Source organism: Wolbachia endosymbiont of Ceratosolen solmsi (assembly GCF_017869155.1).
Lineage (GTDB): Bacteria > Pseudomonadota > Alphaproteobacteria > Rickettsiales > Anaplasmataceae > Wolbachia > Wolbachia pipientis.
This window is the reverse complement of sequence record NZ_CP054598.1, coordinates 230,687-288,357: the sequence shown is the minus strand read 5'-3', so window position 1 is coordinate 288,357 and position 57,671 is coordinate 230,687. Positions and strand designations below refer to the sequence as shown.

General features: G+C 35.7%; 40 protein-coding genes, 3 tRNA genes and 10 pseudogenes (2 of these 53 running past the window's edge). 31 read left to right on the top strand and 22 right to left on the bottom strand.

The annotated features are described in order from the left end of the window. Positions 1-273, bottom strand: a pseudogene (locus tag HUB95_RS01495) (IS110 family transposase); it reaches 608 nt to the left of the window's first position. Between the two features lie 821 nt (positions 274-1,094). Next, positions 1,095-1,167 (bottom strand) — tRNA-Gly (locus tag HUB95_RS01490). Between the two features lie 173 nt (positions 1,168-1,340). Between HUB95_RS01490 and HUB95_RS01485 the strand changes: the two genes are divergently transcribed. From HUB95_RS01485 to HUB95_RS01445, 9 genes and pseudogenes are all read left to right on the top strand, one after another. Next, a complete protein-coding gene (locus HUB95_RS01485; protein WP_015589270.1) occupies positions 1,341-1,961 on the top strand; it encodes a ribonuclease D in 621 nt (206 codons plus the stop codon). A gap of 116 nt (positions 1,962-2,077) precedes the next feature. After that, entirely contained in the window at positions 2,078-2,401 is a 324-nt protein-coding gene (gene trxA / locus HUB95_RS01480; RefSeq protein ID WP_209452466.1) for a thioredoxin, read from the top strand. A gap of 42 nt (positions 2,402-2,443) precedes the next feature. Next, positions 2,444-2,520: transfer RNA gene (locus HUB95_RS01475), tRNA-Ile, on the top strand. Between the two features lie 70 nt (positions 2,521-2,590). After that, a pseudogene (locus HUB95_RS01470) lies at positions 2,591-3,246 on the top strand (CADD family putative folate metabolism protein). 139 nt (positions 3,247-3,385) lie between these two features. Next, positions 3,386-3,670 (top strand): dihydroneopterin aldolase, encoded by a 285-nt coding sequence (locus tag HUB95_RS01465; protein WP_242049594.1) that lies wholly within the window; start codon positions 3,386-3,388, stop codon positions 3,668-3,670. After that, positions 3,667-4,947, top strand: a complete 1,281-nt coding sequence (gene folP / locus HUB95_RS01460) for a dihydropteroate synthase (protein WP_141457249.1) — start codon at positions 3,667-3,669, stop codon at positions 4,945-4,947. The genes HUB95_RS01465 and folP overlap by 4 nt, the downstream gene beginning before the upstream one ends. Then, on the top strand, positions 4,944-5,423 hold the full coding sequence (locus HUB95_RS01455; protein ID WP_015589265.1) for a dihydrofolate reductase: 480 nt from the start codon (positions 4,944-4,946) through the stop codon (positions 5,421-5,423). Before folP ends, HUB95_RS01455 begins: the two co-directional genes overlap by 4 nt. A gap of 81 nt (positions 5,424-5,504) precedes the next feature. Continuing rightward, positions 5,505-6,161 (top strand): putative folate metabolism gamma-glutamate ligase, encoded by a 657-nt coding sequence (locus tag HUB95_RS01450; protein ID WP_244662776.1) that lies wholly within the window; start codon positions 5,505-5,507, stop codon positions 6,159-6,161. A gap of 116 nt (positions 6,162-6,277) precedes the next feature. Next, positions 6,278-7,265 (top strand): annotated as a pseudogene (locus tag HUB95_RS01445) (IS630 family transposase). A gap of 230 nt (positions 7,266-7,495) precedes the next feature. Here HUB95_RS01445 and HUB95_RS01440 read toward each other — a convergent pair. The 3 genes from HUB95_RS01440 to HUB95_RS01430 are packed head-to-tail and all read right to left on the bottom strand — an operon-like array spanning position 7,496 to position 9,261. Beyond that, positions 7,496-7,882 (bottom strand): cytochrome c-type biogenesis protein, encoded by a 387-nt coding sequence (locus HUB95_RS01440; RefSeq protein ID WP_209452465.1) that lies wholly within the window; start codon positions 7,880-7,882, stop codon positions 7,496-7,498. Next, positions 7,866-8,906: a hypothetical protein gene (locus HUB95_RS01435; RefSeq protein ID WP_209452464.1), complete on the bottom strand. Its 1,041-nt coding sequence runs from the start codon at positions 8,904-8,906 to the stop codon at positions 7,866-7,868. Before HUB95_RS01435 ends, HUB95_RS01440 begins: the two co-directional genes overlap by 17 nt. 7 nt (positions 8,907-8,913) lie before the next feature. Further along, positions 8,914-9,261 (bottom strand): ferredoxin family 2Fe-2S iron-sulfur cluster binding protein, encoded by a 348-nt coding sequence (locus HUB95_RS01430; RefSeq protein WP_012673282.1) that lies wholly within the window; start codon positions 9,259-9,261, stop codon positions 8,914-8,916. Positions 9,262-9,404: 143 nt separating this feature from the next. Here HUB95_RS01430 and HUB95_RS01425 point away from each other — a divergent pair, with 143 nt between their 5' ends. The 4 genes and pseudogenes from HUB95_RS01425 to HUB95_RS01410 form a co-directional block, all read left to right on the top strand. Beyond that, positions 9,405-9,767, top strand: coding sequence for a hypothetical protein (locus HUB95_RS01425; RefSeq protein ID WP_244662775.1), 363 nt, complete (start codon positions 9,405-9,407; stop codon positions 9,765-9,767). Positions 9,768-9,779: 12 nt separating this feature from the next. Beyond that, the gene (gene rpsO / locus HUB95_RS01420) at positions 9,780-10,052 is read left to right on the top strand and encodes a 30S ribosomal protein S15 (RefSeq protein ID WP_209452463.1); all 273 of its coding nucleotides are present in this window, start codon (positions 9,780-9,782) and stop codon (positions 10,050-10,052) included. Between the two features lie 14 nt (positions 10,053-10,066). Then, positions 10,067-12,340, top strand: a complete 2,274-nt coding sequence (gene pnp / locus HUB95_RS01415) for a polyribonucleotide nucleotidyltransferase (RefSeq protein WP_209452462.1) — start codon at positions 10,067-10,069, stop codon at positions 12,338-12,340. A 205-nt stretch (positions 12,341-12,545) separates the two neighbouring features. Next, positions 12,546-13,132, top strand: a pseudogene (locus tag HUB95_RS01410) (DUF6444 domain-containing protein); the annotation flags it as partial. 7 nt (positions 13,133-13,139) lie between these two features. On the opposite strand, the pseudogene HUB95_RS01405 reads toward HUB95_RS01410, so the two are convergent. Beyond that, positions 13,140-14,515, bottom strand: a pseudogene (locus tag HUB95_RS01405) (IS4 family transposase). Between the two features lie 66 nt (positions 14,516-14,581). Between HUB95_RS01405 and HUB95_RS01400 the strand changes: the two are divergent. After that, positions 14,582-14,812 (top strand): pseudouridine synthase family protein, encoded by a 231-nt coding sequence (locus HUB95_RS01400; RefSeq protein ID WP_244662774.1) that lies wholly within the window; start codon positions 14,582-14,584, stop codon positions 14,810-14,812. A gap of 55 nt (positions 14,813-14,867) precedes the next feature. On the opposite strand, the pseudogene HUB95_RS06570 reads toward HUB95_RS01400, so the two are convergent. Further along, a pseudogene (locus tag HUB95_RS06570) lies at positions 14,868-15,808 on the bottom strand (IS5 family transposase). Positions 15,809-16,505: 697 nt separating this feature from the next. On the opposite strand from HUB95_RS06570, the gene HUB95_RS01380 reads away from it, so the two are divergent. The 3 genes and pseudogenes from HUB95_RS01380 to HUB95_RS01370 all read left to right on the top strand — a co-directional run. Continuing rightward, complete coding sequence (locus HUB95_RS01380; protein WP_209452461.1) at positions 16,506-18,059, top strand: Mur ligase family protein; 1,554 nt, start codon at positions 16,506-16,508, stop codon at positions 18,057-18,059. Positions 18,060-18,065: 6 nt separating this feature from the next. After that, positions 18,066-18,656 (top strand): COQ9 family protein, encoded by a 591-nt coding sequence (locus tag HUB95_RS01375; protein WP_010082414.1) that lies wholly within the window; start codon positions 18,066-18,068, stop codon positions 18,654-18,656. Positions 18,657-18,678: 22 nt separating this feature from the next. After that, positions 18,679-18,993: pseudogene (locus HUB95_RS01370) on the top strand (hypothetical protein); the annotation flags it as partial. Here the strand turns inward: HUB95_RS01370 and rsmD are convergent. The 8 genes and pseudogenes from rsmD to HUB95_RS01330 form a co-directional block, all read right to left on the bottom strand. Continuing rightward, positions 18,951-19,488: pseudogene (gene rsmD, locus HUB95_RS01365) on the bottom strand (16S rRNA (guanine(966)-N(2))-methyltransferase RsmD). The pseudogenes HUB95_RS01370 and rsmD overlap by 43 nt on opposite strands. Positions 19,489-19,610: 122 nt before the next feature. Next, the gene (locus HUB95_RS01360) at positions 19,611-20,243 is read right to left on the bottom strand and encodes a WD_0853 family protein (protein ID WP_197907330.1); all 633 of its coding nucleotides are present in this window, start codon (positions 20,241-20,243) and stop codon (positions 19,611-19,613) included. Further along, complete coding sequence (locus HUB95_RS01355; RefSeq protein WP_015589245.1) at positions 20,233-23,793, bottom strand: TrbL/VirB6 family protein; 3,561 nt, start codon at positions 23,791-23,793, stop codon at positions 20,233-20,235. Before HUB95_RS01355 ends, HUB95_RS01360 begins: the two co-directional genes overlap by 11 nt. Positions 23,794-23,882: 89 nt before the next feature. Beyond that, positions 23,883-26,828: a TrbL/VirB6 family protein gene (locus HUB95_RS01350; RefSeq protein ID WP_209452460.1), complete on the bottom strand. Its 2,946-nt coding sequence runs from the start codon at positions 26,826-26,828 to the stop codon at positions 23,883-23,885. Next, on the bottom strand, positions 26,825-29,212 hold the full coding sequence (locus HUB95_RS01345; protein ID WP_174516845.1) for a TrbL/VirB6 family protein: 2,388 nt from the start codon (positions 29,210-29,212) through the stop codon (positions 26,825-26,827). The genes HUB95_RS01350 and HUB95_RS01345 overlap by 4 nt, the downstream gene beginning before the upstream one ends. Before the next feature lie 9 nt (positions 29,213-29,221). Then, on the bottom strand, positions 29,222-31,786 hold the full coding sequence (locus HUB95_RS01340; protein WP_209452459.1) for a TrbL/VirB6 family protein: 2,565 nt from the start codon (positions 31,784-31,786) through the stop codon (positions 29,222-29,224). Then, on the bottom strand, positions 31,779-34,184 hold the full coding sequence (locus HUB95_RS01335; RefSeq protein ID WP_209452522.1) for a VirB4 family type IV secretion/conjugal transfer ATPase: 2,406 nt from the start codon (positions 34,182-34,184) through the stop codon (positions 31,779-31,781). Before HUB95_RS01335 ends, HUB95_RS01340 begins: the two co-directional genes overlap by 8 nt. A 9-nt stretch (positions 34,185-34,193) precedes the next feature. Next, on the bottom strand, positions 34,194-34,490 hold the full coding sequence (locus HUB95_RS01330; protein WP_007548615.1) for a type IV secretion system protein VirB3: 297 nt from the start codon (positions 34,488-34,490) through the stop codon (positions 34,194-34,196). Positions 34,491-34,598: 108 nt separating this feature from the next. Here HUB95_RS01330 and HUB95_RS01325 point away from each other — a divergent pair, with 108 nt between their 5' ends. Then, positions 34,599-36,134: a lysine--tRNA ligase gene (locus HUB95_RS01325; RefSeq protein WP_015589250.1), complete on the top strand. Its 1,536-nt coding sequence runs from the start codon at positions 34,599-34,601 to the stop codon at positions 36,132-36,134. A 715-nt stretch (positions 36,135-36,849) separates the two neighbouring features. On the opposite strand, the gene HUB95_RS01315 is transcribed toward HUB95_RS01325, so the two are convergent. Both HUB95_RS01315 and alaS read right to left on the bottom strand, forming a co-directional pair. Further along, a complete protein-coding gene (locus HUB95_RS01315; protein ID WP_153801319.1) occupies positions 36,850-36,993 on the bottom strand; it encodes a hypothetical protein in 144 nt (47 codons plus the stop codon). A 73-nt stretch (positions 36,994-37,066) separates the two neighbouring features. Continuing rightward, positions 37,067-39,700, bottom strand: coding sequence for an alanine--tRNA ligase (gene alaS, locus HUB95_RS01310; RefSeq protein ID WP_197907332.1), 2,634 nt, complete (start codon positions 39,698-39,700; stop codon positions 37,067-37,069). A 165-nt stretch (positions 39,701-39,865) separates the two neighbouring features. On the opposite strand from alaS, the gene HUB95_RS01305 reads away from it, so the two are divergent. From HUB95_RS01305 to gpmI, 7 genes are all read left to right on the top strand, one after another. Beyond that, positions 39,866-40,309 carry a PAS domain-containing protein gene (locus HUB95_RS01305; protein ID WP_015589252.1) on the top strand — a complete coding sequence of 148 codons (444 nt, stop codon included), beginning with the start codon at positions 39,866-39,868 and terminating at the stop codon, positions 40,307-40,309. Positions 40,310-40,407: 98 nt separating this feature from the next. Next, positions 40,408-40,614, top strand: coding sequence for a 50S ribosomal protein L35 (rpmI, locus tag HUB95_RS01300; protein WP_015589253.1), 207 nt, complete (start codon positions 40,408-40,410; stop codon positions 40,612-40,614). A 20-nt stretch (positions 40,615-40,634) separates the two neighbouring features. Further along, positions 40,635-41,000: a 50S ribosomal protein L20 gene (gene rplT / locus HUB95_RS01295; RefSeq protein WP_015589254.1), complete on the top strand. Its 366-nt coding sequence runs from the start codon at positions 40,635-40,637 to the stop codon at positions 40,998-41,000. Between the two features lie 12 nt (positions 41,001-41,012). Next, a complete protein-coding gene (fmt, locus tag HUB95_RS01290; RefSeq protein WP_209452458.1) occupies positions 41,013-41,912 on the top strand; it encodes a methionyl-tRNA formyltransferase in 900 nt (299 codons plus the stop codon). Between the two features lie 80 nt (positions 41,913-41,992). Continuing rightward, positions 41,993-43,504, top strand: coding sequence for a bifunctional phosphoribosylaminoimidazolecarboxamide formyltransferase/IMP cyclohydrolase (purH, locus tag HUB95_RS01285; RefSeq protein WP_209452457.1), 1,512 nt, complete (start codon positions 41,993-41,995; stop codon positions 43,502-43,504). Between the two features lie 639 nt (positions 43,505-44,143). After that, positions 44,144-44,215 (top strand) — tRNA-Asn (locus HUB95_RS01280). A 33-nt stretch (positions 44,216-44,248) separates the two neighbouring features. Next, positions 44,249-45,769, top strand: a complete 1,521-nt coding sequence (gene gpmI / locus HUB95_RS01275; RefSeq protein ID WP_015589257.1) for a 2,3-bisphosphoglycerate-independent phosphoglycerate mutase — start codon at positions 44,249-44,251, stop codon at positions 45,767-45,769. Between the two features lie 39 nt (positions 45,770-45,808). On the opposite strand, the gene fabD is transcribed toward gpmI, so the two are convergent. Beyond that, positions 45,809-46,789, bottom strand: a complete 981-nt coding sequence (gene fabD, locus HUB95_RS01270; protein WP_015589258.1) for an ACP S-malonyltransferase — start codon at positions 46,787-46,789, stop codon at positions 45,809-45,811. 128 nt (positions 46,790-46,917) lie between these two features. Between fabD and rpmE the strand changes: the two genes are divergently transcribed. Then, positions 46,918-47,121, top strand: a complete 204-nt coding sequence (gene rpmE, locus HUB95_RS01265; RefSeq protein ID WP_007548602.1) for a 50S ribosomal protein L31 — start codon at positions 46,918-46,920, stop codon at positions 47,119-47,121. A gap of 38 nt (positions 47,122-47,159) precedes the next feature. Next, positions 47,160-47,954, top strand: coding sequence for an NAD kinase (locus HUB95_RS01260; protein WP_141457245.1), 795 nt, complete (start codon positions 47,160-47,162; stop codon positions 47,952-47,954). A gap of 61 nt (positions 47,955-48,015) precedes the next feature. Here HUB95_RS01260 and HUB95_RS06565 read toward each other — a convergent pair. After that, positions 48,016-48,123, bottom strand: a pseudogene (locus tag HUB95_RS06565) (WPE palindromic element domain-containing protein); the annotation flags it as partial. A 146-nt stretch (positions 48,124-48,269) separates the two neighbouring features. Between HUB95_RS06565 and HUB95_RS01250 the strand changes: the two are divergent. Beyond that, positions 48,270-49,733 carry a hypothetical protein gene (locus tag HUB95_RS01250; protein ID WP_015589260.1) on the top strand — a complete coding sequence of 488 codons (1,464 nt, stop codon included), beginning with the start codon at positions 48,270-48,272 and terminating at the stop codon, positions 49,731-49,733. 265 nt (positions 49,734-49,998) lie between these two features. On the opposite strand, the pseudogene tnpC reads toward HUB95_RS01250, so the two are convergent. Beyond that, positions 49,999-51,362: pseudogene (gene tnpC / locus HUB95_RS01245) on the bottom strand (IS66 family transposase). Between the two features lie 451 nt (positions 51,363-51,813). On the opposite strand from tnpC, the gene HUB95_RS01240 reads away from it, so the two are divergent. The 3 genes from HUB95_RS01240 to lepB all read left to right on the top strand — a co-directional run bounded on the left by HUB95_RS01240 (position 51,814) and on the right by lepB (position 55,642). After that, the gene (locus HUB95_RS01240) at positions 51,814-52,839 is read left to right on the top strand and encodes an extracellular solute-binding protein (RefSeq protein ID WP_197907283.1); all 1,026 of its coding nucleotides are present in this window, start codon (positions 51,814-51,816) and stop codon (positions 52,837-52,839) included. 220 nt (positions 52,840-53,059) lie between these two features. Beyond that, the gene (locus HUB95_RS01235) at positions 53,060-53,947 is read left to right on the top strand and encodes an aspartate carbamoyltransferase catalytic subunit (protein ID WP_015589239.1); all 888 of its coding nucleotides are present in this window, start codon (positions 53,060-53,062) and stop codon (positions 53,945-53,947) included. 948 nt (positions 53,948-54,895) lie between these two features. Next, positions 54,896-55,642, top strand: coding sequence for a signal peptidase I (gene lepB / locus HUB95_RS01230; RefSeq protein ID WP_010962911.1), 747 nt, complete (start codon positions 54,896-54,898; stop codon positions 55,640-55,642). Between the two features lie 7 nt (positions 55,643-55,649). On the opposite strand, the gene hscA is transcribed toward lepB, so the two are convergent. Both hscA and HUB95_RS01220 read right to left on the bottom strand, forming a co-directional pair. Further along, on the bottom strand, positions 55,650-57,398 hold the full coding sequence (gene hscA / locus HUB95_RS01225) for a Fe-S protein assembly chaperone HscA (RefSeq protein ID WP_141457223.1): 1,749 nt from the start codon (positions 57,396-57,398) through the stop codon (positions 55,650-55,652). Next, positions 57,376-57,671, bottom strand: partial view of an iron-sulfur cluster co-chaperone HscB C-terminal domain-containing protein gene (locus tag HUB95_RS01220; protein WP_015589237.1) — the 3' portion only. The gene runs 163 nt beyond the window's last position; 296 of the gene's 459 nt are visible here — the last part of the coding sequence; the start codon falls outside the window, past its right edge — the gene reads right to left on this strand; the stop codon is at positions 57,376-57,378. Before HUB95_RS01220 ends, hscA begins: the two co-directional genes overlap by 23 nt.

Sequence of the window (57,671 nt, the reverse complement as noted above, 5' to 3'; positions counted from 1 at the left end):
GTTCCGTGTGACAAGATGAAGCTTTTTACTTTACGGGTATTAGCTCGATGTACAGCGATATTCTTGTCAATAAGAAAATGCGATAAACCAATTTCCTGTATTTTCTAAAGTTACTAAAGAATTAGGTAAGATATCTGAAAACTTTTTAAACAATTGTTGCCAACCAGAAGCATTATTATCAAATTCGACAACACTCTTCTGTGTGTGAACCGCAATAACATTTTTAAATTTTCCGATGTCAATACCAATAAAATTTTGATAAGATGTAACCATATTAATAACCTCGATAGTTTATTGATTTAAGATTGTAAACGGGTGCATACATATGTCCCATGCAACTATTCAAACGTATCGAGGGATAGCCTTGATATAAACGGTTGTCAACGCCGCGTCGGTCGCACACGCCCGCTATTCCTATAGTGAGTAGTTCCCTCTTGTTTCTTTTATAACATATTTTTAACTTACAGCCGCCGCGGTATCTCTTAGCCGCTAACACGTAGCGGGATGACGAGCTTATCGTCACGCCCCGCCACGAACCGTCATACCGCGATTCATTCGCGGTATCTCAGCCGCTAACAAGTAGCGGGATGACGGTTGTCGTTTATCCATAAACATTAAGAAATTTACCAAATAAAAAAAAGGCAAAAGAAGCCCCGTGGTTATTATCCGCTTTAAAATATTGGCGTTTTTTATGTTTTAAACGCTTGACAAGCAAGATTTAGCTGCTTTTAATTGCAACTAACTTACGCTGCAAATGTTTAAGAAATTTACTAAGCAGAAAAAAAGACAAAGAATCCCCGAGTTAGCTAGTCTTTTACTATCTCTGTCGAGTATTGGCATTTTTTGATGTCTTGTAACGCTTTATAAGCGCGTTCAGCTTATTTAGATAAAAATCTAGATGTAGATGAAGTTTTGTAAAGACATACAGTATCTATATACTGCAAAAAATTGAACATAAGACGCCGATACATTAAGTAATCCTTACCTTTTAATCTGCAGATTGGCGAAAGCAAATACAATAGCTTCACTATCATGATAAGGGCGCTGGCGGAGTTTGTCAAGGGATTTTTGACGAAATGATTTTGAAAGTAAAGAGCGGGAGAAGGGGTTCGAACCCTCGACCTCAACCTTGGCAAGGTTGCGCTCTACCAACTGAGCTACTCCTGCAATTAAATTAACCTAAATTTACTTAATTATAGGCATATACAGCAATTTGTAAACCCCCGTGTACACGAAAAATGTGAGAGCCCATAAACTTGTGTGGTTCCTTCTATGATCTTTTCGTATACTTAAGGCTTATTTTTGATTATCATAAGTTTTTAATTATTCCACAAAGCTTTATGGGAATATTTTTATATAAAGACGACTTGCCAGCTAGTTCAATACCAGATGATGTAAGGTCTATAGCTGTTGATACCGAGGCAATGGGGCTACTTCATAGCAGAGATAGATTATGCCTTGTGCAGCTCTCTTTTAATGATGGCAACGCTCACTTAGTTCAACTCAAGAACGATTATACAGCGCCAAATTTGAGAAAAATATTAGAGGATAAAAATATAACTAAAATATTTCACTTCGCGCGATTTGATGTGAGCATAATACGTTATTACTTGGAAACTTGGGCACTTCCGTGCTATTGCACAAAAATAGCTTCACGTTTAGTTCGCACTTACACAGATAATCATAGCTTAAAAGAGTTGTGCTTAGAGCTGCTTGATACCAAACTAAATAAGCAGCAGCAATCTTCTGATTGGGGAAATGAAAATTTAACAGACAAACAAAAAAGTTATGCTGCATCTGATGTTTTGTATCTCCACAGGATAAAGGAAAAGCTAGACTTAATGCTGGAACGTGAAAATAGAAAAGAATTGGCCCAAAAGTGCTTTGAATTTCTTCCTACTCGTATTGAGTTAGACTTAATGGGTTGGGAAAACGTGGATATCTTTAACCACCAGATGTAATAGAAGTTTTTTGTTTGTGCAAAACACTTTAGGGCAATTTTTCAAGCTCTGCGGTAAGAATTTAGTTGATTAACTGCTAATAGATATGCTATATTTTACAAAAATTTAGGTATTTTATGAGTGATGATATTACATCGGTAAATGATCAAAATTTCAAATCTGAAGTCACTGACTATAAAGGGTCTGTTCTGATAGACTTTTGGGCAGAATGGTGTGGGCCATGTAAAAGTCTAATGCCACGTATCGAACAATTGGCTAAAGACAGAAAAGGCAAGATTAAGATCTGCAAATTCGACATAGATGAAGGGACTGAAGTGCCAAGTAAGTATGGAGTGCAATCTATACCCACTTTAATCATATTTCAAGATGGTAAGGAAATTGCACGCAAAATTGGTGCAACAAATGATTTGTCAAGTTGGGTTGATAGTGAAATAAGCTAATAGACAAATTTGCTTTTGTGTGTATTATAAATATTGATAAAAGGGATTGTAGCTCAGTCGGTTAGAGCAGTTCGCTCATAACGAATTGGCCGTAGGTTCGAGTCCTACCAATCCCACCATTGTTAGCATGATCGTAACAATGAGAAAGCTGTAGTATATGAACTATATGTTGATATAATGGAGGAAATAATGAAATTTACTAAGTCTCTAAATAACAAGTTAGATGAATTGCACTTACTAAATCATCCATTTTACCAGTCATGGAATACAGGAAGCTTAAGCTTGCAAGCTTTACAAACCTATGCTAAAGAATATTATCACCGCGTTGCTGCGTTTCCTCGTTACATCAGTGGTATACATTTTTTGTGCCCAGATCTAAAAATGCGACAGGTTTTACTTGTAATTTAATAGAAGAGGAACAAGGTGATGAAAATCATCCAGAATTATGGCAACGTTTTGCTGAAGGGCTTGGCGTTGCGCGATCTGATCTTCGTGAAAGTGCACAGATTAAAGAGACACAGGAGTTAGTTGATGGTTACTTTGATATTGTAAGATCAGGTTTTGCGGCAGGTCTTGGAGCCTTATACGCTTACGAACGTCAAACTCCAGAGGTTTCTAAGTCTAAAATTGAAGGTTTAAAAAAACACTATTCAATAAGTGATGAGTGTTCTCTTCAATTTTTTACGGTTCATATGGAAGCTGATGAGTGGCATTCTGAGGAGTGTGCAAATCTTATTGAAGATCTAGATGAAAAAGAGCAAGATAAAGTTATGCAGGGTGCTCAAAAGGGAGCAAAGCTCTTGTGGGGTTTTCTTGATGGGATGATAAATGCCAGTGTGTGTTAGTAGTTGTAAGTAGCTTAAACTCAGTGATGTTGGAATGCAATGTCTGCATGTAATCTTCTTATATCTGACTTACGGCTTTGGGTTCATTTAGGCTATAGTGCAGAAGAGAAGTATCATTCTCAATTAGTTAGTGTTAATATTGATTTTACCTTTAAATCCCCCTTTAGGACTTACAACTGACCGGCTTGAGGATACTATATGCTACTTGGAGGTAGTTCAGAGTATTCAATCTCTCGTTCAAAGCAAGCAATTCAACTTAATCGAGCATTTAACTCATGATATATACAGGACCATTAATAACCTTGTGATGCAAAAAAAGCTTATTATTTCTTCTATAGGCGTAACTATTCACAAAGTTGCACCACCTGTCCCCAGTGTGCATGGAGGTGTTTTCTTTACTTATCGTAATGCGTTGCAAGAATGATTTACATTTCTATTGGCTCAAATATGGGGAATCGCTTTTCCCATTTACAAAAGGCTGCTCAGTTACTGCAGGAACGCTATTTTAAAAATTTAAAATCTTCAATTATTCTGGAAACTAAGGCTATTTTACCAAATGATGCTCCACCTGGGTGGGACAGGCCATTTCTAAATATGGTTGTGTATGGAAGTTGTTCTTCTTCTCCTGAAGAGCTGTTAAAGGGCCTTAAACAAATTGAGTGTGACATTGGCCGCCCGCAGGTCTATGAAAAATGGGCACCTCGCGTTATTGATTTGGATATTTTGTTATGGGATAACCTGACACTTGATACATCCTACCTTAAGATTCCTCACCCAGAATTGATAAACAGACCATTTTTGCTTCACTTGATGGCAATGCTGAGTCCCATGGCAGTAGTTAACAAAACGTTTGGTACTATTAACCCTAACATTAAGGATTGCTTTTTAAGGAGTTTTACGCTTTCACCAGAGCTTGTAGGTATTGTTAATATTACTCCTGATTCATTTTCAGATGGTGGTCTTTATTATGATGCAGATCAAGCAACCAAGCAAGCACTGCAACTGGTATCAGACGGTGCAAGTATAGTTGATCTTGGTGCTCAATCAACAAGACCTGGCTCCTCAATACAAACTCCAAAAGCAGAATATGCACGCTTAAAACCAGTGCTTGATAATCTCAATCAGTATATGAAAGTTGGTGATATTAAAGTCAGCATTGATAGTTTCTGGCCAGACGTTATTTTAAATGTTTTGGAACACTACAACATTGCCTGGATAAACAATCAGAAGGGAGATCTAGATGATAATACCTTAAAAGCAGTTGCTAGTAATGGTTGCAGCATCGTTATTATGCATTCACTTTCAATACCACCACATAGAGACAACATTATTCCAGACGACACTGACCCAATTGATATCATAAATAATTGGGCAGAGAAGAGCATTAGCAGGTTACTTACCCTAGGTTTTGATCAAAGCTCGATAATTATTGATCCTGGTATTGGTTTTGGAAAATCTCTATATCAGAATATCTGGCTTTTATGCAATATAGAAGCATTGCAAAGTTTTGGCTGCAAAGTTCTGGTTGGCCATTCTAGAAAGTCATTTATTTCTTCTTTTTCTACAGAACCTGTCTTTAACCGAGATTTAGAAACAATTGCTTTATCATCTGCATTGCACAACAAGGTTGATTTCCTTCGAGTGCATAATGTGCGTGATCACATGCGATTCTTTGTAGCTCAAGCTGCTTTACAGGGATGATAGTTATCGGAATTATGGCTGTTGATCCCAAGGGGGTAATTGGAATAAATAATGGATTGCCCTGGCATTATCCAAGTGAGTTAGATCATTTTCGTCAGGTGACTGACAAACAAGTTATTGTTATGGGAAGAAAAACATTTGAAACTATGTCTCAAAACATATTAAAGGATCGTATCCCTGTTGTTTTTTCTCGTGACAAATTAAATTCTTGTTTTAACAGAGGAGTAAAATGCACTATTATTTCTTCTATGCAAGAGTTTTTGTCAATCCAAAGTAATTCTAAAGTCTTCATGATTGGTGGAGCACAAATAGCGCATCTTTTTTTGGAGTATGATCTAATCTCAGAATTTATCATAACAGAAATTCACAAACCCTATAAAGGTGATGTATATTTCAACTTAACACTTCTTGATGGATGGCATAAAACTATTCTCACCAAAACGAAAGATTATACTATATGTAGGCTAATACGTTAATATGCATGTTAAAGCAATTTATACCCACCGCATTGAATGTGGGGAAGTATTAGAGCAGGTTCTTGATCGCTATGTTCAGAGTTGCTAGGAAAGGAAGTTGTTCTTGCTATCACATCAAAAATCATTTCTATTTGTCAAAAACAAGTGGTTTGCAAAACTGCTTGTTCTAAAGAAGAGCTAATCAAAAGAGAAGCTGATGCAATTGTTGATGTAGACCATAATTCTTACGGCATCTATTTAACAATCAAAGACAATATCTTAATTCCATCTGCTGGTATTGATGAATCAAATGGTAATGAAATGTATATTTTATACCCAAAGGATGTTCAGAAAACAGCTCTATCAATATGGAACTATCTCAAGACAAAACACTGCATAAAACATCTTGGTATTTTGATTACAGATAGTAACATAACACCTATGCGCCTTGGGGTTACGGGCGTTGCTCTTGGTTGGTGTGGATTTGAACCATTTTATTCCTATATAGGCAAGCCAGATCTTTATGATCAACCACTGCAAGTAACACAAGTCAATCTTCTTGATGCGCTGGCAACGTCTGCTGTTTTAGTTATGGGAGAAGGGGCGGAGCAAACACCAATGGCAATAATTAGTGGCGCACCAAAGATTCACTTTCTTACTCGTCTGCCAACTACAGAAGAAGAAAAAAGTGTGAAGATATCTATGGAAGAGGACCTTTACTCTTCTCTCCTCATGCGAGCCCGCTGGTTAAAGAGTTAAAGAGGAACTTAAAAATTTGCTATTAGACTTCTTATACCAATTCCCGCTACACAAGTAACGGATAGACAATAATAGAAAAAAAGCCATACTGAAGTAAGTAAAGTAGCGAGGTTTAAATGGCATTAAGATCAAAATTATTGGATGAAAAAGTGGTGGAATCAGCAAAAGAAATGCTGAAGAAAGTAAGAAATAACGCATATGTTGCAAAAAAACTAAATGCTGTAATTGCAGCAAAAAAGCACAGTATAACAGCCGTAGCAAAGATATGCTGCATTTCAAGAAAGGCACTTACTGCATGACCTAAAATTTGGCAGAGAAGAAAAATTATTTGCTCCGCCTCAACGCCGTAGAAAAACTATATTGAATCAAAGTCAACGTGAACAAGTTGAGGTGTGGATAGAGGAAAACCCCAATATTACTATAAAAGAAATGAAAATAAGAATTCAAGAAAAGTTTGGTTTGAATATCAGCAAATCTACAGTACACCGTAATATGCAAAGAATGAAATTCTCATATATCACACCAAGACCAGTGCATAACGGACAAGATAAAAGTAAACAAGAGGAATTTAAAAAAAATCTTAATGAAACTATTGTCATGTATCCTGAAAAAGAGCTATTTTTCTTCGATGAATCGCGGTTTGGGACACATTCAAAGATTGGACACGGGTGGTTTAAAAAAGGCATTAGGACACAGGTTAAGGTAAAACTAGGTAGGCAAAATTTTTATCTCTATAGTGCAGTTAATCCCAGAAATGGAGAAAGTTCTAGCTCAAACGTCAATACTGATTGTATGAATATATTCCTTGAGCAGATGTCACAATATTTAGGAACAAGGGAGGCATTTCTTATCATGGATTGTGCTAGTTGGCATAAGTCAAAAAATTTAAAAGTACCTAAAAATATCGACATTATATACCTACCACCATACTCACCTGACCTCAATCCTGTTGAGAGGTTTTGGTTATATATAAAACAGAACATTTTGCGTAACAAAATCTACGACACAATTGCTTTGCTTGAGAGCGCTTTGTGCAAATTTATTACCTCTCTTTCTCACTCCACAATTAAAAAACTCTGCAATGCCGCTTATTTGATTCACTAGTAATGAGAATTGGTATAAACATGTTGCCGTCCACTTCCGCCTAACAAGTATAATGCGGCTTGACAAATTTATTGTCATCTCAGACCGCGGAGAGAACCATATGCTACTTTTAACTTATGTAAAATTACCAAGGATTATGGAGAAGATATGCTGTTTTGATTTGTGTGAAAATTATTGTTGACTTATGTGCAATTAGAGAACCTAAGTCACTTTAGCTATATATAAAAGGTTTAAGTGGTTGTATTGATGTATCTTTGTATTAAAAAACACCCAATAAGCAGAGTTGTAAGTGGAATAAACCACAAAATGTAAGTGCTAGATTTTATAGGCGGTACGATTATAATTGAATTGCCGTAAGAATTTTTTAACTCTGAGATTATCTCTTCATCTGTGTATCCATCATTGATTTTTTTACGAATTGCTTCTCGCATATCATACGCGATCTGAGATCCAGATTCAGACAATGATTCGCCAGAACATATTGGACACCTTGTTATTTCAAATAAACTGGTTGCTCGTTTTTCCATGCTTTTATCTCTGAGTTTATTATCCAGAGTAAAAGCGTTTACGCCTGAGTGGAATATCAATATGAAAAGTAAACTAACTACTGCTCTCATCCTTGGTTAATTGGGTTATTTTACTAAGCTGGTTCATAAAATCAGTGGTGGATAACTTTCCAATAAAGCTTGACCCTACATCATCATCGTACTTTATTGAAAATTGAATGCCATCATCAGTTGTTTTTTCTGATAAGGAAGACATTAATTTTTCAAACGCATCTGAAGTTTTTGAGTCACCAATCATAAACGAGATTAATTCTTTATAATTTGATATAGCCACGTTGATTTTGTCTTTAAATGAAGACGTAACCAAATTATAATTTCGCACTCCACCATCTGCAGCAAGAGAAAAATTATTACTTTGAATTAAAAATTTCTCTATGTTGAAATTAATTCTGGAAGCTGAGATGTGGTTTACAAATTCGTAATCAAATTTAGTGTCGATACTAAGGTAACTTTCAGGATTTGCAGTATTTTTATACCGATAAGTATAAAAATCAAATCCTAGTTTAGTATTTCCACTTGGTTCTTTATCGAGGTGAAATTGAATGTAATTGCTTTTATCATTCACTTCAGTTATAACACTTTGCTGATTTTCTAAAACATCACATTTTAATCCATAATCTTCGTAACGAAGTGTATCTATATAGTCTATCACGGTACTATTTTTGTTGAATCGCAATGAAGATGGTAAATCGTTTAGTCTAACAACAAAGTGGCTGCTATCGTTTGTGTGGCATTTTATATTCTTTTTCTCATCATCGTGAACAGCAATGTTGACTTCATTGCTTGGTATGTAGATATATACTGATTTATCAAACAATTTATTTTTTATCAATAAAGCATCAGATGAGATGGTTAATTGCTCATTGGAAAATTTTGGGTTTGTCACACGGAAAATTAGGTTAGAAGGAAATCCACTAAAATCATGTGAAATATCAAATTTTTCGTCGTTAATGTATAGTATTGTTTCAGCTAAAAGATTTTTTACCTTACATGCAGAAAAATACCAAAAACCACTATACGCTACAGGAATAAACAAAAGTAAAGAGATGATAATATAGATAAAAATCTTACGCATGATTCCCCTATTTATCTAATGATATGTTTCTTGTACCCCTTGGTATGGTTACACACAAGCCGTCGATATCTTTTGTGATTTTTATTTGGCATCCAAGCCTCGACGTCTCTGTTAAGCCGAAAGCTAGGTCTAACATATCATTTTCCTCATCAGATATAGGGTTATGTATTTCTACAGCATTATAAAACTTTGGATCAACAATTACATGGCATGTAGAGCAAGCAAGAGAACCTTCACATGCACCTTCAAGCAGATCTGGATCACTTCTGTGGGCTAAATTGAGCAGAGTTTCTCCCTCTGCAGCTTCATAGCTTTTCTTACTCCCATCAGGTAAAATAAAAGTAACAGATGGCATATTATTCCTATTAAAATCCTTACTAATTTCTTTATATCCTACAGGTAATAACTAATATTTGCAAACTCTTTACAATTCCAGTACCTATATTTCTTGTTATCCAAGTATCTCCTTTAGCATAGATCCCGCTAACAAGCAGCGGGATGACGATTGTCATGGTGTCATCCCAGCGCCCCTATGATGTCATTCCAGTGCTCCTTTCTCGTCATCCCAGTGTCAGCTACTTGGATGACAGAGGGGGTGGGATGACAGAAGATGATGGAGTGACAGGGAGTAATACAAAAAGTTTCGTCATCCCCATTGAATCGGCTTTAAAATCGATGTTCAAAGTTGAAATTTCCCTAGAAGATGCGGGGAAAATCAGAAAAGGTCAGGAAGTTGTATTAAATAACTTGCGTAATTTAAAGAATCATGATATTTGTTGTACGGTGGTGGGTAGTGTACCTATTGCAATCTGCAGTTTTATTTATGGTTGTGTGAAACCTATTCGTGTTTTTAATATTTAAAATGAGGTTTAGATGTCGATAACATCCGAAAAGAAAAAGAGTTTGATAAATATATATGCAATTAAAGAAGATGATACAGGCTCATCTTTTGTACAATGTGCAATTTTGACCGAGAGGATCAGTAACTTAACTGAGCATTTTAAAGTGCACAAGCATGACCGTCACTCTAAGCGTGGTTTACTTATATTGATAGGTAGAAGACGCAAGCACTTAAATTATATAAAGCGTAAATTTGGTAATGAAGCCTATCAGGAATTAATAGAGAAGTTAGGCATTAGAAAATAATCGAGGAATTTAATATGTTTAAAATTATAAAAAAATCTATAGAGTGGGGTGGTCGTGCCTTATCTTTAGAAACAGGAAAAATAGCACGCCAAGCTCATGGTTCAGTAGTTGTAAATTACGGTGATACTTCTGTTTTAGTAACTGTTGTACGTAAAAAGAAGGAAGAAAGCGTTGATTTCCTACCTTTAAATGTGCAGTTTATCGCAAAAAGCTATGCCATGGGTAAGATCCCTGGCGGGTTTTTTAAAAGAGAAGGCAAGCCATCTGATAGAGAAACTTTAATCTCAAGAGTAATAGATAGAAGTATAAGACCACTATTCCCAGAAGGATTTCATGATGAAATTAGTGTGGTGTGCAATCTATTAACTTATGATACAGTCAATCCTCCTGAAGTGCCAGCATTGATTGGTGCTGTTGCAGCTCTTGCAATTTCTGGTGTTCCCTTTCACTTTACTATAGCTGGAGTGATGGTTGGTTGTGATGAAAATAATAACTATATACTCAACCCTTCTGTTCAAGAGATGAAAGCAAGCAGCTTGGATCTGTTTTTGTCTGGTGATGAAAATTCAATTTTAATGGTTGAATCAGAAGTGAAAGAGCTCTCTGAAGAAAATGTTTTTAATGCAATAAAATTTGGCCATGAACACCTTAAGCCTGTCATTAAGCTCACAAAAGAGTTTGCTGATACAATTGGCAATAAACCTGAGAGCTTTGCCCCTATTGATGCATCAGATATAACACAAGAGCTCGAAAAATACGGTAAAGATTTTGAAAAAGCATATTCGCAAACAGTAAAACAAGAGCGAGTTCAAGCTCTAGAAGCGATCAGAGAGAATATATTGAATACTCTTAAAGAAACTGGAAAAGACGAAAAGTTAATTACGTATGCAGTAAAAAATTTTGAAAGATCTTTAGTACGTGAAATAATTAGGAAGAAAAGTGTAAGGATAGACGGTCGTAAGCATGATGAGATACGTCAGATAGAAGTTGAAGTTGATATTCTGTCCAAAACTCACGGTTCTGCACTATTTACAAGAGGCAATACTCAGGCACTGGTTGTTACTGCTCTTGGCACCACTCAAGATGAGCAAATTGTGGATGATATTGAAGGGGATAGACGTGAGCATTTCATGTTGCATTATAACTTTCCCTCATTTGCTGTTGGAGAAACTTCTGCTGCGCGTGCACCAGGAAGAAGAGAAATCGGTCATGGCAAACTTGCTTGGAAAGCAATTCATCCTGTTTTACCCGATAAGTCTGAATTTCCTTATACAATAAGAGTAGTGTCCGAAATTTTGGAGTCTGATGGTTCTTCTTCTATGGCAACAGTTTGTGGGACTTCTCTTGCTTTAATGGATACGGGTGTGCCAATAAAGGCCCCTGTTGCTGGAATTGCTATGGGTCTCATCAAAGGTAAAGACGAGTATGTAATACTTTCCGATATACTTGGTGATGAAGATTATCTTGGTGATATGGACTTTAAAGTAGCAGGAACTAGTGAAGGGGTTACGGCGCTACAAATGGACATGAAAATTTCTGGTATAAGCTTTGAAATTGTTGAAAAATCTTTAGAACAGGCAAAAGCTGGAAGATTACTTATTTTAGAAAAAATGAATGCAGTGATTTCAGAACACAGTGATGATGTCAAAGACCATGCACCAAGGATGTTATCATTTTACATAGATAAAGACAAAATTTCTGCTGCTATAGGTTCTAAGGGGAAAAATATACGCAGTGTGTGTGAAAGAAGTAATGCAAAAATTGAAATAGGAGATGATGGTAAAGTTTCTGTTTTTGCTACGAGTGGCACTGAAGCTGAAATTGCAAAGAGTATGATGATTGATTCAATAACAGAACTAGAACAAGGTTCTATAGTTGATGTCAAGGTTGTAAGAATAGAGAAGTCTATTGTAGAGCTTGAATTTCTTAATGGCAGAAAAGGAAAAATGCACATAAGTGAAGTAGCTAATGAACATATAGATTCTATAGAGAGCGTACTTAAACAAGATGATACTTTCAAAGCACTAGTAATTGACTTCGAAAAAGGTGGGTGTCCAAAGTTGTCAAGACGTCGGGTTGATCAAGAGACGGGAGAGTTTTTTGAAGGTGAGCTTTACAACGAGGAAAGGAAAGATGGTCCAAATGACAGGGATAATTATTACAATAATTCATTTAGTAGAAAACCTGGAGGAAGTCACCATAAGAGGCCTCCTCGTCCTCGTTCTGGTTTCAGCAACAGAAATAGGCCGAAATTTGGTAATAATGATTCATCATCAGGTTTTTATTAAGAGTAAACTTCTTGCGTTACCTCTCGTCATTCCAGTGCTTAATACTGGAATGACACCCTTTCTGGTGAAGGTTGTTCTCAAATCACAATGTTAGTACAATTGTGGTGTTAGCTATAGCTAACCCAAGGTATCCGTTCAGCGGAGTGGTAGAATAAGGTAGACAAAGTGATCTAAAAAGATAATCATAAAGCAAAAGTGAGGTAATGTGGTAAACCTTTTAGAACTTTGCAAAAATTTACAGCAAAAAATAGAAAAACTGGAAGCAGAGATAGAAAACTTAAAAGCAGAAAATAAAGCTTTAAAGATAGAGAACGCTGAATTAAAGGAAAGGCTTGGTTTTAAACTCGAAAAATTCATCTCTACCGAGCTCTAAAGAATTGTACAAAACAAAAAAGGACAAGCCAAAAAGCGAAAGGAATGTTGGCGATCAGGTTGGGTATAAAGGAAATTTTCATGCCACAATGGAAGCGGATAAAGTAGTAAAAATAGAGTTGCCTAATATTTGCGAATGCGGAGGAGAGCTTGTAATATGCGAAAAACCTTATGTTCACCAAAAAGTTGATCTTCCGGAAATTAGGCCTTATGTAGTAATTGGAACATGGTCGTTGTTGGAGATGCAGAAAAAGAAAAAGTAGCAAGTTACCAGAAGGTGTTACGCCAGATACATTTGGTCCAAGGGTTAAGTCTATAATTGCAGCACTTAGCGGATTTTACAAAAACTCAAAGCATGAAGTGGCTAGTATCATAAATGACATTTTTAATTTGAACATAAGTGTTGGCAGCATATCAAATCTTACTATTACCCACAAATATGAGGTTCGTGAGCAAGTCGCCATCCTTCTTCTAGATCAAAGAAACGTCTCCACCCTTTCCAAAGAGTAATTGGTCCTGGTTTTGGGTCGCTTTTTCTTGCTAAATGACCTCCAAGTTCACGAAACGGCTTCTTTTGTAGGGGCTATATTTGGACATGGTTTCCTGTGTATTTTAACATATAAAACTTTCCATTCTTCCTCAGCTAATAAGGCAGTACATGGTAATGTTGGGTTAGTTCTTGCAATTGATGTAATAAAGAAAATTCTCCAAGCAATAATGCTCATGACTGTTAAATACCTCATTAATCTTTCTGCTGTTCCAAGTCTACATTCCTCAACTTTGAGACCAGATTTTAAAATCTTATGCAATATCTCTATTTTCCATCTCAAACAATACCAACTAACTTTTTCAACAGCTTCTTCAAAAGTACTGACCGGAAAAAAGCATCCACTCTAGAGGACTTGCTTCGGGAGGAGAGTTTTTTCAACAACATGAATTGCGTGAAGTTGTAGACTCTGTCGGTTTATATTTTATGTGACCTTCTTTACATTTTATATGGCCTTCATGTGATAAATTTTCCGAATCTAATTTCTAAAAACGCTGTCCTTTTTTGCTTGTTATCTCTAGCAGGGATTTCAACTTCTACTTTTCCAGCGTAAGGGAGGCCTTGGATAAATGACCATAATTTTTGCTTGTTCCTGGTATGCATGAATTTTTTATTTACATTTCTGTTGTGGCGAGCTCTTACTAAAATTGCTGAGTTAAGATTATGTGCAAGTTCAAAAAAATCATGCATATCTGCTTCTCTGTCACATACAGTTATAGCTTCGGTTTGGGCCAGATCTATAATATTATTTGTTTTCTTTAAACTTTCTAGCCATTTCATACTTTCTTTATCCTCAATATGAACGTTGTTACGATGGCTCTTTAGTCTTTTTTCTTCTTCAGAAATGAGTTGCCTCGAGTAAATCTTTTGATCCAGTATTCCCAGCTTCCGTACTAACAGCAAGGGCTGTATGCATTACTGCTCCTTTTCCAGCAATAGTTCCCAATCCGCTTATGGCTTGAGTATGAAATATAAGTTGTATCTTGAATCACAAGAATTCTTTTATGAGCTTTTGTTCTTTCAACTGTTTTATCAATGTGTGAAGCTAGAATATCGACTTCTTTTACGTTCTCATTTTGAAAAAAACGTTATGCTGCTTTTGCTTCTGACCAACTTCCGCATGCCTCATTAATTGAGCTTTCAGGTAAACTTATCAAACTATCAGCAATCTTTACTAATCGGTCAGTTAATCTTTTATCTCCAAGTACAGCATCTCCAAATTCATTTTTAGCCCATTCATTACTCTCGTTTGCCATTTTTATACCCTCAATATTTGCAAACTTTAATATTGTAATACTTTATTTATAAGTACATTTATATTTGTGGGTAATAGTAAGATAAATAATAGTGCAAATTTTTCTATGATATGCGGTAGTGATGTATATGTAAGATCAATTGCTCGTGATCTTGGAATTGCATTAAATTGTTTTGGACACATTACAAAATTAAGAAGAACTATGGTAGGTGACTTTAGAGAAAATGAATCAGTGACAATTGAGCAACTTACTAAAAAAACACAACAACTTACTCTCCGATGTCATCCCAGTGCGTGACACTGGTTTGGCTTTGTTGCATCGCTCTTCGGATAGTAGGTAACGCACAATAAATTTATGAAGCTATCTCAAATTTAGCCATACCAATATCAGTGAACTTATTGAGCAAATAGCATTTAACAAGTAGTTCCTTCTCTCTATTTGTCTCAGATTTATTCCTAAAACTAAACCCGAATGTTTGTTTCAGTCGCGAGAAAAAACCTTCTATATAAGATCTTTTTCCATAACTCATCTCTTTTTTCCACTTCTTTATACCATCTTCATCATATGACTTTATGAGCTTGACTGCAGAATTTCTCTCAGCCATATAGTCTAACTTTGGATGCTCTGCTGCGTTGTTTTTCGGAGGAATTTTCGTTTTTATACCATATTGATTACACAGCTTATAGAGCTTTTCTCTGTCATATGCCCTATCTGCATATAGTACTTTTATGACATACTGAAAATCGACTTCTTTTAGCAAATCACAAGCTCCATAGTGATCAGCCGTTACTGTATTTTACAGCTATGGCTTTTTTGCTGTTTGTATTCAACATTACATGCAATTTTCTTGTCTGTTCATAGCTGCGATACTTTCTATCTTCGCTATTTTCTTTGCTATGACCAGGAGTGTTGTTGTATATACTAATTCCTGTACTGTCTATAGCAATTTCGATATCTTCCATATTATTTTCTGCAATCATTGATCTTAATATTGAGTTTCTTAAACCTTCTTGATGATTGTGAATAGCTGATAACTTGCAAATTTTTCCCAATTTGCTCAAGGTATCCTGCTATAAACCCAACTGTTTGCCTCAGGCCTATTCTAAATAAACAAGTTATTATGTGCACCAAAATTACAACTTTATCGCTATAAATATTGTTGCCACCTGGTATTTTTGGACCATTCTCGTACCACTTTTCTATGGCTTCGTTGATATAATGAAAAATATTTCCTCTTTTTTCTAGAAATTTGTTATATTCGCTATGGTTACTGACCCTCATTTTTTGTGGCATATTTTTTCTTTCAAGGTTAAATGGCTATTTTATAATGAATTTTGTCAGTAGCCACCAGATTTTTTCAGTTGCTATGCAACAAAGCCATCCCAGTGTCAAGCACTGGAATGACACCCTCCTAGTAGAAACGCTTTTGTAATTGCAACATTCGTGTAATCTTTAGCCATAAACATTAAGAAATTTACCAAATGAAAAAAAAGGCAAAAGAAACCCCGTGGTGGTTGGCTATTTACCATGTACTAAAATATCGGCGTTTTTTTTATTCTAAAACACTTGATTAAGAGCGATTTAGCTGCTTTTAACTTGCAACTAACCTACACCGCAAGTGTTTAAGAAATTTACTAAGCAGGAAAAAAGGGAAAGAAACCCCGTAGTAGCTAGCATTCAAATTCTCCCTTGTCAATTTGACGTTTTTTGCTGTCTTAAACGCTTTGTAAGCGCGTTTCGGCTTATATAGGTAAAAACCTAAAAATTTTTAAAGACATGCGATGCACGTAGTGCGAAAAATTAAACATGAGACGCCAAATACCCTAAGTTTTTTGTCATTAACCTGCACAGATTGCGAAGATAAATAAATAGCTTCAGTTTCATGATAAGGGGGCTGGCGGAGTTTGTCAAGGAAGTTTTTTGTTTCTATTGAATGACAGTTGTAACCTACGAAAGAAGTCTGTTGTAATTTGTACGATATCTTTATAAAATGGTTCGCATAAGTTATCTAGCAGTGCAACTAAACAAATACAAAAATCAAAACGTCGCGGTTTTTGGTCTTGGTAAAACTGGTTTATCCGCCATTAACGCTCTAACAAAGAGTGGTGCAAGAATATATGCATGGGATGATCGTGAAAAGCAAATAGCAAATACAAAAATGATGTATAAAAAATGTAATTTTATTCATCCCAAGGAATACAATTGGCATGAGATCAGTGCATTGGTTTTAAGCCCTGGAGTGCCAACAGAGCCACATTGGATAGTAAAACTTGCAAGGAGATTTGATTGCAAAATAAAATCAGACATTGAGCTATTTCTTGAAGCTAAAACTACGAACCAGAAGGTAATAGGCGTCACAGGAACAAATGGTAAATCAACCACTACATCACTAATAGGGCACATATTAAAATCTGCAGGGAAAAAAGTAGCTATTGGTGGAAATTTAGGCGTTCCTGTTTTGGATCTAGAAAGAGATGCAGAAATTTATGTAATCGAACTCTCCTCTTTTCAATTGGAGTTGATGAATGAAATTAACGTGGACATTTCAGCACTGCTCAATATTACACCAGATCACATAGATAGGCATGGAAGTATGGAGAACTACATAGCAACTAAATTAAAACTGATAAACGGTAGTGAGGTTGCCGTAATAGGATGTGACAATGAGATTACTGCTGATATATTCAACAAATTCACTGGAGACAAAATTCCAATCTCAGTAACATATTCCACAATGTCATTCCAGCGCGTGACGCTGGAATCCAGAAAAGAAAAACCATTGCCAACTACTCAGATGACAGAGGGTGGTGCAAGAGATCTAATATCATTGGCAGGTAACAATTTGCTTGATTATAGTGAACAGATTACTGGTATAGATCGAAATTATCTGGATCCCAGTGTCAGCTACTTGGATGACAAAAGGGGCACTGGGATCCAGAAGATCTCGTTAAAACTAGAGAATCATAGCTTATCAGTAAGCGACGTGAAAATAAACCTAATATCCAACGCAGAAAACATAGCAGCCACATATGCCGTATGTAAGGTACTTGGAGTAGATAGCAACACTATTATCAATGGAATCAAGTCCTTTTCAGGACTGAGGCATAGGAATGAACTGCTTGGCAAAATAAGAAATGTGTTTTTCGTGAACGATAGCAAAGCAACTAATGCAAAATCGAGCGAAAAGGCGATCTTATCTTATGAAAACATAAATTGGATCGCTGGTGGAAGAAGCAAAAAAGGTGGAATAGAATCATTAAGCAAGCATTTTACAAGGGTTAGAAAAGCTTTTCTTATTGGAGAATCAACCGAAGCTTTTGCAAATGTTATGGAGAATAAAGTAGATTATGTTAAATGTTGCAATCTAGAAGATGCATTCAGATTGGCTTTTGAAGAGGCCTTAAATAGCGCAGAAGAAGTAACAATATTACTTTCTCCCGCGTGTGCTTCTTTTGATCAATGGAAAAATTTCGAGGAACGTGGTGAAGCATTTTGTAGAATGTTTGAAAATCTCAGGTACAATCACACATGCTGTTTAGTATGATGTTGCGTGGAACAAAAGTTAATAATAGATAAGCTAATTAGGGTTATTCCATTTGAAGGGATAAGCGATGAAACCCTATTAAAGGTGTGCACTGACCTTAATCTAGCTAATAGCTTTTGCAAATTTCAGAATGGAATATATAGCGCTTTGGAGCACATAGCAGAGGACTTAAATAGCTCAATGGAAGCTGAATTAAGAAATTCTAATTTAGAAGATATGAAAGTGCGAGAGCGAGTAAAGTTAGCTATTCAAATACACCTTTCAAACTATGCTAAGCTACCGAATTATAGAGAACTTTTAAAAAATGTTTTATCATTCTCCGTATCACCAAAAAATACATATTTTTCTAGTAAACTTTTATACAGAACTATTAGTGCGATTTGGTATGGCATTCATGACCAATCAACAGATTTTAACTACTATACAAAAAGAGCAATATTAGCTGGAGTGTACTTAAGTACGATACTTTTTTTTATCAATGATTATTCAGAAGATTTTGTGGATACTTTATCGTTTCTTGATAACCGTATCAACAATGTCATGACATTTCAAAAATTCAAAACTCGCTTAAAAGGAATCATAGGAAATTTCTTATAAGCTATTGATTGTTGGTAGAAAAGTACTTGAGCACGATCCTGAAAAGGTTTGTGAAAATAAAAATATTCATGCTGATCATAAAGAACATTTAGTTTATCGTGAGGATAATAATGGTACAACAAAATACACCAGTTACGAAGAAAAAGAAAATAAATTTATTGAAGAAGCACATGAATATTTAATAGACTCTGAATTTAATAAAAATTTTGATCTAGGGCAGTACAGAATAAGTAATTTCTCCGGAAACTTGACGAAAATAGAACTGGAACTCATCAATGAAAAGTATATGCAAGTTCAAGTTAATAGAGAAAGAAAAATTATTCTCGCTATACCGTAGGTGCGTTCCAAGATTATACTGAAGTTTTTATTGCACTCAAAATCTTCGTTTTTCCTAATCTCTAGAATTATCAATGCATCATCACTTAACCAGCCTGAGTGAGCTAGTCCATTCAACTAGATTGCTATTGTAAGGTGGGTCTATAAAAACTATGTCACATTTTGAAATAGGTTGTGGTAAGCAGTTAGCACTGCAGCAAATTAGCGTAACATTGTCCGTAATTCCAAAATCTTCTGCTGTTTTTTTAGGCAATTGCAAATTGTAATAATCTGAATCTACCATAAATGCATGTTTAGCGCCGCGAGAAAGCGCTTCAAATGAAAAAGAACCACTACCACAGAATAAATCAAGTACATTCAAGTTATAAATAGGTTTTCTTGAGGAAAGCATATTAAATATTGCTTCTCGGACAATACTCATAGTTGGCCGTGCAGCTAAATGCTTACCTGTAGTTATTTTTCTTCCGCGATATTTGCCTGCAATGATGCGTAGCATATTAAATAAGCTCCAAAATAATTAATTATTTATACTATATGATTAATGTCAATATGGCTTTAGCAGTTTAATAGAGAGAAGCTATCGAGTCGCTTGTAAGAAAAACACAAACACAAGACTCATCAGTTATCTTTTCCTGATTTGCCTGCTGCATTAATTGCTTGACCAATCTCATCTTGTAAATCATCATGATCATTTTTTTCATCATGATTTAGCCCTTCAATTCTGCTTTCTAACTCTAACTTAATTATAGTATTGATTTTATCTATATTATCAAGAAAGCCTCTACATTCTTCTTCACTATACTCTTCACCAGATGCTTTTTTTTCAATAAATAGGTTTTTAAATCCTGCTAGATCAGAATTCTGATCGGTATTTAGTACAACATTTCTCTCTATGAAGCTAAGATCTGACAGCAGTAAGCTAACCTCTAACAGATCTTCACTTTTCACGCTTTTAAGGTCTTCAAGACTTTCTAAAATACTAAACACCTTAATCCTTTCTTGTACAATCTCTTTGTCTTCCTTATCAAATTCAGACAATAAACTATGATTATCTACAAATTTCTCACTCAAAGCTTTATTCAATTTAGCAAAATTGACATCCTTGTCAAGTGATGTGTTATCCCGCAACAAGTCTACCCTTGCCCTACGCGCATTTAAAATGTCGTCGTAGTCATTTAACTTTATGTTGCCATCTTTGTCTTGCTGCAATTTATAATAATCAAGGCCTTTGAAATTTTTATTAGTCTTCATCTTCAATCCTCTTCTCATCTCCTTTTGCATCTGGTTTCCTCATTGGTTCCGGTAATTTCCTTTTACTGTCTTCTCGATTTCTTTTTTCCTCTCTTTCAGCACGTTTTTCTACAGCTTCTGGAGTGTTCATTTCAAAAAGTGGTGAGAGGTTATAAACTTTATCTTGATTTCTTCTGCCTTCTCTTTCAGCACGTTTTTCCATACCTTCAAAAGCAGATCCAAAATCATCAATTTCATCTGAACCTTTTGGTTCCGTGCCTAAATTTCGTGTCACTTCATTTGATTGATCAGGCTTATCTTCTTCTGTTGGCTGATCATGCTGTAGTTGATTAGGCTTGTCTTCTTGTTCTGTGCTTAGTTCTCGTACTACCTTATCTGGCTGACCTCCCCCTCGTAGTCGAAGAGGGTCGCCTTCTTCTAGTGGCTGATCATGGTTATCTCTTACTAGTTCCGTGCCTAACTCTCGTTCTACCTTATTTGATTGATCAGGATTGTCTTTTTCTGGTTCTCTCTTACGGCCTATGGTGTCATCATGAAGCTTATTCAAGAAATCTTGCCTATGCGATTTTGCTCTAAAAAGTAAGTTATTTGGATAACCATCTTTTTCTCCTGTACGACGGCTAACTCCTATAGAATCAAGGCCATGCTCCCAAGTAAACTTCATAGCATCTTCTATTGTATAGCCCAAATGTGATCCTACGTATCCTTTATAATAATCTAAATATTTACCGATCCTTCTGTGTGTAATATCTTCCTTATCAACTCCAAATGCCCTGTAGATCTTTTCCTCAAGTTTATCAACGTCATTTTTAGGTGATGTTGCAAATTTTGTTGCTTCAATAGTAGCACCTACAAATTTACGTGGCACATCAATAGCGTATTTCAGCACTCCTCCAACTCTTGGTACTCTCCCCAGCAGATTAGCTGCACCTCCGGCTAATCTATCCGGTAAATGAGTAGCCCAACTGCCTAAAGACTCAAGTCCTCTACCAGCAAAATTTTGCCACTGCTGTTTGAATTCTTCCATTATGCCAGTCAAAGGCGATGCCTGATACATACTAGATATATTGTAAACGCTGAATCCACCACCAGCGATACTTGAGCCCATTTGTTGTACGAACTCGCGTAAAGAGAACATTAAAAATGAAAGCAGGAATAATACAAAGATTTCCCCTGCATTGATTAAATAACCTCTCTGTATGTCTTGCACCCTTTGGTAATCACTATTTTCTTGATAGTTTCTATTTACCTTATAAAAATTCTGTGATTGGCAGCTCCCATCTTGTCTAATTATATCTTGCACTAAAGACTTTATTTCACTTTTTAAACTTGGCTGTAGAATTACTTTTTCTATGATTTCCTTGTAATTAGTACACCTGCTTTCATTTCCTGGCTGCTTACAATAGATTTCTGTCTTTTTACTTATATTATTAATCAATAATAAGATATCAGCTTTTTCTGATGCATGGGATAAACTATTTGTTAAACGCACTAAATCTTTTACACTACAGCTATTATCTACTACCATATCACTTTCTGCAATATAATGGTCTGCTGGATTCTCTTTAGTACCAGGAATTGGGTTAAAGAAAGGATAATCTATATAACGAAACCCTTTTTCAATGTAATCCGGTGGAAGAGGGATATACCCAGCACCGCCAGTAAATTTTATTGTACCACCTTCTCTGCTTATCTTTTCTATACCTTCTATGTTCTTATCTACGTTCAGCGGAGAAGCTTCTCCAAGAGTGTAAGGTACGAAAATTTGCCCTGGGGTCCAACCAAAGTACTGCTTATCAACGATACAAAAACCACCAAACACCCATTTTGGAGCACATAACTTTACCTCGAACCATTTATTGTAGCATACAGTAAAACCTAACTGCCTATAAAAGGTATTCATTATAATGGAAGCCAGTAATGACAAGAGAGCAAATATCATAATCGACTGTAAACAAAAGCTGATGCAGAATTTTATCCAACCTTCAAATAGACTTTTCAGCGGTGAAAATAAAATAGAAATTAGAAACAGTGGCATAATGGCTATAAGAAAAGCTATACCCATAAAACCAGAGAGAAATATTATGTAAGCATATAAGCACAGCAAGAAGTATAGCACAATCCCTATGAAAATTGCCGGTATCATAAGAAGGCTTGCCCACATTTGGTAATGTAAAAACGCTGCAAACTTTTTCCAAACAGAATAAGCAAAAAACTTATTGAACATGTCCTCCATGAAGCTAAACAACTTAGCTTCATCTCCTTGAACAATACTTCCGGTGTTCATGTTGGGAGCAAAATTAGTAATTATACTTATCAATTGTTCAAGACCTTTAACAAATAAAACAAGAAAATGATCATAGAAAAATCTAAAACTTCCAGGAGATATAAGCACTATTACTAGAGTGATTTTCATCATTCTGATGAGCATATCATGCTTAGTTTCTTGTATCATGCCAAAAAGATAAAGAAGCGATGAAATCATTACAAATAGAACAAGCAAGGAAAGAACAAAATTGTGAAAGCTCGTACTTTTTTCAGCTATATTTTCGAACATAGCTTGTGCAACTGCAGGATCATTGCTATTAAAATGTTCTTTGCAATTTTCGTTAATCAATAATACACATTTTAGATAGTTATAAATATAATCAAAAAACTCAACCCCACTCGGTTGCCGCACTCCACTTAAGAACTCAAAAGAGTAGCCACCTACATTATCTAAGTAATATCTATCTAATATTTTTACATATATTTTCCATCCCTTTTTTAATTTCACCGGGTCACAATTTCTGTCCTTTAATTTAGTGCTATCTCTGTCTAAAGCAAAAAGACCGCTCCCATTCTCTGCCACGGAGTTGTAACCTAGATGTACAGTAGGAGATGAAGGATTGCGCATAGATTTCAAATCTTTGTTAGGACTATCGTCACCAGGCCTTTGAAACAAAAGATAAGCACCATGACCGTTGGTAAACCAACATGGAGCACCACGTGATACTGTATTTGCGCTATCATCTTCATTAATGCACTTGCACTTTACAGTGCAACTTGCATTAGACTTACTTGAAATTTTCTGTGGCGCACTAGGTTTGTAATCATTACAAACTAAGTGAAAGTCAGGTAGACTATTATCACCTGACTTGCCTTCAAATTTAGTTGCATATTTTAACTGCTCCAAGCTTTGTAAGGTATAACTGCCTTTTTTAGATTCCTTCTTGTTATTATTACTCCAAGATGTCCATGCACCATTCACTCGCACTTTTAAACTATCTCCATTGGTTTCGAGCCCGGTATCCTCCCACTCCACCACTTGGTTATGGTGAAAACCATAATTAATTTCACCAGTTTCAGGATCAACAACTTCTCCATCTCCTGGAATAAACGCATCGTGGTCGCTTGAAAAATGAGCGCTTACTGCAATAGGTTTAGGACCAAAATAGTCAGCAGATATACACCTTGGAAAAGGCATATCGTTTTTACTACAACCTGTGATCAGCACATAAGCTGCAAGAAGTAATACCCTAAACCAACATTTGCCTAAACGTGATTGCATATCTAAACTTTTTCCAAATACAGAATAAATTTCTAAAACTTTACTTAAAATATCTTTTTAATTAGTTACTCCATAATATCATTTATATCTTACTCCTCTCCATTTTCTTCCTTGTTTTTAGCTTTAGCACTAGGATCACTTCTTATTGTTTCATCAAAATTTTTTTGCTGATCTGATTGTTTTAATGTTTTAGGTCTATCACTCGTTGTTTTATCAGAACTTCCTTTAGAATCTTCTTTTTTGTCTGGTTGCTTTGGTGTGTTAGGTAATTTAGCCTCAATTTTTCCCCGATCTTTACTCATTTTCTGCTTGATACTCTGTATCATACTTTGGGTCTTATCATCAAGGCCAACGGTTGACAGCATAGCTTGCGATGCGCTCTTAGCAACTGTACCAACACCGCCAGTAACTCCATAACCAGAGCTAAATAGTGTTTGTACCATAGTTTCCGATATAGAAACAAAAGCTTCCATTGCACCGGCAATAATGAGGTATATAAACGCCTGGATTAGGTCTATAGGTAATGCTGCAAAGTGTCCACCAGCCCTTTCTCCGGTACTGAGTGCAACATCAACGCTAGTGCCAGGACTGTATCCAAGAGGCAGTATTGATTTCATCAAGCACAGATCATACGATAAGAAATTTACGCTAATTAAACATTGATAGCATGCAGAAAAATTTGTGAGGTTATATAAAACTGAATACATCAACTGATTTAAAAGAGATAAAAATGAAAATAAAATGACTGGTTCTAATGAAACATGAGCCAACGTTTTTATCCAATTATCAAACAAGGGTTTAGTCTTTTGAAATAGAATAAATACGATAAATAAAGGTGTTAATGACAGTAAAAACGCTACTAGAACAGTAGATATTACATATTTCAATGTAGCACTAATAATGCATTTTAAAAACGCATAAGTAGCGCAGAGTATTGCCAAAAATGCAATAACGCCAAAAGGACCAGAAAGCATCAACGATAAAAACTTTAGCCAAGTTTCTGCTGTGAATAATACTCCTGCTGTCAAGTCTAAGAATGCAAATTTTCTCTCCCCTTCTCCTACATAGCCAGAAAAACTATCAACTAAATAAGTGCTACCATCTATAAAAAGTCTGGATAAAGTTGTACCAAAAAGTTCCCAGCTTCTATCGCTAAAGGCAAAAGCTATAAATGCTATCTTGAACATTCTTACAATGAAATCAAATTTACTTAGCTGTATTGTTCCAAGCATATAGCCAACGACAGTAAATATAACGTATAGAGTAAGCAAAGCTCTTACCCCTTGAAGAAGACCTCTTGCATATCCTTTGTATGAATCTTTAACGCTGTCCCCAATTACTTCTTCTTTTATAAGTTTAAATACCCCGTTTACATTCGATGAAATAAAATCATTAATTTTTCTTTTAACAAATAAAGTTACTGTGTACTTATTATTTTCATAATATTTGCCATTTTTATCTGTAATGTCATCTCTCTCTACGTTGCTTACATTGATGCCGAAATATATCTTCTTAGATTCTTCGTTCTGAAAGTGTTCTCCGCTTATTACATCTAATATGGTGTACTCATCTTTTCCGTTTACTCTTTCTCTCACTCCTACCACTTTAAAATCATTAGTTCCCACACCATGCAAATCTTTAGGTGGCTCATCACCTAAATATACATATAATTTTTCGCCATTAATATATTCACATGATCTAGTCACCTTAACATGGTACCCTCCTCTATTATAGTAATAATGACCATAATCTGCGATAGCGAGCATCACACTACTACCGGGCGTTACCTCGTCATTTACTGGATAATCATTGTTCAATTCCAGAGAAAAATCCTCGAATTTATTGTTATCGCCAATTTGCAAACACATATTATCCCCTTTTGCACCCTCTTTCTTTGGAAGACATTGAATACCTTTAGCGATATTTTTATCATCAGGATCACCAATTTTTGCAACAAGAGCCTCAGCCCAAGATTTATCATCTTCAGTAAAACTACCTGCTTTAACATTCCCTTCCATTTTTTCTAGATAAGAATACATATCACATTTATTTCCTTTATCGTACTTCTTATACCTTATAGAGGAGACACAGTTCCGTTCTCCTGCTTGACCTAAACCATAGTTCCATATACCCTTCTCAGTATAGCATATATTTTGATGGTAACAGTTAAGCTCATAGGAGGAGTACTTTTTTCTCTCATCAAGACTACAGTTTTTTCCATCACATAACTCGTTCAATCCTATTTTAGCGCGGCGTAAATCAAGTAGTGAACCATATACCCATGGTTCGTTGTCTTGAATATAACCTTTATTAAAATGCACCTTATTATCATATGGGGTATACCCATTGCCAACTAGCACTTTGCTTTCCTTTGCTTTTGTTTTATCAAGAGGTAAAAATTGTATTTTATTTTTTGTACCATCTTTACCATCACAAAAAAACTCTCCCCCCTGATGTACTTCACTCACTGTAGCTTTCTTATATACAGTTTCCTTACGGTCATTTTCTACAGCTTTATAACAATTGTCATCAAAATTGATGCCTTTCCCTTCTGGATTGTCGTAATCAATTGTTATTTTTCTGGGAACTAAGCTGAAGCTTAACTTGTCACCAGGATTTACTTTAATTCCAGTGTCCACATAACTTCTATTGCTGCCAAATCCTTTGCCACCACATAGTTCGTTTTTACTTTCATTAACACCATAATTGTTAGGTACACTATTAATATCCGCAACCTTACTATAATTTGGTTCTGAGCCATCAGCACAAAAGCTAGCTGGCACAAGTACTTTCCTTGGATTTTTGTCTTCTTTAAAAGGGCAAAAATTTACTGATCCATCGAGGGTGAATTTGATTTTCTCACCCTGACTAATTACCTGACCAGAATCAACCCAATGAATTTTATCGGCTTTACGAACTGGAACATCCACATTAACGCTGGTGTTTTTGCTCTGCAACCCAGGCTCGACACAATCCATATTACAACCAGTGATTGCAAGACACAGTATCAATAATAGTGATCTTTTACTTATCATTGCTGTCTTCCTGGTTGTGGTATCTGAGGCGTTGACCTTTGAGTCCCTTGTGGTATTTGAGGTCTTGACGTACCTGACTGTTGAGAGGCATCTCCTCTTTCTCTTCTTTGAACGCTTCGTTCATCTAACCCTACTGTTCCCATTAAGCTTTGTTGATACTGTCTTCCAGGTTCGCTTGCTACATAAGCACCAAACAACGAGTCAGATATTGCCGAAGAAGCTTCAACTAAAGCTTTCATAGCGTGTCCCAAAATAACAAAAGCCATCATAGCGGTAATATTAGGTGTATATTTGGAAGCATAACCATAAAAAATACAAGGGTTAAAAATCTTTAGGTTAATATTAAGTATACATGTAGAGCAGACCTCAAAATCAAATACTGAATACACAATATAATCCATAACCTGACTTATCAGTGATATAAAAATTAAAAGGACCACTGGATGAATTGCAAATCTTGCTAAATTTTTAACCCAGTTTTGAAACATCTGCCTAGTATACGCAAATAAAAGACAAATAATAAAAATAGGTGCTAAAGAAAGTAATAACGCAACTATTGCTATAGATGTAATAAAAGAAAATAAGGCATTAAAAATAGATAAGCTCACTGTGATTAAACCCCAAATCACCAAGCAAAAAGATACAATGCCCAAAGGGCCAGAAAATATAAGAGATACTATTAACAATACTGAATGCGATGACAAGAACCTATTGAGCGGCAAATCAAGAAACTCAAAAACATTTGAAGTAGTGCCTCTAAAATTTGCTATTTCTATTAGTTGTTTTGGAGTGTTAATAAATATAGAGAATGCGTTGTTATAAAAAAAGTCCCAGCTATTATCCTGCAATAGCTGAGCGATGATTCCTATCTTTACGCATATAATTAAAAACTCATATATAGAAATATGAGTTAATCCAAAAAAGTAATAAAGAGTATATAAGATTATATATAGTACTAATAGTGATATTATAGTAGATCTAATGGTATTTGTTCTGCTTGATTTTATAAAACTTTCGTAAAGAGACTTTACAGGACTAGTATCAGAGTGAATTGCGTTAGGGTCTTTATAATTAGAGCCGAAAAATGCAGTTTTCACTTTTTCATCAAAGAAATTATATATTGCACTAAAAGTTTTTGTAGGTGGCTCTTGAGTTGTTAGGTTAATGCTAAACTGACCTTCATTTTTGTAATCGCAGCCATGGTCTCTTATTCCGTAATATATGGTGCCTGTTTTGTCTTTTAATTTTCCTTTCAAGTTTTCCATGTCATGAACTTTGCTGATATCTACAGATATATCCGCTTGATTTTCACCAGGCTTATGCTCAGGGAATTTATCGGAAACACTTATATACAAGCTATTTTCCAGACTATGGTTCTTCGTTACTCTTATGTTGAACCCGCCTTTGTCATTTGTATTGTAGCAGCTCTTGTCATTTCTGCTACATAGACTAAAAGTTAAACTTGGTATTTGATGGTCATTCTCCATCTTATGATCACAACTAGTACATAAACCACCACCTGGAATGTGTTCAAGAGTTTCATTATCCATACCAACTTTTAGAAATGTAATGTCAGTTTTTACCTGTTTTCCCTTTAATACGTTACTAATAATTTCAGCAACAACAGATTCACCACTAGAATTTAAAGCATTGAATAGCTCAATTTCTATATTATTATATTCAATATACACGCAATCCTCGCCTCTACGACCAGAAGAAAATTTACATATACGTCTACAGAGTGAATTTAAAATGTGCGTATCTATCTTACTTGCACTGCTCTCTGAAAGCTTGCTGCAATCTATATTCTCTCCTTGTTTTATAGAGTTAATAATATTTTCAATTTCCTTTTTTCTTTCATCTTGATCTAACTTCGAAAACCAGTACTCTCTTCCACTCAACCATTGCGCATCGCCTATTATATATTTATTAGGACATATCCCATCCTTGCCACCTTGGCATTTCTCTTGATTTAAAACATGTGCAAAATGTTCCGTTTCTTGCTCGCTACACTTTTCGTCGATTTTCAAATACCTGATTTTTGTCTCACTCTCTTTATCTTTACACACTTTACTTCCAATCACACTAAAGCTTATCGTATCGCCTTTTTTAAGTGCAAATGGTAATGCAACGTCATTTCTCCCAGGCCCAATTGCAAAATCTGCATACTGCTTAGGACAAAAATTAACCTTACTAGGCACTATATCAATCTCTGTTACTCTTATTCTATCTGAGATATTAACACCAGAATCAACCCATTTCTGCTCTGTTGACACTATATCTAGTTTTTCACGCAAACCTGATAAATTTTCTGGCTTAATACAGTGATGTTCCCCGCAGCCTGACAGAAAAAAAAACGGTATTATCAGCAAAAATTTTAGCATAAATCCAACTCATTCAGTGCTTTTGTTAACACTCTCGGAGCTACTAGAACCAGAACCTCGAGATTTACTCTTGTCTCCACCACTCAACTTCTTAGCAGCAGCACCAGCAACTCCAGCAACACCCCCAGCAGCAGCTTTGGCAGCAGATAAAGCTTTGCCCACCATTTGTCCAGGTGTCTGACCTGAGCCAAGTGCTGCTCTATGGTTACCAGCAAGTTCAGCAGCCATGCCAGGAAGAATGTTTAAAAAGTGGTAAAAGAGGAATAATACTAAACACAATTTTAATAATTCTCCGATGAGAGAGCTGCCAAACTCCATGTATGTAAAGTCGAATAGACCAAGTATGCTGCTCTTTTTAAAGCTATAATTTTGCATCATACATGCAAGAGTAGTTTCATTTTTATCACATTCCCCATCTTTCAATTTAAACCACTGTTTTTTCTTACTATATGAGATTTCTGCTTGTTTCTTTTCATATGACTTGTCCGGTTGTTCATTTTTATATGACTCGTCCAGTTCAAAATTTAAATTTTTAAAATAGATTTTATCACATGCTATGAACATAAAGGACAAAAACGCAAAAAGGATAACCGGGTATAAGCTATAGGTAATCAACTCTTTCACCCAGCCTTCAAAATATCCTTTGGTGTGTTGGAATAAAACCATAGGAATGAACAAAGGTGATAAAATGATGATTACACTTAAAGCAACTAGAGATAAAATAAATACATAGCACAGCCACAAAATAACCATCATCATTAGAACGGCCATAAATATACAGACAAGAGCTACTAAAATTTGTCCACCAGCAAAAATAATACCGATTACCGAACCTGCAACTAATAAGACAGGAGCAGCACCAAGCAAGACTGCTAACGTTGCAACACCTCCAGTACCAATTTTGCCACCAATTCCATCTAAAGGGGCACCTAAATAAAATAAAATTCTACAATCAAGCCTATCCCAAGGTGCAAGATAACTGTAAGATACACTCTTTCCTGCACGAGTATATTCATAATCTGTACCTGCTTTATAATTACATATGCCTTTACTTTCAGATGATGCTTTTAGCACTATCTCTGACAAACCATTTGAGAGACGAGTTAATTCTCCATAATAATGAGACATGGTACTGCCTGTTGTGAAGTAAATCACTAAAGCGAATTTTATGATCAACATATACATTTCTTGAGGCCTCTGAACTCCACCAGACATGGCTTTTATAGAGAACAGTATTAAAGCTAAAACTAAAACAGCAGTTACAGTGTTTTTCAGCCTTTTCTGTGCTACAGATATAAAACTCTCACCATTTGGTGCACCTTTACCTGCAACTAAATTATCTAATGATTCCTTAATGCATTGCACTATCATAGAAGTTACGGGAATAGGAGCTAATGATTTACTCCCTGCCTGGTTATAACAAGCTTCAGAAACATACGAGCTAAAACAGCCAGCATTATCATAACCTACAAAAATTTTCCCCCCTTGTCCGTTGAGTCCTTTTTCTTTAGATCTGATAATAGTTTTATAGTCATCATTATTACCAATAGTAACTTTTTCCTCTCCTGCACCATCTTTATTTTTGAATATCATCACAGATTTTTCACACATAGGAGCAAGTGGGTCAGGTGGCAATTCCGTGCACCCCATATCAACCCCTTGCGGCCAAGGAGTCATTTCGATACCAAGCATGCTAACACTGGCTAACTCCACACATAATCTGCCCGTTTTTCTCACTGCTTTGAATGTAGCTCCATGTATGGGTTCGCTCTGTCCTGCTTTGAGAACTCTACATTCCAGACCACCATCAACCTTCGAGGACCATGACCCATCTACGTATCCAGTGTCTTTCTCCCTGACATCAAAGTCTATGTATCCAGGTTTTCCTCTGGAATTAAAGTCTACCTTATTAAAAAGATTACCAAAAGTTAAAGGGTTTCGATGACATACTTCTATATATTCACTGTATTGCACACCATTTTTTGGCCAGTAATAACTCTCTGTACTCTCCTGAACGTTAGAATTTAAGGCTTCTTTTTCTGCTCTTTTCCCGTCATAATCTTTTTTGTTCACGTCTTCCCGAGCTTTATTTTGCAAACAAGAAAAATATTCCTCTTCTGTTTGGTAATTTTCATTGGTGCAGCCACTATAACCTGTGTCTTTTAATTTAAAATTTTTGTATTTTCCATCATGGTCACGTGCAACTGGGTGTTTAACAAAACTATGTTCACAAACAACAAGTCCTCCTATAGCTTTCCAGACTCCAACAATTGCAGCTATCATTCCAACAATAACAAGAGCGGTAAACAAACCAGCAGAAGAAACGATCAAAACAATGCCAGTAAATATTGCGCCAACAGCAATCGCTATTCCAGCAAGTGCTGCAGCTGTTTTAAACGCTCCACAATCAGGATTAGAGGCACGACTAAAACTGCCAGTGGAATTAAATCTGCTAACAAATTCTGTCTTGTCAGTACCACTTACTCCATCTGCAAGCACTGGATATGAGAGTAAAAAGTCTATATTTAGTAAAAATATCGCAATTAATAGCAATGACAGCTTAGTCTTAAACATTTTTTACCTTCTGATAAAATATAGGCAACCATACTTTTGGGTTGTCCCCAACTTCATTTAATATATCGTGTAACAATAGAACACTTTCTGCACGTCCGGATAATACGTTGATTATATCATCCAGGCCTTTTAAGTCTATTCTAGCTACTACAGCATTGACTCCTTGTTTCATCAAAAAGAATCTAGTACTCGGATCTGTGTGCTTAATTAATATATATTCACGTTCAGTTAACATAAAAACATCCCGATAGACACTAGTAGCTTTCAGATTTGGTAAAAAAATCTGTGTCGCTGTTTGTTGTACAAGCGTATCGCTAATAGTACTTTTACTTGAATCCTCAACACTCTGAGTAGCAAAAATCACAAAAGCATTTAGTTTTCTCAGTACCTTCAACCAGTCTTTTATCTTGGGTGCAAAAACTGGATTATCTATTAACGCCCATGCCTCATCAAGAACGATAATAGATGGAGTGCCATCAAGAGATATACTAATCCTATGAAATAAATAAATCAAGACCGGTCCAAGAGCAACAGGATCTTTGAGCAAGCTAGCCATCTCAAAACCAAATACTCTTGCTCGTGAAAAATCTAGCAAATCTTCTTTATTGTCAAATATTGCAGCATGAGAACCATTATCATGCCACATAGATATTGCCCCAGCTAGAGTATCAGGACCTGCAAGCCCTAAAAACGGTACGAGGTTTCTCAAGAATCTGTCTTCTTTTCTTAATTTAAAATTTCCTTCAATTGCATCATTAATTCGTGCAATATCTTCTGAAGTAAATTTATCATTATATACCGAAATTAAAGACTTTATCCACTCCATTAAAAATGTTCTATTATCAGAGGTATCATCAAGTTGTAAAGGATTAAAATTTGTTTTAGTTCTTGGTTCTATTACAGTATAGATACCACTAAGTGCTCTTAAGAAAATCTCTGCACCGCGATCTTTATCAAAAAAGAATATCCTTGGAGAAAACTTCATCGCTTGGGCACACAGGAAATTCATTAAAACAGTTTTACCAGCACCAGTTGGGCCAATTATCATAGTGTGTCCAACATCCCTTATATGAAAGTTGAAAAAAAATGGAGTACCAGATGTCGTGTCAAAAACTGTAACGGCATCTCCCCAGTGGTTATTGAATTTATTACCAGTAGGATAATTATGTTGAGATGCAAATCCAGCCAAATTAAGACTACTTATTGTAGCTTTTCTCACTATATAATCGAAATTACCAGGAATTTGCGCCCAAAATGCTGGTTCAAGGTTAACTCTCTCACGTATAGGGTAAACACCGCAATTAGAAAGCTCTGATTCTACCAACGACAGAGCGTTATCCAATGATTTAGGACTTTTTTCTATACATAAAATAGTCAGGTGATGTTGACCAAACGCAATCTTACCACTCATTGCGTCATCAAGCGCTTGAGAAATTTCTGCTATTTGAGAAATAGCTTTATCTGCAGACTGTATCATTCGATTTTGCTGTATCTGCATTTTTCCAATCGCCATTTGCCTGTTTATAAATTGAAAAGATTGCGTAATTATAAACTCGTAAGGAAGTTGTAAAAACGAATCAAGCATTCCTGCAGAAGTATGATTTCCATATTCTTTGATACTAATTATTCCAGCATATTTACTCTCATTATGAGTCACAACCTGTATCATCTTGCGGCCAAAGAATAACCTATGTACTGGTAAGTATCTTGATATTTCAGTTCTTAGCGGAAAAAGCGTATTTGTAACGAAGCCACAATTTACGATTCTAGATAGAAACTCCATTATTTCGCAGAACAAACCATCTGGAGTTTCTTTTACTCCAAGAATTTTAGGCGAATAATTTCTAAGGCTTGTCACTACACGATTTGTCGTTTCCTCTAAATCTTCATACGTGGCACGTATATCACTTTCCCAAGCATGTTTTGAAGTTACATGTCCGAATTTTTTTAGTAGATGTGACAAAAATTCTACTCCTTTTGTGTCCGCTCTACGGATAATCGTAATGTATAGGTCATTAATAAATGATTGCCTTGTTGCGTGTTTTTCTCTCCATTTTAGATTTACGTGATTAGCGAAAAAATTCGGCAAACCTTGACTTGCAAATTCATCAGAAAAAATATTTTTCTTACGTCTGATAGTATGAAAATACAAACTAAATGCCGGAGATGAAATGCTTCTTAGCATCTGATTCCTGATGTTGTTCTGTATGACTAAATCCTCGTCATCGGCAGTTTCAAATGCAAAACCACTTAATTTTATAACCTTAACCAACCAATTTTCTTTTGTCATCAAGGTTGTGCTATTCCAATAGCAAGAATAAGGAATAAATTCAGCAGCGTGAACTTCCCTGTTCAGAGTAGATTTATTCTTTGATTGAATAGCCCTAAACCTCAGCATCACACAACGTTAAGCAATATCATAAGAATTGGCTCCATGGTAAAAACGATTTAAACATTTCGAGCACTTTCCCAATTTTACCATAAATAATTCAATAAACAACGGTTCTTTTGCAGAAGCTATATAACCAAGTCCATGTATACCTGGTAACATTAAGAGAATCACTCTTAAATCATTTGAATTAATGAAAATTAGCATGCAAATCAGGACGTTTAATATTGCAAACATATAACTCACACCAAAGAGCATTGCAGGTCTTGTAAGACCTTTAAATAATTGATCTGTTTGTATACTACCTGTGGACATATCTTTAACCTTCTAATAATAGCTCTAACACTAATACTATATCATTATAGTAAAAATCCATTGAAACTAGTAGCACTTTAAGTTAAGATACATTATTTAATCCCGATAATGACAAGTTGGCCATTTCAAGAAGCAGAAAAAATATTGCAAGAGTTTCCTAATAAAAAAGAAATAATATTTGAAACTGGTTATGGACCCTCTGGTTTACCCCACATAGGAACCTTTGGAGAGGTTTTCCGCACTACAGTTATTGTAAATGCATTAAAAAAAATAGCTCCTGGTATAAAAACCAAAATCATTGCAGTTTCAGATGATATGGATGGTTTGCGAAAAATACCAGATAATGTGCCAAATCAAGAGATGCTAAGAGAGCACTTAAATAAACCATTGACTATGATACCTGATCCATTTGGCACTCATCAGAGTTATGGTCATCATATGAATTCATTGTTGTGTAAATTTCTTGATATGTTTGAATTTGAATACGAGTTCAGGAGTGCAACAGAGTGTTATAAATCTGGCGTTTACGATGAAAAACTTTTACTCTTACTGAAAAATTATGATAAAGTGATGGACGTAATGCTTCCATCATTTCGGGAAGAAAGACAGCAGACTTATAGTCCATTCTTGCCAATATGCCCAAAAACTTCTCAAGTTTTACAAGTTCCAGTAATTGAAACAAATACAGAGAAAGGAACAATCACATATGAAGACCCAAACGGGGAAAAAATAGAAGTTCCAGTGACAAAAGGAAAATGTAAACTGCAATGGAAACCTGATTGGGGAATGAGGTGGGCCGCATTTGGAGTAAATTACGAAGCTCACGGAAAAGATTTAACTCCATCTGCTGTGCTTTCAAGTCAAATATGTGAAATACTTGGAGAAAAGCCACCACTTCTGTTTTGCTACGAGCTTTTCCTTGATAAAGAAGGAAAGAAAATATCAAAATCAAAAGGAAATGGCATTTCAATTGAAGAGTGGCTAACTTACGCACCAACAGAGAGCTTAGCATTGTACATTTTTCAGAGTCCTAAAAAAGCTAAACGTTTATATTTTGATGTGATACCAAAATCAACTGATGAATATTTAGAATTTGTAAAGCGTTATCATGAGAACAAAGAAAAGGATATAAATAATCCTGCTTGGCACATTCACCAGGGCAATGTTCCCAGTATAGAAACTTCAGGCATAAATTTCTCACTACTTTTAAACCTAGCAGCAGCTTGTAATGCTGAAAACAAAGAGATCCTATGGGGTTTTATATCCTCTTATGCACCAAACGTTACACCAGAAAATAATAAAATGCTTGATAGACTTTCAGACTTCGCAGTAAAGTATTATCACGATTTTATCAAGCCAACAAAATCATATAAAACTCCAAATGAAAAAGAAAAAGCAGCGTTACTAGATTTGAAGGACACTTTACATTCTCTATCTACAACTGCTACTGCTGAAGAAATTCAATCTCAGGTATTTTCTATTGGAAAAAAATATGATTACACCAACTTACGTGACTGGTTTCAGCTATTATACGAAACGTTACTTGGCCAAAAAACCGGTCCAAGAATGGGATCTTTCATAAAGCTTTACGGAATAGGTAATACGATTTCTCTCATAGAAAGCGCTACTAAATGTATACTTTAGAGTTTACCTCCTTTCATTTGAGCTCTTTAGTTTTAATAAGAATTCCTTGACAAACCTCGCCAGCGCCCTTATCATGAAACTGAAGCTATTGTATTTGCTTTCGCCAATCTGCAGATTAAAAGGTAAGGATTACTTAATGTATCGGCGTCTTATGTTCAATTTTTTGCAGTATATAGATACTGTATGTCTTTACAAAACTTCATCTACATCTAGATTTTTATCTAAATAAGCTGAACGCGCTTATAAAGCGTTACAAGACATCAAAAAATGCCAATACTCGACAGAGATAGTAAAAGACTAGCTAACTCGGGGATTCTTTGTCTTTTTTTCTGCTTAGTAAATTTCTTAAACATTTGCAGCGTAAGTTAGTTGCAATTAAAAGCAGCTAAATCTTGCTTGTCAAGCGTTTAAAACATAAAAAACGCCAATATTTTAAAGCGGATAATAACCCCAGGGCTTCTTTTGCCTTTTTTTTCGTTTGGTAAATTTCTTAATGTTTATGGCTAAACGACAACCGTCATCCCGCTACGTGTTAGCGGCTGAGATACCGCGAATGAATCGCGGTATGACGGTTCGTGGCGGCGTGACGATAAGGTTTATACCTTGTCATCCCAGTGCTTGACACTGGGATCCAGCTTTCTTTATAAATTCACCAAAAGTGCTTCATTCTATAACGCAAAACCCATACTCACCAAATCCAATGCATTACTTGCAATTAAGTTTCCTGGATCCCAGTGTCTGGGCACTGGGATGACACCATCATAAAGGAATCAGTGTCAGCTACTTTCATGACACCATTCTTTTTCCTGGATCCAAGTAGTCGAGCTACTTGGATGACAGCTAGCCTGACAACCGTCATCCCGCTACCTGTTAGCGGGATCTATGCTAAGAGATACCGCGAATGAATTGCGGTATGACGGTGTAGACGATGGTTAAGTATCCCGCTGCTTGTTAGCGCCGCAGCGGTATGACGGTTCGTGGTGGTATGACGTAGAGTGCTTAGAAGCTGCTATTTTGCTACAAATGGCTGTAATGGCATCATCTATTTTATTGCTATCACAGCCTGTTTGTGCAAGTTCAGCGTTCCCACCACAATTTTTTTCAACTGCTATTGATACTAGTTCTTTTGCACTAATTTTATTAGCTAAGTCTTTACTTACTTTAATAATCAAGACTGTTTTATCTTTTTCTGTTGCCGTGAAAGCTATTATCGTTTTTGGTTTTTGTTGCTGCAAAACAAACTCTCTTATTATATTCGCTGGAATATTGGTAAAAGCATGACTTACAAAATTTATTCCATTTATTTCAGTGCTTTTTATGCTCTCTGCGCTTATAAGTTTTTTATATAAATTTTTTATTTTAGCTTCAGATTCTTTGCGCTCTTGATTTAAAATATTTAATCGGTTTATTATTTCACTTGCTGGTGCTTTTACGAATTCTGCAACTTTTTTTAAGTTAATTTCATTATCACGTACATAATTGATTGCTTCCTGACCAGTTAAAGCTTCAATTCTTCTCACTCCAAAAGCAACAGAACTTTCTGTTACTATCTTAAATAAACCAATTTCTCCAGTATGTTCAACGTGCGTGCCACCACACAGTTCTCTTAAATCTCCAATCTTCACTACTCTTACTTGGTTGCCATATTTTTCACCGAATAACGCCATAGCTCCTTCGTCTATTGCCTGATTCATGCTCTGAATTTTTGTAGACGTAGAAAGGTTTTCTCTGATTAGAGAGTTTACCATATCTTCTACTAAGAATAGCTGATCCTGAGTAACTTGAGTGTTATGACTAAAGTCAAATCGTAACTTATCCGGTGCAACTAGGGAACCTTTTTGAGTGACATGGTCACCCAAGATTTTTCTCAATACAAAGTGCAAAAGGTGTGTAGCTGAATGATTTCTTCTTAAGGTTTGCCTTCTTTCCTTGTCAATGCTTGCTGCAACTGTGTTACCTTTACAAATTGAACCGAACTTAACTATGCATCTGTGCAAATATAGGTCATTAACCTTATTGGTATTCTCGACTATAATAATACTTCTATCAGATTTGATCAGACTGCCAGTATCTCCCACCTGTCCACCTGACTCGCCATAAAAAGGTGTTTTATCAAGTATAATGGTTATCTTTTCTCCCTCCTTTGCAGAATCAATTACTTCATTTTTAGAGGAAACTATAGCTAGTATTTTCGCATCATTTACTTCATTGAACTCATAACCAACAAATTTTGTTTTGCCAAATTTATCGATCAAATCAAACCATACTTGCTCAACAGATTTTTCACCAGATCCAGCCCATTTAGCACGTGCTCTCTCTTTTTGTTCTCCCATTGCATCATCAAAACCCTTCTGGTCAAAATTTATTTTTTTCTCTTTTAAAATATCAAGTGTAATATCCAAAGGAAATCCATAAGTATCATATAGCTTAAACGCTAATTCTCCAGGCAGAGTGTCACCTGGTTTTAAATCTGCAGTGAATTTTTCCAATAGACTAATGCCTTTCATCAAAGTGTCTTTAAAGTTTTCTTCCTCTGATTTTAACGTCGTTTCTATTAAGCTTTTAGCTCTGACTAATTCAGCTCCCATATAAGCCGAACTCGTGCTATCTATCAACACTGGAAAAATACGATGGAGTAGGGAATCATTATATCCAAGCAGGTGAATATAACGTGTGGCTCTCCTAATTAATCTGCGTAATACGTAATTCCTGCCCTCATTTCCAGGAAGCACTCCTTCTGCGATGAGAAATGCAGCCGCGCGAAGATGATCTGCTACGATCTTATGCGCTATTTTATTTTCTGTTCTTCCACAATACTCTTGAGATTTATTTATCAAAGCAGAAAATAAATCAATATCATAGTTATCATGGACGTTTTGCATAACAGCCGCTATTCTTTCAAGACCCATTCCAGTATCGATGCATTTTTTTGGCAATTTGTGTAAATTACCTTCTTCATCTTTGTTAAACTCCATGAATACCAGATTCCAGATTTCAACAATTCTATCGCCCTCTTGTAAATTAGGACTCCCATGGTCATAAAAAATTTCAGAACATGGACCGCACGGACCAGTGCTTCCCATACTCCAAAAGTTATCATCCGTTGTAATTCTTATGATTTTATCACTTGAAAAGCCACTTATCTTACGCCAAATCTCGTACGCCTCATCATCAGTATGGTAGACGGTTATGGATAGTCTGTTTTTATCAAGAGATAACTCTTTAGTGATAAATTCCCACGCAAATTCTATCGCAGTTTCCTTAAAGTAATCACCGAAGCTAAAATTTCCGAGCATTTCAAAAAATGTGTGATGCCGAGTTGTATAGCCAACATTTTCCAGATCATTGTGTTTACCGCCTGCTCTTAGGCACTTTTGACTTGAGACAGCACGTTTCATTTCAGTTTTTTGAGCACCAGTAAAAATATTTTTAAACTGCACCATACCAGCATTTGTGAACATGAGCGTTGGGTCATGTTCTGGAATCAAAGGAGAAGAAGAAACCTGCTCGTGGTCATTATTTACAAAAAATTTTATAAATCTTTCTCTGATTTCGTTTAGCTTCATCGTTTTTATTGAGGTTATCTATAAATAATAAGTTGTAATGGAAATAAAATCAATACCACTCTCTAGATCTCAGAACTTCTAGTGACATGCACCTTGTGGTAAGAAAAAATCAATATATTCACGATAAATTTACCTCATATCTGTGTTTTATATGTGGAAATTGGAATGGAAATTTATGTAGGCAAAGAAAAAAGAATAGCAAATGTGGTGACTCAACACTGGAATGACATAAAAGGATCAGACAGAGATTGGCCAGAAAGGCATGAAATAGACACTGCAGAAATAATGGAGTCATGGCAGCATTGTTTTATCATTGAAGTCAAAGATCAAGGTTATATTTGCGAAAATGCAGGAGAAAAGGCTGTTGAATTCTATGGTTTTGAGAACAAGACGCGTATTGATAATAAGTATGCAATTGATGCACCATTTTTGCGACTATATAAAATAGATGCAGTCATTGATAAACTTGATACTGTAATAGAGAGTAAATGTCCAATCAACGAAGAGGAAGAAAGTGAAAGTGTTAAAATGAGGCAAGTATTGTTGCCACTTGGGAATAAAGAAGGTATAACACATATATTGGGCGTAATTACTTTTAAACTCCTTTAATATACAATTTTAATTTGATTCTTTAATAAAATTATTTATACTACTACTTAATTACTATTAAAGAACTCAATAGTAGTGCTTGTAAATTTGTTTAGAATATGAAGAAAATAAAATTAAAAACCAAATCCTCTGTCAAAAAGCGCTTTCACCTTACAGCTAAGGGTAAAGTCATTTCTACTCAGTCAGGCAAAAGGCATGGCATGGTAAAGAGAAGTAAATCTAATATTCGTAATCAGCGCGGTACAACGATTCTTGGTAAATCTGACTCGCGTATAGTTAAGCTTTATATGCCTTATGGTATTTAATAAAATGGGGGTAAAATAAAATGGCTCGGGTAAAACGTGGAGTCACTACTCACGCTCGTCATAAAAAAATATTGAAACTGGCAAAGGGTTATAGAGGGCGCGCAAAAAGTTGTTATAGAATTGCATTACAAAGAGTTGAAAAAGCACTGCAATATGCTTATAGAGACAGAAGAAATCGTAAACGTGATTTTCGTGGTTTATGGATAATACGTATTAATGCAGCAGTAAGAGAGCATGGGCTTACTTATGGTAGGTTTATGCATGGTCTTACACTTGCCGGCATTGATTTAAATAGAAAGATTCTTGCTGAGATGGCCGTTAATTATAAGGATGATTTTGCCAAATTAGTAGAAGCTGTAAGTGGTAAATTAGCAGAGAATTCTTAAAGCAAAGACACCATGAGAATTATTTTCATGGGGTCACCAGAATTCGCTGTTAGTACGCTAAACTTACTATTGAAATCACAGAATAAAATAGTAGCAGTATACACCAAGGCTCCAAAACCTTCAGGGCGTGGACAGAAGCCAACGAAATCTCCAGTACATGTTATCGCTGAAGAAAGTAACATAGAGGTATGTACTCCTATCTCTCTAAAGTTTTCGGCAGAGCAAGAAAAATTTAGAAATTTCAAACCAGACGTTGCAGTTGTAGCTGCGTATGGATTGATACTTCCAAGAAAAATTTTGAATATTCCAAAATATGGTTGTATTAATATTCATCCTTCATTACTACCAAGGTGGCGTGGTGCAGCCCCGATACAGCACACAATTTTAGCAGGAGATCAAGAAACCGGGGTTAGCATTATGCAACTGGATGAAGGATTAGATTCCGGCCCTATTTTAAAACAGGAAAAATTTCTTATCGAAAAGAACGATAATTACAAGACATTGCATGATAAATTGTCTGAATTAGGCAGTGATTTACTGCTGGAAGTGCTAAACGAAATTGAAAAACAGCTTCTCTTAAAACAGAACGATAACGATGCATGTTACGCTAACAAAGTGGAAGACTATAAAATTTATGCAAGTGATGCCTGTGAAGTTGCTTATAGAAAGGTTAAAGCGTTTTACCCAAAAGCATTCATTAAGATAGAAAATAAACGTATCAGGATACTTGATGCTGACTTTGAAGCTCTCGCTTCAGAACAAGGTAAGATTGTTAACGATAATATGCACATAAGTTTAAAAGGTGGCACTTTAATTCCTAAAGTTGTACAAATGGAAGGGAGAAATCCTTGCAGTATTGAAGATTTTATTCGTGGCTTGAAATCAAGCATGGTAAAAAAATTTATAGAATAGACTGCTTTAAATTAGTGTAGAAATGTAATAGCTAAATTTCCTTTTCTTAGATATAATCTTATAAAATTTTCTGTACAAAAATGAAAATCAAAAGAGCTTTAATATCGGTATATGATAAAACGAATATAATTGATCTTGCATCGTTTTTAATGCAGCAACAAATAGAAATTCTTTCAACAGGAAATACTTATAAAGCACTATCTGATGCCGGAATAAAAACGCAAGAAGTATCAGATTATACGCAATTTCCAGAGATACTGGGTGGTAGAGTAAAAACTTTACACCCTAAAATTCATGGAGGAATACTTTATGATCGAGAAAAGCACAAAAAGGAAGTGCAAGATCTAGAAATTGAGCCAATAGACCTGCTTATAACTAACCTATACCCATTTTGGGAGACAGTAAGTAGCAGCTCAAATGAAGAGCAAATTATAGAACAAATTGATATCGGCGGAGTGGCATTAATTAGAGCTGCAGCAAAAAACTTTCGTTTTACTTCAGTTATTTCTAGCATTCAAGACTATGAAGCACTGAAAGCTGAGATGATAGAAAATAACAATAAAACAACATTGGAATATAGAAAACACTTAGCAACCAAAGCATTTGCTCTCACTGCACACTACGATTCTAATATTCACAGTTGGTTTTTATCCCAGAGTAAAAATAATGAGTTACCAGAGTTTTTTGCTCTATACGGGCATAAAGTACAAGAACTCAGGTATGGTGAAAATCCCCATCAAAAAGCTGCATTTTATAGTAATCAATTTACAGAATATCCGTTGGAAAAACTACATGGAAAAGAGTTGAGTTATAATAATATAGTAGATATAGAATCCGCACTTAACATAACTTCTGAATTCGAAGAACCTGCAGCAGTGATAATCAAGCATAATAACCCATGTGGCGCTGCTATTGGTAATAATGCTTTGGAGGCATATGAAAAAGCTCTATCGTGCGATGAAGTAAGCAGTTTTGGTGGTATAGTTGCCTTAAACCGGGAGATAGATTTAAAGCTAGCGGAAAAATTAAACGAGATATTTTTAGAAGTAGTGATAGCACCATCGGTAAACAATGAGGCACTAAAAATTTTACAAAGAAAGAAAAATTTAAGAGTGATTATTCATAAATCTTTTCAACAAAATGTGAAATACCAAACTAAAAATGTTGTTGGTGGGTTTTTGGTGCAAGAAAATAATGACCACACAATAAAAGCAGAACAAGTAACAGAATGCACTGCAACAGACAAAGAAAAAAAAGATCTTATTTTTGCCTGGAAAATATGTAAGCATGTGAAATCCAACGCAATAGTTATAGCAAAAGATGGTTGTGCTATTGGCATCGGCGCAGTGCAAACAAGCAGAATAGATAGTGTGAACATTGCAGTGAAAAAAGCAGGTGAAAAATGTAAAGGTGCGGTGCTTGCTTCAGATGCATTTTTCCCATTTCCAGATAGCATAGTAGAAAGCACAAAACATGGAATTACAGCTATAATTCAGCCCGGTGGCTCGCTAAAAGATCAAGATGTGATAAAAGCTGCAAATGAAAATAAAATTGCTATGTTTTTCACTGGCGTTCGCAGTTTTTTCCATTAGGCTTTGTGTCTTATCGTCATACCGCCACAAACCGTCATACCGCCGCGGTATCTCTCAACATAGATCCCGCTAGCGGGATGACAAATATACCGCCGCGGCGCTAACAAGAGATCCCGCTAACAAGCAGCGGGATGACGAGCTTATCGTGCTGCCACGAACCGTCATGCCTCTGCGAACCGTCATACCGCGATTCATTCGCGGTATCTCAGCCGCTAACAAGCAGCGGGATGACGGCTGTCGCTTAGCCACAAACGTTAAATTTACCAAATAAAAAAAAGGCAAAGAAGCGCCGTGGTGCGAGTTTTGACCCTCTAATACTTTAAATTGGCGCTGTAATAATGTGCTAACGCTTAAAATAAGCGCGATTTGGCTGAATGTAGAAAAATTAAAAAGACATGCAGCCGCTATAATTTTATGTAATCCGCCAATAGATACTCCAAGTTTTTTACTGAATTTTTGTTATTGAACCCGCGCGGATCAAAAACAAGTTTTGAGTCAGAAATACTCTTAATACTACAATAAGGGGGCTGGCGGAGTTTGTCAAGTAAGTTTTTTCGTTTCTGTGACCAGCTGGACTTAAAGTCTACACAAAAAACGTTTACAACCAACGTTCAACATGGTAAATTAAAAACGGTTTATTCCTCGGTAGCTCAGTGGTAGAGCAGTTGGCTGTTAACCAATTGGTCGCTGGTTCGAATCCGGCCCGGGGAGCGTTTCTCTGTGAAATTCTAGTGTTGATTTTATATGAACATTAAATCAGTGGTTTTATGTATACTAGATGGCTGGGGAAATGGAATAGAGAATAATAAATACAACGCTATTAGCAACGCAAATCCACCTTGTTGGCAATACATTAGCTCTAATTATCCAAAATGCAGTTTATCCGCCTGTGGAACTGATGTTGGGTTACCTGGTGGTCAGATAGGTAACTCAGAAGTTGGCCACATGAATATTGGCAGTGGTAGAGTAGTAATGCAAAGCCTTCAGCGCATTAATCAAGAGATTGGAACAATAGAAAACAATGTAAATCTACAAAGTTTTATTAATGATCTAAAAAGTAAGAATGGTATATGCCATCTAGTGGGATTGGTGTCAGATGGCGGTGTTCATTCGCATCAAAAGCATATTTCAACTTTAGCAAATAAAATATCACAGCATGGAATCAAAGTGGTGATACATGCATTTTTAGATGGCAGAGACACATTGCCAAATTCAGGAAAAAAATGCATTCAAGAATTTATAAAGAGTATAAAGGGAAATGACATAAGAATTGCTACTGTTTCTGGGCGTTACTATGCTATGGACCGTGATAACAGGTGGGAGAGAACAATTGAAGCTTATGAGGCTATCGCATTTGCAAAGGCACCTCGTCATGATAATGCAGTATCGTTGATTGATGAAAATTATCAAAATAACATAACTGATGAGTTTGTCAGGCCTGCAGTAATAGGTGACTATCAAGGTATAAAACCAGAAGATGGAGTGCTGTTGGCTAACTTTCGTGCTGATCGAATGATACAATTAGCAAGTATTTTGCTAGGCAAAACAGACTATATTGAGGTAGCAAAACTCTCTTCAATTCTAAGCATGATGAAATATAAAGAAGATCTCAAAATTCCTCATATTTTTCCTCCTACTTCTTTCGCTGATACTCTAGGACAAACAATAGCAGACAATAAATTGCAACAATTACGTATCGCCGAAACCGAGAAATACGCTCATGTGACTTTCTTTTTCAATTGTGGAAAAGAAGAACCTTTCTCTGGTGAAGAAAGAATACTCATTCCCTCACCAAAAGTTCAAACTTACGATTTGCAGCCCGAAATGTCAGCCTTCGAGCTCACAGAAAAGCTTGTAGAAAAAATTCACTCCCAAGAATTCGCACTGATAGTTGTAAATTACGCTAATCCTGATATGGTAGGGCATACAGGTAATATAAAAGCAGCCGAGAAAGCTGTGCTAGCTGTAGATGATTGTCTTGCGAAAGTGCTGAGTGCTGTTAAAAAGTCAAGCAACACCGCATTAATTGTCACTGCAGACCACGGTAATGTGGAATGTATGTTCGATGAAGAAAATAATACACCTCACACAGCACACACTCTAAATAAAGTGCCATTTATTGTGTCTTGCGATAATCTAAAACTAAGAGACGGAAGGTTATCTGACATTGCCCCTACTATTTTACAGCTACTTGGAATTAAAAAACCAAACGAAATGACAGGCAGTTCGTTGATTTCTTGCATTACCCTCTGTCATTCCAGCTAGGCAGCGTTATGCACCGGAATGACATCAAATAGATGTGTTTTAACTTAATCCAACTTTTAAATTTTTCGCTGTTAGTACTAATGATTCATTAAAGAAGCTGTCAATATCACCAATACTATCTATATTTTTTGTACTGATAGATTGGTCAATTCTTTTGACCAAATTAGATAAAACTTTATTAGGGCCAATTTCAACAAATTTGTTAATGCCACGGCTTGACATATACAAAACCATTTCTCTCCATTTCACTCTGCTTACAACTTGCTTGGCGAGTAAAGTTTTTATAACTTTGGGATCACTCTCCTCTTTAGCTGTAACATTTGATATCAAAGGAACTATAGGACGGGTTATTTTAATACCCTTCAAAAACTCCAAAACTTTTTCATCAGCAGGTTTCATAAGAGATGAATGAAAAGGCCCACTAACCTGTAATTTAATTAGTTTCCTCACACTCGAGTTTTTGAATAAATCGGGTAACATTTCAAGAGCTTCTCTAGTGCCACTTATAACCACTTGTCCGCCACCGTTATCGTTTGCAATTTCACAAATTCCGTCAATTTGAACTGATTTCAATATATCTTCCACTTCATTTATCTCTGCTCCAAGCAACGCAACCATTCCGCCTTTACATTTCAGTGAAGCTTCATGCATTGCTTCGCTGCGAACTTTCAGCAGCTTGATTGCAGACTCAAGCGTTAACGCTCCTGCAGCACACAGCGCTGTATATTCGCCAACTGAATGCCCACAAACATATTTAACATTGTGATCAGTGAAAAGAGATTTGCCAAACACATGCTCCATAACACGTAGCATTGCAATTGATACTGCCATTATAGCTGGCTGAGCGTTTTCTGTAATGGTTAATTCTTCAATAGGACCGTTGAAGATTAAATGAGACAGCTTTCCATCCAATATGCTATCTACTTCATTAAATACTTGTCTTGCAACAGAAAACTCACTATATAAGCTCCTGCCCATTCCTACAAACTGAGAGCCCTGACCAGGGAAAGCGAAAATCATGATAATTATTACTTATTCCTTATTAAGTATAACATTTTATTTATTTTTTGTCAATATTTTAGAATAATGATTGACTTAGTGAATTAAGTTCACTAGAATGTTAACTGACTAAAAGTTTATAAACAACAATGAATTATCATAAAATTATTATAGTTATGACAGACGGTCAAGAGTTTGAAACTCGTTCCACTTATGGAAAGGAGGGAGATAGGGTAAAACTTGATAGAGATCCTCTTACTCACCCTGCATGGACTGGAAGTTTGACAAGCGGGTTAGCAAGTAAAACTAGCAAATTAGCTAAGTTTAACGATAAATATGGAAGCATTTTCTAATTCTCCTCCTCTTTAAGTTTTAGAGAGTTTACTGAAGCATGCATAAATACAAAAATATAGGCTATGTTGCTTCTCCATCACCAAAATCGCAGGAAGTATCTAAACTATTAAAGAAACTTAATTTTATCAATATAACAGAAGAAAATAAGTCCGAAATCGATCTATTGATAGTTGTTGGCGGTGATGGCTTTATGCTACGCACCTTGCATAATTACGTTATAGAAAATAAAAACATGCATGTGTATGGGGTAAATACCGGCAATGTTGGGTTTTTGATGAATAAATGCTTTAGCCGCAGTGAAGATTTAATTGATCATATAGAACATGCAACTTCAACTCAGTTAACTTTGCTAAAAATGGAAGCAACAGACACAAGTGGCAAGAGGTATCACTACATAGCGGTAAACGAGGTATATGTTTTTAGAAAAGCAAACCAAATAGTAGAAATGAATATCACTATTAATGATAAGCTAAAAGTAGAAAAATTTAGAGGGGACGGAGTAATATTATCTACTCCCACAGGTAGCACTGCATATAACTTCTCTGCCGGTGGCCCAATCTTGCCGCTAAATTCAAATTTACTTGCATTAACCTCTATCAATAGCTATTACCCAAGGCATTGGAATGGAGCGTTAATATCAAACGATACAATCGTACAAATTGACATTAATGACACAAAAAACCGTCCAGCACTTGTAGTATCAGATTACAAAGAATTTCATGATATATCACAGATAAAAATACAAAAAGACCATGAGAACACAATCACTTTGCTTTTTGACAAAGATTACCCTCTGAATGAAAGAATCTTTGATAGACAATTTCTATACTAATAATGTATCTGTTCAGATACATGGCTAATGTACAAATATTGAAACAAAAATTCCAGTGCCCCTGTGATGTCATTCCAGTGCTTGACACTGGAATCCAGCTTTTGATCAAAAATGTTGTATAGTACACAATCAAATTTTCTGGATCCCAGTGTCTGGGCACTGGGATGACACCCATTTGTTCCTATAGTTGTCTTTTCTCGTCTACCTTATTTTGCCACTCTGCTAAACAGATACATTATCTGTAAATTGGTATTTACTACATCTTAATAACTATAGCGTAATCAATGCAGCATAGTAATTAACTTTGGAGTGAATATGCATGGGTCAGTCGAAAAATCAACAGTAAAATTAACTTCTTACGAACAAACAGGTGACAATAGCAAGATAACACTAAAAGATCCACCATCGCCTGAAGAAGCAGGAAATGCTATCTCAAGTGTACTGAATGTAGTACCACGTGTGCAGGGAATGTCACATGAAGAATCAGATGATGAGGAAGTGGATCCTACTTATGCATCTGTAAATCGACAAAAAGATGGTGATGGAGCACCACCGATTTTGCCAAAAGCTCCAGGTTTACAAGACAAAGAAGACAAAAATTTGTTTGGTCTTAGTACTGAAGTACTACCTCCTTCCCTAGAAGAAACAAAAGGTGAGACTCATGATTGGGTATCACAAACAGCAAGTTTAGGTTTAGGAGGATTATCTGGTAATGGATCAGAAGAACATATTTATGCAGCTATAGACCCAAATGCAAAATCTTCGAAAAAGAGTTTAGACAGTGGAATAGGTGGTCAAAACTCAAAAGATGATTTAGGTGCGTCTTCAAATACTTTACCATCGTATAAAAGCAAAGATGACTCTGAAGAGTCTTTGTCACTAAATTCTGATATAGGTAGCACAACAAATAAAAAAACAAACAGATTCTTGCCAAGAGCAAAGTATGCCATGCAGCAGAAGGGTTTTATAATTTTTGGTGCAAGTGCTATTATACTCAGTATATCTGCAGCTTTATTATATTTACAAGATAAAGCAAAATTTATTGCATTTTTTACAAACAGCCCAAAATATATCACTATACCAGTTATCGCACTTGCTGCATTGCTTGCAATTGGTCCAATATTTTTTGCAACAAGGCAATTTATAGATACTGAAGAACATTCCATTCAAAAAAAAGATGCGGATAAAATTTTAGCTGAGGTGTTGGAGCACCAGCCAAAAGATAAAGCTATAAAATCTGTAAGACTGGAATATAGCAATGGCACTCATTCAAATTTTGTACTTAATGCTTGGGAAGCTAAACAAGGCTTCACTAACATTGACGAAAAAGTAATTACTAGAACTAATAAAATAAAATCAGTAATTAACGACAGACCAATATTTACTGCATTATTTACTGGTGTAGTTGCTGCAAATATAGCGTTTCCTCTAGGGCTACTTGCAACACATGGTGTTAATGGTGTACAAAAATTTTACCAAAACCCTTTGACTAATAACATAGGATTATCATTACTTATAGGTTCTGGTATACTTGCATTACTCATTGTGGGTTTTGGCATACATTATTATAGAAAAACAAATTGCACTAATCTTATATATTCGCAGGAAAAGATTGACCCTGAAAGCGTTAACAAGAAATTCATTGAAGAAATAAAACACGAAAGAACAAATGTTCTTGGGGAAAACCACGGTAAAGACGCTAAACGCAGCAGCTTAACGCTTGAGCAAGTTGTGGTTCAATCTCATAATTGTAAGGATGTTGTTTATAGTGTCGGTTAATAAAATGCATGATATAGCTAGTGCAGCCCTACGTCATACCGCCGCAGACCGTCATACCGCGATTCATTCGCGGTATCTCTAGATCCCGCTAACACGTAGCGGGATGACGATTGTCAGGGTATCACCTCCCTCCCCTGTCATCCAAGTAGCTGACACTGGGATGACAAAAAAAGGAGCACTGGAATGACATCACAGGTGCACTGAAATGACATCCTCCTAGTAGAGATCGCTTTTGTAATTGCAACATTCACGTGTATCCGTTCAGCTAAGCGGTGTAAGAGATGATAGATAAGAGGTTTTGGAAAGGATTGAGACCCCTTTGTTTCCATGTCAAGTATAATGAAATTATCCGTTCAAGGAATGCATTTCCCCGCTTCGATTGGGTAAAATATGAATTTTTGCGATAAACGACATAATGCCGAATTTGCTGTTCAGCATGGTTATTTGTCAGCGGAATATTTTCTGGGTCATCTAAAAATTTCCACATCATTCTTTCAGATTTCAAAATATTCTTTGCAACTCGAGAAGCTCCAATTGCTTCAGGTAAGCGAGATATTTCCTTCAAATAATACCTTGTACGTTTTCGCAATTTTCTTGCACGTCTGGCAAATCTTAAAATGTCTATCTCATTTTTTAGTAAAGCTTTTTTTAGTGCAAATAATTCAGTAGTGACATCTCTTACATAACAGCCAAGAATCTTAACTTCAATGTTCCAGCTATGAGCCAGCCTTTCAAAATCTCTTATTAAATAAGCCCAGCAGATTTGCCTTTTCTTATCATTAAAGTAGTTGTAGGCTGAATATCTATCAGTTACTATCAAACTATTGCGATTGCAAAATGTGCTGTCTTGCAAAACCTTCATTCCTCTTGATTCTGTCAATTTTACAAAACTTGCCGTATTGCTTGCAAACATCCAACACCAGCCAAGTTTTCCTTTGTTATAGTGACTGGTTTCATCGATATGCAAAACCTCACTTCTGCTTATTTCTTGTTCGATTTGCTCATATGTTTTTTCGCATCTTAATGCAACTCTGTGTTCACTATTTGATATGCTGCCAACACTTATGTTCAAATTAAAAATGTCATTTATGATACTAGCCACTTCATGCTTTGAGTTTTTGTAAAATCCGCTAAGTGCTGCAATTATAGACTTAACCCTTGGACCAAATGTATCTGGCGTAACACCTTCTGGTAACTTGCTACTTTTTCTTTTTCTGCATCTCCAACAACGACCATGTTCCAATTACTACATAAGGCCTAATTTCCGGAAGATCAACTTTTTGGTGAACATAAGGTTTTTCGCATATTACAAGCTCTCCTCCGCATTCGCAAATATTAGGCAACTCTATTTTTACTACTTTATCCGCTTCCATTGTGGCATGAAAATTTCCTTTATACCCAACCTGATCGCCAACATTCCTTTCGCTTTTTGGCTTGTCCTTTTTTGTTTTGTACAATTCTTTAGAGCTCGGTAGAGATGAATTTTTCGAGTTTAAAACCAAGCCTTTCCTTTAATTCAGCGTTCTCTATCTTTAAAGCTTTATTTTCTGCTTTTAAGTTTTCTATCTCTGCTTCCAGTTTTTCTATTTTTTGCTGTAAATTTTTGCAAAGTTCTAAAAGGTTTACCACATTACCTCACTTTTGCTTTATGATTATCTTTTTAGATCACTTTGTCTACCTTATTCTACCACTCCGCTGAACGGATACAATTTACTAAACAGAAAAAAGGCAAAAGAAACCCCGTGTTAGCTAGTTGTCACTCTCTAATCCTGCAAATTGGCGTACTATACTGTCTTGAACGACTTATAAGCGCGTTTCAGCTTGTGTAGGTAAAAACCTAGAAATATTGTGAAGACATAAGGTGCACATAGTGCAAAAAATTAAAAATAAGACGCCAACTACGTTGTTTTCTTGCTGTTTAATCTGCACAGATGAAGATAACTGAATACCTTCAGTTTTATGATAATGGGCTGGCGAAGCTTGTCAAGGAAGTTTTTATGATTTATCTAACGAACTTTACACTTGCTAAAGTTGTACCATCTTGGTAACTTTAACTGAAAGAAGTTATTTTTTATCCAATATGAAAAAAGCCTTTATATTCACATCCTTAATAGCAATTATATTGATAGTTATTACTTATTTATACAGAAACGACGGAACTAATGACTCACAAGTGGTAAATGTTTATTCATCGCGCAAAGAAGAATTAGTACGTACTTTGTTTGATGAATTCACGAAAAATACAGGTATTAAAGTACGTTACATCATTGATGATTATTCTCAGCTACTTTCACGAATGGAAAACGGTGGTGAAGCTGACTTATTTTTGACTGCTGATGCAATCAACTTAATTCTAGCAAAAAAAAGAGGACTTTTATCTCAAGTAGATTCAGAGGTTTTAAAAAGTGTTATACCTGCAAGATTTAGAGACAGTGAAGATTATTGGTTTGGTCTTACAAAAAGAGCTAGGATATTGGTTTACAATAAAGAGTCAGTAGACCCTAAGGACTTAAGTACTTATGAAGATTTAGCAAATGAAAAATGGAAAGGAAAAATATTAGTGCGTTCTTCTACAAGTCCATATAACAGATCGTTAATTGCTTTTATGATTGCAAATAATGGTTTTGAAAAGACGAAAGAATGGGTAAGCGGAATTGTGAGCAATATGGCAAGAAAAACAAGTGGTGGTGATACTGATCAAATTTACGCCGTAGCAGCGGGTGAGGGAGATGTTGCAATAGTAAACAGCTACTACTTTGCGAGAATTCTTTCATCAGAAAATAAAAAGAATGTTGCAGACAAGCTAGGGGCTTTTTTTCCTAATCGCAACGATCACGGTGTAATGGTAAACATCAGTGGTGCAGCAGTAACAAAAAACGCAAAAAACAGGGAAAATGCTATAGTCTTATTGGAATTTTTAGTAAGCAAGCAGGCTCAAGAGTTATACGCTAAAAAAAACCAAGAATATCCTATTATTGAAGGCGTTGAAACTTCCGATATACTAAAATCTTGGGGAAATTATTCACAAAGTGATTTGCCTCTAAGTGAACTTGAGAAGCATCTTTTTGAGGCTGTTATGATAGCGGATGAGTGTAAGTGGAAGTAATCTCCAGTGCCACTAAACATTGGGATGAAAGATTTATGCTAATGTACCTTACTCTTAACTTGCTGAACTTTTTCTTCCTTCTAACTTAATTTTGACTTTACTATCTTTTTCCGTTCTTCCACCAAAACAATTGCTGCACAAGAGGTCTATTGAAAAACGATAATAAGAAAGTAGAATTGGTTCAAGTAGTTGGATAACAATTGCATGTTAAAAGGAAATTATGAACAAGAGAAGGAATTTGTTAAACATCTCAGACCTTACAGTCGATGATGTAGAAAATATAACTAAGTTGGCCAACCAGTACCTTAAAAAAGAAGTTGCAAATAGTCATATCTTGGAAAATAAGACAGTAATAAATTTATTCTTTGAAGATTCAACACGTACACTTGCGTCTTTTGAAATAGCAGCAAAAAGCCTTGGAGCAAATGTTGTAACTTTGCCAATAAGATCTTCTTCTATTAACAAGGGAGAAGATCTAAAAGACATGATCAAAACATTAAATGCAATGAATCCTGATTACATAATAATCAGGCATAAAAGTAGTGGTATCATTAATACACTGGCAAAGTATGTTAACTGCTCGCTAATCAATGCAGGCGATGGAAGTAGTGAACATCCAACTCAAGCTCTTGCAGACTATCTTGTAATCAGCAATCACAAAAAGCAAATAAAGGACCTCAAAGTTGTGATATGTGGAGATATTCTGCACAGTAGAGTTGCAAGATCAAATATAAGATTGCTAAAAATGTTTGGAGCAGAGATAAACTTGGTCGCACCACCAACTTTGATTTGTAAGCATTTTCCTGAAGTAGATTCAGTCCATTATTCATTAATTGAAGGTATAAAGGATGCTGACGTAATTATGCTTTTGAGATTGCAGAAAGAGCGCATGAATAATAGTTCTTCAGAGAAAGAATATTTTCATTTGTATGGACTTGATTTACAAAAGCTATCATACGCAAAACCAGATGCGATTGTTATGCACCCAGGGCCAATAAATAGAGGGATTGAGATTAGCAGCGATGTAGCAGATTGTGTTATTTTACAGCAAGTAGAATTTGGATTGGCAATACGTAAGGCAGTGTTGCACTATTATAGGCCTTGCTAATATTAAAAGATGCTACACAACTAATGCAAAAAGGGGGGCATGAAATGACAAGGCTTGTAAATGGTTTGAGAATGGCCATTAAGATGTTAAGGCCGAGGATATGGTGTGGAAGTTTTTACGAAAGCCTGAAGTCAATCAACAACCTTGCAGAACGGCAAATTAGACGGCTATTGTAAAAACAGCTTTTTCACCTGGTCGGAACATGGAGAAAGATTTGTGGAAAGAATGTTGTCGATATTTTTGACATCACGTCTCAATGGCCAAAATCCCTTCCAAAAGTTACGACTGCTTAGTTCTTTATTCATTCTCACAATCCGTGAACGGTTACAACCTGGATTCCAGTGGGCTTTGTTGCATCGCTAGCTATGATGGATTAAAGATAAAAAAGATAGGGAATATCATTAGCTTATTATTCTGGTATTTATAACAAGAACGGTCAATGAATACCTAAATTTGAGTAAAAGAAATTTCACTACCATTTACCAATCCGGCTAAAATTCAAGAATTTCAATGCTTTAGCTATTTTCAATAGAATTAAATTTATTAATATAAATAACAAATTACTATTCTTAAATTTGATCAGATTGATTGCAAAAAAACAAGATTTTCAATAGGTTGCTTATAATCCTAATTATAGTTAGCCTTTCATAAGTAGCGATGCAACAAAGCCATCCCAGTGTCAGCTACTTTCATAACACCATATTACCTTAACAAAAGCAAATGTTCGTACAGATGTGCATCAGCTACTTTCATCTGCCACCTGCAAATTGCAATGTTCGTACAGTTATGTGTCACGCTACTTGGATGACACCGTTGAAAGAAATGAACCGCCTTTTCAAAATCGTTTTGAATAGAGGAATAACATTCACAAGTAAAATTTCATATTACCATTTTTTAATTTATGTATTATAATAAGCTTAATCTATAAGAAAAACAAAGTTGGAAAAGTTGGAAGAACTAAGCAAAAACTGGGTGATAAGAACGGGAAGATTTTTATCTTCATTGTTTTTTTTACTGTTGATTGCGCTGTCAATACGTAGTTTTTTATTCGAGCCATTTCATATACCTTCTGGTTCAATGAAAAGCACCCTACTTGAAGGGGATTACATTTTTACTAGTAAATATTCATACGGTTACAGTAAACACTCATTTCCATTTTCTCCAAACATTTTTAGCGGCAGGATTTTTTATACCCCTCCAAAGCGTGGCGACATAGTAGTTTTCAAACCCACAAGAAATGACAGCATCAGGTTTGTTAAGCGAGTAATAGGAACACCAGGTGACAAAGTGCAAATGATAGAGGGAGAATTATACCTAAATGATCAGAAAGTAGAGCGAAGGCAAATTGAAAGTTTTTTTGATTATGAGTCAAATCGTAACATACCAAGATATATAGAAACGCTTTTAAGTGGCAAGGAACATGAGATTTTGGTAGATGACATTTCTAATAAGCTATCATATAACACTCCGGTTTATTATGTACCTAACGATCAATTTTTCGTTATGGGAGACAATAGAAATAATTCTTTGGATAGCAGGTTTCCTGAAGTTGGTTTTGTACCAATGGAAAATATCATTGGGCGTGTAAGTATAGTTGGTTTATCGTTTAAACTGGGGAAGGTCGATTGGTTACCATTTAATTTCAGGTTACCTGTTGCTTTGAGATTAAATAGGGTATTGCACAAGGTTGTGTAAGCTTTTTCTACCTATTTGTTAATTCACACAACTCTAAAGAAGAATTTTCTAACTCGGCGATAGTGTTGTTAATTTCATTCAAGTCATTGCCTTGTAAAGCGTTTTTTGCATTTTGTAATAGGTTTTTCAACTTTTGATCAGTGGAAAGGTTATTATTGTTTTCAACCAAGTGTATGAGTTTATTTCCATTAATTTTAGCGCCTGCAAGGGAACGAGCCTTCATATCTTCATCAAAGCTGTTTATTGACTGGTTAACCATATTTTGAACATCAGCTTCACTCAAGCCAAAACTTGAATTTACTTCAACTGTCTGCTCGATTCCAGTAGTTTTTTCTCTTGCAGTAACAGTCAAGATTCCGTCAACGTTAACTGTAAATTCTATTTCAACTCTTGCAGAACCTGCAGGTAGTGGCGGTATACCTTTTAGTTCAAACTGCGCTAGAGATTTGTTATCCTCTATCATTTCACGTTCTCCCTGACAAACGTGAATTTTCATTGCTGTTTGCCCATCAAAATAAGTTGTAAACTCTTTTGTTTCTGAAACTGGTAGTGGCGTATTTCTTGGTATGATTTTTTCAACTATGCCTCCCATAGTTTCTATGCCAAGTGATAAAGGTAGAACATCCAGGAGAATATTCCTATCTTTTGAGCTCGAAGTTAAATCATGAGCTTGCAGAGCTGCCCCAATGGCAACTGCTTTATCTGGATCCACGTCATTCAGCACTTTATTTCCAAAGAGTTTGACTAGTGAATTTTGAACCAATGGTGTTCTAGTTGCACCACCAACTAAAATTACTCCTTTTATATTATCAATTTTAAGATCTATGTCGCTTATAGTACGAGTGACTATATTGATAGTCTTATTGACCAAAGAACTGATTGCCTGCTCGAATTCTTCTCTGGTAATTTCACATTCAAATGGCTTGCCGTTAATGCTGAATTCAAAAATGCCTGAGGTGTTTTTGCTCAGATATTCCTTCACAGAGCGTGATTCGATAAGTAAGGAATTTAGTTGCTTGGCCGTCTTTTCTCTATACTTATCAATCACAATTGAACTCAGCAAATGATCAAAATCATCACCGCCGAGTTTGGTGTCACCACCAACTGCAAGAACTTGAAACACTCCTTGATGCAATTTCAATATCGAAATATCGAACGTTCCGCCACCAAGGTCATACACTGCATATATTCCACTGCTATTGTTCTTTTCAATGGAGTAAGAAAGCGCTGCAGCGGTTGGCTCGTTAACGAGGCGAAGAACTTCTATTCCAGCTAATTTTGCCGCATATTTAGTTGCGTTACGTGCTGAATCGTCAAAGTAAGCTGGCACAGTAATCACTGCTTTTTTTACTTCCAGTCCCTTAGACTTTTTTACCCTCTCACATAAAGCTTTTAATATCTCAGCAGAAATCTCAACAGGAGTAAGATACTTTTCCTCTGCGCATTTTATTCTAATAACTTTTTCGCTTTCATGATCTATTTCAAAATTGACGCCTTCTTTATTTAATTCTTCAACACTTTTACCCATTAAACGCTTTATTGAGTAGATTGCATTTTGACCGACATCGTAGCCAGTTTTTAATGTATTATTTTCATATGAAAGAGCAGAAGGCAGCAGTTCTCTTCCTTGTTCATCTTCAAATATCTCCACGTTACCAGCTTTATTTACCATAGCAATCAAAGAATTGGTAGTACCAAGATCTATACCAAAAATTACTTCACTTGAATTTGGTTCAGAAATTTGAATTGGTTGCATTCTTTTTCACCTCCTCAAATGACTTATATAAATATTTCAATCTTAAGACTTGTGTAGCAGCTCCATCAAAATTCTTTATAGCAAAAGTGTTAATTAGGTTTTTAACGCAATCTTTTATTTTTTCATCAATCATCCTGCTTGCAAATTGTAAATCATCGCAGTCCAGCAAATATTCTCTTATTTCCATTGATTCACTTAATATTTCAGAATTTAAGTGGTCCTTTTGGCTTTTCACATCAAAAAAATCTAGCAAATGCTCGGCACGTTTTAGCG

Excerpts from the sequence above, each read along its gene's own strand:
- HUB95_RS01485 (WP_015589270.1), top strand. The coding sequence starts at position 1,341 with ATGGGAATATTTTTATATAAAGACGACTTGCCAGCTAGTTCAATACCA.
- trxA (WP_209452466.1), top strand. The coding sequence starts at position 2,078 with ATGAGTGATGATATTACATCGGTAAATGATCAAAATTTCAAATCTGAA.
- folP (WP_141457249.1), top strand. The coding sequence starts at position 3,667 with ATGATTTACATTTCTATTGGCTCAAATATGGGGAATCGCTTTTCCCAT.
- HUB95_RS01455 (WP_015589265.1), top strand. The coding sequence starts at position 4,944 with ATGATAGTTATCGGAATTATGGCTGTTGATCCCAAGGGGGTAATTGGA.
- HUB95_RS01440 (WP_209452465.1), bottom strand. The coding sequence starts at position 7,882 with ATGAGAGCAGTAGTTAGTTTACTTTTCATATTGATATTCCACTCAGGC.
- HUB95_RS01435 (WP_209452464.1), bottom strand. The coding sequence starts at position 8,906 with ATGCGTAAGATTTTTATCTATATTATCATCTCTTTACTTTTGTTTATT.
- HUB95_RS01430 (WP_012673282.1), bottom strand. The coding sequence starts at position 9,261 with ATGCCATCTGTTACTTTTATTTTACCTGATGGGAGTAAGAAAAGCTAT.
- HUB95_RS01425 (WP_244662775.1), top strand. The coding sequence starts at position 9,405 with ATGACGATTGTCATGGTGTCATCCCAGCGCCCCTATGATGTCATTCCA.
- rpsO (WP_209452463.1), top strand. The coding sequence starts at position 9,780 with ATGTCGATAACATCCGAAAAGAAAAAGAGTTTGATAAATATATATGCA.
- pnp (WP_209452462.1), top strand. The coding sequence starts at position 10,067 with ATGTTTAAAATTATAAAAAAATCTATAGAGTGGGGTGGTCGTGCCTTA.
- HUB95_RS01380 (WP_209452461.1), top strand. The coding sequence starts at position 16,506 with ATGGTTCGCATAAGTTATCTAGCAGTGCAACTAAACAAATACAAAAAT.
- HUB95_RS01360 (WP_197907330.1), bottom strand. The coding sequence starts at position 20,243 with ATGAAGACTAATAAAAATTTCAAAGGCCTTGATTATTATAAATTGCAG.
- HUB95_RS01355 (WP_015589245.1), bottom strand. The coding sequence starts at position 23,793 with ATGCAATCACGTTTAGGCAAATGTTGGTTTAGGGTATTACTTCTTGCA.
- HUB95_RS01350 (WP_209452460.1), bottom strand. The coding sequence starts at position 26,828 with ATGATAAGTAAAAGATCACTATTATTGATACTGTGTCTTGCAATCACT.
- HUB95_RS01345 (WP_174516845.1), bottom strand. The coding sequence starts at position 29,212 with ATGCTAAAATTTTTGCTGATAATACCGTTTTTTTTTCTGTCAGGCTGC.
- HUB95_RS01340 (WP_209452459.1), bottom strand. The coding sequence starts at position 31,786 with ATGTTTAAGACTAAGCTGTCATTGCTATTAATTGCGATATTTTTACTA.
- HUB95_RS01335 (WP_209452522.1), bottom strand. The coding sequence starts at position 34,184 with ATGCTGAGGTTTAGGGCTATTCAATCAAAGAATAAATCTACTCTGAAC.
- HUB95_RS01330 (WP_007548615.1), bottom strand. The coding sequence starts at position 34,490 with ATGTCCACAGGTAGTATACAAACAGATCAATTATTTAAAGGTCTTACA.
- HUB95_RS01325 (WP_015589250.1), top strand. The coding sequence starts at position 34,599 with ATGACAAGTTGGCCATTTCAAGAAGCAGAAAAAATATTGCAAGAGTTT.
- HUB95_RS01315 (WP_153801319.1), bottom strand. The coding sequence starts at position 36,993 with ATGACGGTTGTCAGGCTAGCTGTCATCCAAGTAGCTCGACTACTTGGA.
- alaS (WP_197907332.1), bottom strand. The coding sequence starts at position 39,700 with ATGAAGCTAAACGAAATCAGAGAAAGATTTATAAAATTTTTTGTAAAT.
- HUB95_RS01305 (WP_015589252.1), top strand. The coding sequence starts at position 39,866 with ATGGAAATTTATGTAGGCAAAGAAAAAAGAATAGCAAATGTGGTGACT.
- rpmI (WP_015589253.1), top strand. The coding sequence starts at position 40,408 with ATGAAGAAAATAAAATTAAAAACCAAATCCTCTGTCAAAAAGCGCTTT.
- rplT (WP_015589254.1), top strand. The coding sequence starts at position 40,635 with ATGGCTCGGGTAAAACGTGGAGTCACTACTCACGCTCGTCATAAAAAA.
- fmt (WP_209452458.1), top strand. The coding sequence starts at position 41,013 with ATGAGAATTATTTTCATGGGGTCACCAGAATTCGCTGTTAGTACGCTA.
- purH (WP_209452457.1), top strand. The coding sequence starts at position 41,993 with ATGAAAATCAAAAGAGCTTTAATATCGGTATATGATAAAACGAATATA.
- gpmI (WP_015589257.1), top strand. The coding sequence starts at position 44,249 with ATGAACATTAAATCAGTGGTTTTATGTATACTAGATGGCTGGGGAAAT.
- fabD (WP_015589258.1), bottom strand. The coding sequence starts at position 46,789 with ATGATTTTCGCTTTCCCTGGTCAGGGCTCTCAGTTTGTAGGAATGGGC.
- rpmE (WP_007548602.1), top strand. The coding sequence starts at position 46,918 with ATGAATTATCATAAAATTATTATAGTTATGACAGACGGTCAAGAGTTT.
- HUB95_RS01260 (WP_141457245.1), top strand. The coding sequence starts at position 47,160 with ATGCATAAATACAAAAATATAGGCTATGTTGCTTCTCCATCACCAAAA.
- HUB95_RS01250 (WP_015589260.1), top strand. The coding sequence starts at position 48,270 with ATGCATGGGTCAGTCGAAAAATCAACAGTAAAATTAACTTCTTACGAA.
- HUB95_RS01240 (WP_197907283.1), top strand. The coding sequence starts at position 51,814 with ATGAAAAAAGCCTTTATATTCACATCCTTAATAGCAATTATATTGATA.
- HUB95_RS01235 (WP_015589239.1), top strand. The coding sequence starts at position 53,060 with ATGAACAAGAGAAGGAATTTGTTAAACATCTCAGACCTTACAGTCGAT.
- hscA (WP_141457223.1), bottom strand. The coding sequence starts at position 57,398 with ATGCAACCAATTCAAATTTCTGAACCAAATTCAAGTGAAGTAATTTTT.